This window comes from Cupriavidus sp. 8B (assembly GCF_054589115.1).
In genome coordinates, this window is the sequence record NZ_BAAILO010000485.1 from 23127 (window position 1) to 69294 (window position 46168).

A 46168-nucleotide genomic window follows, 5' to 3' on the forward strand; every position below is an offset into this window, starting at 1 on the left:
CATAGCAATCGGAGAAGGAAAGAGATGAAAGCCGTTTTGAAGCGCTGCTTGCTGGGTCTTGCCACGTTCTCGCTGTTTGCCGCTGCCTCGGGCGCCGGCGCAGCCGACCCCTTCCCGCAAAAGCCCATCACGCTGATCGTGCCGTGGGCCGCCGGCGGCTCCACCGACATCCTGGCGCGTGTGCTGTCCGAGCACCTGACCCGCTCCCTCGGCCAGCCGGTGATCGTCGACAACAAGCCCGGCGCATCCGGCAATATCGGCTCCGCCATGGTCGCGCGCGCCAGGCCCGACGGCTACACCCTGCTGGTAGGCTCCATGAGCACCCACGCGATGAACCCCGCGCTGATGCCCAACATGCCCTTTCGCGGCGTGGAAGACTTCACCCCGCTGGGCCTGCTGGCCTATGTGACCAACACCATGGTGGTCAACCCGTCGGTGCCCGCGCACAACGTCAAGGAGCTGATCGCCTACGCACGCGCCAACCCCGGCAAGCTGGCCTATGCCAGCGCCGGCCCCGGCTCCACCAACCACCTGAGCGCCGTGCTGTTCGAGAAGATGGCCGGCGTGCAGATGCTGCACGTGCCCTACAAGGGCGGCGCGCCCGCCGTGGTCGACACGGTGGCCGGGCAAACGCAATTGCTGTTCTCCGCCGGCACGCAGACCCTGCCCCACGTCAAAGCCAACAAGCTGCGCCTGCTCGCCGTGACCGAAGCCAAGCGCTCGCCGCTGCTGCCCAACGTGCCCACCGTGGCCGAGACCGTGCCCGGCTATGAGCTGTCCGTCTGGTATGGCGCCTTCGGCCCAGTCGGCATGCCGCCCGCGCTGGTGACGCGCCTGAACCAGGAGATCAACCGCATCATGTCGCTGCCGGACGTGAAGGAGAAGATGAACGCCATCGGCGTGGAAACCGCCACCTCCACGCCCCAGCAGTTCGGCGCCATCCTGCGCCGCGACGCGGACCGCTACGGCAAGCTGATTCGCGACCTGGGCATCAAGGGGGAGTAAGGCTGTGACCGATATCGTGAATGATGCCGTGCCCGCCATCGTGACCTTGCCCGTGCCGCTGCTGGCGTCGCTATGCGACACGCTGGCGCGCGCAGCCGAGCCAACCGTCGCCTTCGATGCGATCGGCAGCGCCACTGCCGCGCTGCTGGGCCCGGGGCTGCTCACCATCAACGCTTACCAGCGTGCCAGCTCGGAAGTGGTGCGGCTATGGTCGTCGGACACCGCCGCCTACCCCGTGGGCGGCCGCAAGCGCAAGGCCGATACGCCGTGGACACGCCGGGTGCTGCATCAGGGCGAGGTCTTCGTGGGCGAAGGGGACGCGGCGCTTGAAGCCGTGTTCGACGATATTTCGACGATTCGCGGGCTTGCGCTTTCGGCGGTGGTGAATGTGCCGGTATGCGAGCGCGGACGTTGCGTGGGCACGTTCAATTTCCTCGCAGCGCGCAGTGCGTGGACGCCAGGCGAGGTCGCCGTGTTGCGGTTGTTCGCGCAGATGGTGGCGCCGGCGGTGATGGCCGCTGGCCGGGCGGTGCAAGCGGACCATTGAGACGGGACCGCGGTCACCCGCCCCCGCCATCCCGGGCAAGCGGCACTTTCAGCATGAAGCAAGGTGTAGGGACTTGACGAGGGTCCCTGCAAAAGGCGAAAGGCCAAAGCCGGAAGGCGGAAGCCGGATCAAGCACCATCAATTGGCTGCGACCAGCTTCTGGTAGGCATGCAACAGCTCGTCAGCGGTAGCAAAGCCATCGATCCGCAGCCATGATTCCCCTGGTGCTCCACGCAGGAAGACCACGGGACTGTGCTTCATCTTGTCCTCGTGATAGACGTTGAACGCGCGCTGCGTCGCCACGCTCGCGGCAAGAGCGCCGGTGTAGTGCTGCCATTCGGGACCCGCGCCGAACTTCGCCGCATACTCATGCAGGCGCGACGGCGTGTCCTGCTCCGGGTCGATCGAGATCGACACCATGTGCACCTTGTCACGGTTCGGGCCAAGTTCGCCCTGCAATTGCGAGAGCGTCTGGCTGATCACCGGGCAAATGGATGTGCAAGTGGTATAGATGAACGTCAGGACCACGGGGCGGCCATCGTCCAGTTCGTCCTTGAGGGAGACGGTCCGGCCATCGTCTCGTACCAGCGTCACGGCAGGCAGCGAGTAGGCCACGGTCGATGTTCGCATGTCCCGCATCATGTGGTGATGCGCATGCGGATCGGCGTCTTCGTGCGCCACTGCATAAGGCACCACCACCGCGATCGTGCTTCCCACCGCAATGGCCGATACCAGCGCCGTGCCCCATCGTTCTTTGAGCGTTCTCATGGAAACCTCCCTCAGCAATCATCGACTGGCTGCGCAAGCATGATCGTCTGGCGCCGATTGCCTCTCCCATGACGCGCTCTCGCTTTCGCCCGCATTCGAATTGAATTATGTAGACCCGCGTGGGCGCCCGATATGGGTCGACCCCCTACTGCGGCGGTAGGGCGATCCATCATGGCTGCCCATGACCGCATGGCATGTCGGATTTTGACAACTCGCACATTGCTTGCCTACGGCACTGTCCACTCCCCGTCCGCAGCCAGCCGTGTGTGCTCAGGCTCCGCAAACCGGACGATGTAACCCCCTTTGGAAGCGAAGCGCTGACCTGGCCCAAGCGTCAGGCGTGGATAGTAGCCAGTGATGATCCGGCGCTCGATCATGTCGTCCATGCGCTCCACCAGGTAGTCGCGGGCAAACGCATCGACCATGTGGCTCAGCGTCTCCGCCAGCAGGCCACAGGCAAGAAACGTGTCCGCCTGCGTCTGCTCGGCGACGACCGGAATATGCCGGATGGCAAACCAGCCCAGCGCATAGTCCACCCGCACGCGCCGGCGCTCCGGCAGGTCGACGGGATAGGCGAGGCGCGTAACGCCGCGCCAGCCCGCAGGCAACGGCGTGCGCTCGAGCCCGCCCATCAGGCCTGACATGAACACGTCGGCGCGCGGCGGCGGCACGCTGCCAAGCGCGGCGACGTCGCCCGGCCGTAGCCACAGCATGAGCGCCTGAGCGCCCGATGCGCCGCGCAGCGCTTGCGCCACACTCTCGCCGCTCGCGAGAACGCGGCTGGATACCGCGACACCGTGCCCCTTCAGCTTGGCGGCTAGCGCCTTGGCCGCCGCCTCCCCGCTATCGCCCGCACGATAGATCTGGTGCACCGACTTCACCACCTTGCCACTGTCCGCATCCAGGACTTTCTTCGCGACCAGGTCCGCTTCCAGCAGCACGCCGCTGGAGAAATACAGGGAGTAGAAATCAGTGCTGCTGTTGACCGGTACCTCGATATTCGGAAACAGGCATGGCACGGATTCCTGCTCGCAGAACGCATGGACCGGCGCCCAGTTCCTGCCACCGAGCCCGGACACCACGGCAAGGACAGGCTCCGCCGCCATATGCCTCCTGAGTTGATCCTGCCAGGTCGCTTCCGGGCCGGTCAGCTCCCAGACATGCAGTTGCCAGCGGCGATTGACCATGAACATCATCTTGCGCGATGTACGTAGCGCAGGGGTCGGTCCGAGCGGAAACGTGTTCTTGTCGGCGAAGTAGTGATCCAGCACATCCAGCATGCCGCGCCGCTTCACGGGATCCGCATCCGGCGTGATGATGGTGGCAAAGTGGAGTACCGTGTCCGTGACCCCAGGCGGCTTGCGTTGGTCCATCCGCTTCAGGTATGCGATCAGTGCGGCCATGTCGGCATCGTTCAGCGCGAACTGCGGCATCAGGTAGTTCAGGGGCCTGCCTTCCGAATCGAGGCCTTCGCGGATGGCCCTGGCAATGGTGTCATCGGTATAGGGGTCACGATCGGCCCGCATGCCTTCGACATAGGGCAGGTCGAGGTCCTCGAGGCTCCTGGCGCGCGGGTGAAGCAGGTACCGCCCGGTGATCGGCGGTACGGTGCCAAAGCCCTCCTTGGCACCGAGGCCGCTACGCCGATGGCAGTTGACGCAGGCCGCGGCGGCCCCCTGCATGCGCATGCCGCCCTCGCGGATCGCATCAAGCGGCGCGCCCGAAGGCAGCTCGCCGCGCTGGAAAATCGCTTCGCCGGCATCCGTTGTCGAGGCGCCGCTGGCCTGGCCGCCAAACCCCGTCAGTGCGGCGACAACGAAGCACACGACGAGCGCCCGCAGGGCGGATGGTCCCCGGCTCATCGCTATGGCGCCGGCCGGACCATATCGCCCGACCCTGGCCGCGCCTGGGCGTCGATCGAAACCGGCTTGTCCTGTCTCGGCGTGCCGGGCTTGGCGAACATCCAGTCTCCCAGCGACGGATTGAACGAGACCTCGTCGATCACGAGCTTATCCGTTGCCTGAGCGGTCGCAATGCCGCTCTCGATCGTGCACGGTATCTGCAATCCGTCGATGGCCCTGTAGTCGCGGTAGAACACCGTGACAGTGTGCGGCTGGCCAAGCACGTTACGGGATTCGCGGTCGTATTTGATCTCCAGGAATGTCTTCGCGTCGATCCACAAGCGGCGGGTCCCGCCCGACGGTAGCCTGATGGCAAGGCGGTACGCCCTGTGCCCTTCGACTTCATCGACGCCGTCGAGGGTAATGGCGATACCCTTGGCTTGGTAGTCCATGAGCGGCCCATCGATGACCTGCTCGTCATGCGCGAACTTCACCTCCTCCATCGTGTAGGGCTGCAGATTCGGCTTGCCGCCCTGGGTCGGATGGAGCTTCCAGCCATGGCTACCGTCAAAAACGCGCACCGCCATCTGATTGAGCGCTGTGATCTCGAAGCGCGTCTTGTTGGGACGCTTCATCGCCAGCACAAAGTGCGCAGGCGCATTGGCGCTCTCCACGTGCCCGACCCAGACCATGGTCTGGATCTTCCGCCATGCCTCAAGCCCTCCCCTGGCGACGGCGTTCTTCTCTACGATCTGGGCCACGCTCAGATCGGGCGTCGTGACAGGGTCCCCCGCCATCGCCATCGCCGAGATACAAACGGCGAGCACCCCCGCAATCCGTCTTATAGTCATAGTCCCCCCATCCCCTTACTTGCCGGGTACCTTGGCCGGCTCCAGCTGCGGCTTCGCGAACAATACATCGTCCACCGGCTGATTCAGCGCCACATGTTGAATGGTCATCTGGCGAGTCTTCTTGACGCCTTCGACAACGGTCTCCAGGACATGCGGAATCTTCAGCCCGCCCTCCGCCTTGTAATCCCGGTAGTAGACGGCAACGTTGTGCATTCTGCCGTCCAGTTTGCGTGGTTCGCCATCCATCTTCAGTTCAAGAAAACTTGTTGCGTCCACCCACACGCGCCGTTCCGTGCGGTCTTTCATCGTCAGCTTGAGTATGTAGGCCTTGTGCCCCTCCACGGACTCCATTCCCTGCAACTCGACCGTGGTGCCCTTCTTGGCGTAGTCGACCAGCGGACCGTCCAGTTCCGCCGAGGCTGCGGCGGACTTGGCCTCGGCAGGTGTGTAAGGCTCGACATCGTCGCGCCCCAGGAAGGGCCTGACTTTCCACCCCTGCGCGCCGTCGTAGACCTGCAGGGCCGTCTGCTCCTCGAAGCGGACTTCGAACCGGCTCTTGTGCGGCCGCTTCATGGTCGCCACGAACGGCAGCTTCACATCTTTTTTGCCCCCGGCATCGAGCTGGCCCGACATCGTCAGGCTGCTAACCGCCCGCCAGGCATCAAGCCCACCGCGGGCCGCCACACTCTTGTCGACGATTTGCGCTGCCGTCAGCCGGCCCGCCGGCGCGGCTTCCGTCGCCGCGCCGGCCGATGCGGCCACTGAAGCCAGGCCCAATGCCAGGAAGAGAAAACGGTTCATGAGTACACCCCCCTTCGATCCATGCCCCACAGATCGCGCTCCCGCGCGATCATTCAACGACCAGGCCGTCGATATGAAAGGAACCGATCATCACATTGACACGGTCCCCGGCTTTAATCAGATTGCCCTTATTGGAAAACACCATCCAGTACTCCTGACCAACGGCCAATGGGCCCGACTGCCGAAGCTGGCCGATCTTATCCATCACAGGAATCTGGAGTAGGGCTTGGCTCCTTCGCCCAAGCAAGTAGGGCGTCGCATTCTTGTCGCCCAGCACCTTGGCGATCCACGGGTCAGTAACGCGATAGCTAAAGCGAATCAGGTTGCCCGACGCGGTTCGACGCACGTGCAAATCGCCGACGCCGCGATAGAGTTCGTAGTAGATCTTCGCGTTCTTGGGCACCTTCACCGGGGAATAGGGCGAGGTCCCGTCCGGCGGCGAAGGCGCACGCGCTGGTGTTGCCGAAGGGGCTTCCAGAGGGAAGGCCGATTCGGCCAAGGCCGCACCCATCCAGACGCTGCCCGCAAGCAGCGCCGCGATCGCCGTTGAATTCCTTGCATGGCTGGACATGTTCGTACTTCACCCTGGCGGCCACTTGTTGCTGGTTCTTTGCCACGGGAGGCGCGCCACAGGCCGCGCCTCCCTCCCTCCTTCACTTCGGCTTGGACCCTTCCTAACGGGCTGCCACTCCCGTCAAGGCCGACGTCTGCGTACCGGCCCCATCGGTAATGCTGAGCGTGCCGTTCTGCGCGGAATTCGCAGCATCCCGACCGGGAGGCCTGAATTGCACGGCGATCGCGCAGGTACCGTTAGGATCCAGGCTAGTGATACGGTTCGCCGCGGTCGGGTTGACCGTGCCGCATGTCGTCTGCTGTGGAACGATGAAGTAGTTCGTGCTGTCCACCGTGATCACCGGACTCGCAATGTTTGTCAACCGTACGCTGCCGGTGTTCTTCAACGTGAAGATATGAACTAGCCCCGCCTCGCCCCGCTCGACTCTGCCGAAGTCCTGCGTGGGCGGCGTCAGGCTCGCCTTGGGCGCGGCGCCGGCTACGAACTCAACGGCCCCGATATCGAATCCGCTACCTTGCGGTCGTGAGGTGCCGAAAAAGTCCTGCTTCGGCGCTCCCGCGCTGTTGGCGGCATCGATTGCTGGTGAACCCGACGTGATGGAGTAATCGCCAAGCGGGACACCGTAGCCTGCGCTGCCCGACGAGATGCTCGCGTTGGCCAGGGAGAGCGGTCCGTAGGACATATTGATCCACTGGTTGCCTTCATCCGGGGTAGCAGTCGGCATCAGGCCGAAAAGCGGGTTGGGCAGGACAGCGTCCGCGATACCCGGAGGCACGGAGAATCCGACCCCACCACCTTCAGGCGGCACTCGCGAGCCATTGCAGTACTTGCTGACCACGGAGGGATCGGAACCCTGGTTGTTTGCCCCTTGGTAATCGGCGGCGTCGGTCAGGATCGAGTATCGCGGGTTGAGCGTCACGCCCGACTCATGCTTGCTCGGCCCGGAGTCGCCGAAGGCGCCGATGTCCCAGTAGACAGCCTTGGGATCGCAATAGCCCGTCGTCTTCGTTGCCTGGTTCAGCGTCGGGATTAGCGTCACGGTGTTCTGCAAGCCCGGTATCGATGGATTGGTGTCACCCACCTTGATGTAGAACGAGCGGTTCTGCCAGAAGAGGTTGTTGGACAGCACCGGGTTCGAGAACGTGGTACAGGCCGTGGTGCCTCCCGGGCAGGTAACGCTCGAATTGTTGAACGCGCCGATAAAGTTTGTCGTATGACGCGCCGTCTCCAGGCCGGCCGGCTGGTAGGCCGACGTCGTGATGGGATCGCAAGTCGTCTCCGCGCCCACGGTGGTGCAATTCGTCGGCGGCGGCACATTGGCCTGAGTGGCTGCGGCCGTGTTGAAGAGTACTCCCGCCGACGCGGTCGCATCGTTGGAAACCACCGTGTTGTTGATGAAGTTGACCGCCACCGCATCCTGGAGCGATACGCCACCCCCCGCCCATCCAGCGACGTTATTCACGATGATGTTGTTGGTGACGGAGACCTGGTACCACTTCGTCGGATCGTTGGGACTGCGTTGCACATCGGTGCCGTTGATCATCTGCAGCCGCAGCCCGCCGCCCTTGCCGCTCTCTGCCGTGTTGCCGATGATGAGATTGCCATCGATCGTCAGGCCAGGGCCGGCGCCGTCGGAAAGCTGTGGCGCGCAATCAAGGTCGACCAACTGGTTCTCGCAGAAGGTGCCATCCGGCGGCACACCTTGGGCGATAATGCCGCCGCCATAGGTGGGTAGCGTCGGGTTGTTGCTCTGGTTGAAGAGCACCAGGTTGTGCGAGATGTCGCCGCCAGCGCTGAACCCAAAGTGGGCAACGCCGCCGCCGTCACCGCTGCTCATATTGCCGCACACCCAGTTGTAGTTGAAGCGGTAGTTGTCCGCACCCGAACAGAAGGTCACACCGCCGGCCGACGAAGGCGTGGTCGAATTGATTTCGTCGCCGTAGGAAGCGTTGGAAGTGACCGAGTTGTGATGCACGTTCACGTTCGTGTTATAGCCGAACGGAATCTGGGTCACGCCGTCCGCGCCGCCTATGGTCCCGTCCGGCACTTCCACCTGGCCAACCGTGATCCCCCCGGTGAGCGTGCCGGCATTGCCGAAGACGCGGTTGTTGGAAATCTCCATGTTGTGGTTCCAGCCGTGCAGGAAGATGCCGCCACCGCCTTGGGAGCTGTTGGTGAAGGTAATGCCATCGATGCGCGACGGGTTGCAGAGGAAGTTGCTGGGATTGTTTGCGCAATCCGTTGCACTTGCCGTCAGCGGCACGCAGATGCCATTTGCGATGCAATTGGGGTCGGCCTGTCCACCGACGTCTTGCACGCCTTTCCCCAGAACCGTAATCGCCGCGCCTTCGTAGGCACCCATCAGCGTGGGCTCTATCAGAAGCTCGCCCAGATTGCCGTTGAGCGTATTGTCCCATCCGACGGTTGGCTCGAGTGGTATCGGGTCAATCCGCCGCTGCATGGCCGAGGGATCGGTCGACGCACCCGTGCGGCAGCTGTAGGTATTCGTCGGATCGAAGGGATTCGTCGACGAAATCGCACCGCCGTTGCGTGACACGCCAAACAGGCAGCTGACCTGCGCGCGCCAGGGATCCATCTTGCCCGAGGGATGGGTATTGGCATTGACCGTCACCGAGGCAGCGCCCACGCCTTGCAACCGCACCGGCTTCCACATCAGCAGCATCTCCTTGTAGACACCCGGGCCCACGATGATCAGGTCGCCCGGCAAGGCGTTGTCGATCGCGGTCTGGATGGCGTTGCTGGTGGCGTTCTCGCCAGCGACGTAGGTCGGCATATTGCCGCCGATGGTAACGCTGACCGTGTCCACGGACTTCTTGCCATTGCCGGCTGTGATCACCAGTTCGCCGTGATCCGACGACGGCAAGGCAGGCACGGCAACCGTGATCGTCTGGTCGCTCCACGATTGGATCGTCGCAGGTACGCCGCCGATCGTTACGCTGGAAGCCACAGCGCACGTACCGCCCACGCTGGTGCACTGGCTTCCGAAGCCATAGTGGCGCTGGATGAACTTCTGGTTGTAGGGGGCCTTGCTCGCTCCTGGTCCACTATAGGCATGGTTGGGTACCTGCTGGTCGCCCAAGGCGGTGATCGTCAAGGTGTGGCCCGCAGCGCTGACCCAGGGGCCGGCACCGCCGTTGCTGACATCGCCGACTACCGTCGAGATCGCAGGCGTGGCATCCGGGTACGCGCAGTCAGGCTGGTTATATCCATCCGCGAAAGCCTGGACGGGTACCACCGGCGTGTCCATGTACTGGGTCTGTCCCGGCATGAATGGGATCTCGTAGCAGAACTGGCTGTAAGCAGGGTTGTACAGGGGATCCTTGATCGTCTGTCCGGGATGCGCCGGGTCCGGCATGTCAGGGTCGTTCATGCACGCGACCATCATCGTCGGCGCATAGCCGGTCGGATTGGGCGGGTTGACCTGCCAGGTGGAGTAATTCAAGCCATTGAAGATGCCCCACTGGTCGGCATACACGCGCGCGACTTCGTTGCCGGCAAAATCCTTCATGGATACCGGCAAGTTGGGCACGGCAAACTTCTCGCCGAATTGCGGCGAATACGGGTCGAACTCCGAAGAGAAGTCGTCCAGCATGAAGCCGGTGAAGTGCGCCGCGACGTGCGTTGAGCTGAACACCCAGAATTTCGCCAGCACAGTCATCTCGTCGGTCAGCGTCACCTCCTTGCGGTCGCACAGACGCCGCTTGGCTCCCGCGAACGGCGCCACTTCCTGCGCGCCGGGAAACAGGCTGAGGTAGTCGGGAACAATGCGCGAGGCACCGACGCAAGGCCAGAAGGTCTCGACGCTCCCCGTGTCGCCCTCATGCCGGGGAGAGGATCCCAGATCCGTGGTCGGGTTCTGCGGATTGTTCCGGTTATACGTGGCATTCACCGCCGCTTGGTCAGGCAGGATGAAGATGCTGCCCAGGCCCAAAAACTGCTGGGTCACCGGCGCGATGTAGTTGTCGCCGATGAGGATGTTCTTATCTTCCTCTTTCACCAGTTCGTAGCCCGGGGGCACAACCACTTCGACCACATACTTGCCGGGGGGCAGCATGGGCGTTCCGCCTTCCTCGCCTCCGCCAGTCGCGGGATTGCGCACACAGATGCGGCAGTTGGTGCCGTTGGGCTTTCCAGTTCTCGGATTCCTGCCTGTCACGCTGGGGAATTGATACATCCCATCGTAAGGCGCCGGCTGCAGCTGATTGAACATGTGCATGCCGTCGTAGCACTTGAACTGAGATTTTGCGGGCAAGGAGCGATGTTGCGGATCGAGCCACTGGGTGCTGTTCTGCAATGTAAAGAAGTATGGGTCGGTGGTTTCCTGGCCTGGACAGTTCATATTAGGCACGCCGTCGGAGCGGAAGCCCTGCGCCCAAACATCCCAGCTGCTGGTCGTGGTGGTGTCAACCAGCGTCAAGCTGGACGTTCCATCCGGAGCGGTGCCCTCTTGATACAGGTTGACGGTTACGTTCGGCACGTTAGGCGTCCAACTTGTGTGGATCAGCAGCGCGGGATCGTCAAATGGCCGCGTCGAGGCGTAAATTACCTCACCCTTGATGCCGCCGTTCTCATTCGTGGCGAACGGCGCCTTGCCAAACTCGATGAACGAGCTCTGGCCAGAGAAGCCCTGCCAGCCCAGGGTGGTCACCGATGGGGGATCAATCCGGCCGGTCGAAGGATTGGACGCACTGCTTCCCGGGCCATTCAGGATCGAATAACCGGTGCAGTCCGCATTGTCGCAATACACCGCCCCGGGTACCCGAAGGTGGGGAGGGAGATGGGCTGTCGCAGATTCCGTTGTGTTGGCGAAATTCTTGGCAATGGTCGAACCACCTCCATCTTTCGTGCCATCCGGCGGGCCGCCTGCGTCGTAGACCACGTGTACACCCGTCTGCTTGAAGCGGGTCGTATCGGCTTCAACCACATACCAGTTGAACAGCGGGAATACCTCGTTGAACGCGGCGTAGCCGTTGAGGTCGGTATTATTGAAATTGGAATAGCTGCCGTCGCGGAAGCGGATGTTGGTCGGAACCAGCGTCAGACCAGGCTCGCCGTCTTGCGACACACCGTCGCGGTTCAGGTCGATGAAGGTCCGGGTATAGAGATTCGTGTGCCATTGCAGGACCGCCAGGTCTTTGACATCGACATTCCTTGCATCGGGTCCCAGTTTTACTGCCGTGGCAAGGCCGTCGACGATCTGGTCGTTCCACTGGTCGAGGACCGTCAATCTGAAGGTGCCATCGGGAATCCCGGTAAAGCTGAACTCACCTTTGTCATTGCATTTGGCGAATGCAATATCCTCGCCGTCCGGATCTCCCAGGCTCACAAAGCACTGTGTGAAAGCCAGGGAGTCACGCGAACCGCTGCTGTAAAGATGCTGGTTGGGCGGGCGGCTGTAGTGCAGGTTGGTGATTCTGCCCTTGACAGAATTCTGGCACGAGGCTCCGGGAAGATCGCATACCCCAGTCTTCCCATTGGTCCTGCGCGCATTGATGATCTTCGCGTTCGCGAAGCCCACGGAGACGTGGAAACCCGCCGGCCCAAACTCCTGAAAGTACGCTGGCCCGCCTACCTTGATGAAAGCGTCATGGGCCTTCTGTCCGTCGAGCGTATTCGTCTGGAGCCACTCTTCCCCCTTGGCAATTCTATCGGCGGCCGGTGTTGCGACCACGCCGTACCTGCCGGGCATCAGGTTAGCAATGATGGCCTGGCCGACCAAGGGCGAGAGTGTCGTGCCATCGGACTCATATTTCGGGCAGGTTGGAATCATGCCGACCAGTCCGTCTTTCGCCGATTTCGGCGATGGTGAAATCGGGCACGCGTTTAACCCCGTGCGCGGATCAATCATCCCCTGCAAGGAATTGGACAACGGCATGTTGAACATGTCGTAAGTCATCTGTCCGGTCGGGTCCCCCGTGCCGCCAGCGTCATCGAAGAGCTTGATCTCAAAGCCTCCCAGTCCCGGCTCCCGGGCCGTCCCAAAGGCATCGGTTCCGCCGCTGACGTCCACTTCGCCATTGAGAGGGGCGTCATCCTCGAACACGAACACCGAAACCTTCGCCGTCTGCAGTGGCGTTTGCTGCAGGGGCACGTTGACCACTTTCTGCGCGGGCGCGATCGGTGCGCCGCCCATGCCGTGGCCACAGCTTCCTGTTCCGGCGGTGAAATCCGTGCCACCGGGGCCGGACGGGCAGTCCTTGGCGATACTGAAAGGTCTCTTCGGTCCATTGGGGTTGGCTGGATCCACCGGTTGGGGACCGCCAGAGCCGGCAGAGAATGTATTGCCGGCATCGCCGGGCAGGATCGATATGTAGTAGTGTTTGGTCGGGTCGAGCGCTACGTCCTTCGGGTCGACCGGGGTCTGCTGCCCGGCGTCCGTGCGACAAACGCCATTGCCGATGTCGCATACGGCTGGCATGTGCGAATTGCTCGCCGGGTCGAAGACCGTCTGGCCCCCCTCGCAAGCGACCGTGCCGACGCAGCCCGCAGCGATGACCGGCATGTAGCTGGTATGGAAACTGGTCCCTAGGCTCGGCACCGGCAGAGGCGGACAATTGGCGGGCCGCTTGGCAATGTTCACCTGGCATGCAGGGTCAACCTGGAAGGTACGGTCTTCCTCGATAATCCAGCGGTAGTCGGTGATCTGAACCGGTTTCGCCCCCGGCAGCACACTCGGCGCGTCATATACATTGACGGTAAGGCCGCTGCCACCCTTGAATGTCAGCCTCACGGTTGCGGGCTTGCTCGGCGTCTTTTGCGAATTCACCGCGGTATACTTGAAGCTCATGCTGCCAGTTGTTCCGGGGCCTGGCGGCGTTGTGGGCACTGCCGTGAATGACCCGTCCGTATTCAGCGTAACTGTGCCGCCTGTAGCGCTGACAAGCGAGGCTGTCAGCGGAAGTCCTGATTGATCGCCATCGTTCGCCAACACGCCGGGCGCGCTGATCTGCAGCCTGGACCCGACGTTACTGGTGAAACTGTCGTCGACGGCCGTCGGCGCCCGCCCCAGGCAGCTGCCCGTGCAGGCGGACAACGTTACCTTCGCCTTGAGCGCAGGATTACCGTTCGCCTGATACGTGAAGCTGTCGGACGTCGTACCGGAACCGGGCGCATAGGCAAACGTACCGTCGATGTTCAAGGTGACCGTGCCGCCCGTGGGCGCTGTCAGGATCTGGACGCCGTAAACACCGACATCGTTGGCAATCACACCCTTGGCGGGGTCCGTAATGGTCAAGTTGCTGCCCGGAACCAGGAAGTAGGAGTCAGGGTTAGCCTTCGCAGTGACGCCGCTGGCGGGCAGCGTAGCGCCATTGGCACCGAAGTAGGCCAGCATGCCGCCGTCACGCTGATTGTTGGTAGACAGGCTCAACTGGCGGTCAAACACCGCCAGGGCCGCAGGCGCGGTCGCAGGCGCCACGGGTACCGGCGCATTGATTAATACATCGTAAGTCTTGCCCGCTGCCAGGAAGACTTCGTTCTGGATCCGGCGGTTGCCGGGAAGGAGGTTGCCGTCTTCCGCAACCAACGAAAGGCCGGAGACAACCTTCGGCGTGCCTGAGCTACTGTCGCTGGTTTGCGCCCCGACAATGGAGGGCACGTGCATGCGCAGGCCAGCGTTCACGAGGCGCACCAAGACCGTACCGGTGGCGTTGGCAGGGTTCGTTGCGAACAGCGAGCTCGCTGCCTTGGTCCTGTCAAAGGCGACGCCATTGATCAGGTAGTAGCGCGGGTCGTAGTTGACGGCTGGCGGATAGCACGCGGCGGCGCCATCGCTGCAAAGAACGCCTTTCGTCACCAATGCCACCGCGAGTTTTGCGTCGGTGCCCGTGCCAGACTGTCTCGTTACCGTTGCGTCGGGAATTGAATAATAGCCCGTGCCGCCGCTGTCAACCTGGATGGAGGTGATTGCGCCGGTGGAATCCACACTTGTGACGTGGGCCGTCGCCGCCACTGAAGAGCCGCCGCCGGAAAATGCGATGGTCTCGCCGCCCTGGTAGCCAGTACCGCCGACAGGGTTGCCGGCGTTGTCGAGTGCCACCGACACGGAACTAACCGTATCCCTGAGAACACGGGCGGAGGTCTCGCTGAAGCCCGCAGCCTTCACCGCTGCATCCACGGCGGCGTTTTGCGTGGCATCGATTTCACTGAACAGCAGTGGAACCTCGCCGTTGTAGGTCACGCCCGGATAGGCTACGCCCAGCGCCGGTACCACGGGAGCGGTTGTGACCACCAGCACGCCATAAAGACCCATGGGACCCTGGATGGAGGGGTGGGTTCCCGATTCAATCAGGTAAGTACCGGGCTTGAGACCCTTCCACAACAGCTTTGCTGAGCTTCCGGTCGTCACCTCGGTTGCAAACGACTGGACACGAACCCCCTGCGTGGGTGGATTGAAGGTGGCGCCATTGCTGTCCCCGGCGATCGGCCAGGTAACGCTCTGGATGGCATGGGCCGGGCTGGCCACGGTTGCTCGCTCGGCGCCCAGACCACCGCCCAATTGACCAACGATCACCAGCGACGTGGGTATGCCCGCGGTGGCACCCGGAGGAACCGGCAGATTGTTCTTGAGGTTGATCGTCAGGTCGCCGGGAGGCACGGTAATCACCACAGGCGACCAGGCCGTCCCGGCATTCGGGTTCAAGCCCTTGCAGGTGGCGCGCGTGCCGGGACCATTGCAGGTGTAGCCCCACATCGGCACAAGTTGTCCGTCGGGAAGCGTGGTACTGGTCGCGTTCGCTGTCAGGTCGACACTCTGCGCGAAGGACACGCAGCTTGCCATGAAGAGAACCGATGCCGCGAGGCCTGTCTTGACCAAGTCGAAGAGGCTCGCCTTGAACTGGTTGGATCTCATCGCGTTTCCCCTGACCTCTAGTTGGCTTCGTTAATATTGAAGGCTTGTGGATCGACAAGCATCATCATCATCATCCCGCCCGGGAAGATATTGTTCGTGGTGATCTCTCGCTCATTGTGCGAGTGCCACATGAAGGCGAACCCAGCTTCGCTCGTCGGAGGGTTCGCGACCGTGCCCGAGGGCGGCGTGGTGCCCGTAGGGCCAACAGCGCGGACCGTCGCATCGGGCCCAAGGTAAGGACTGCCGCCATACCAGGTACCGTTCGTCAGGATGTTCGCATCGGGCAGCGTAACGGGACCGCCATTGCCGACCTGGCCGAACGGATGGGTCTCGAGGGCCTTGTTATGATCCTGGCACCACTCGTAGTAGTTCGGCGCCAGCGGATCGTCCGTGTAGTATCCGTTCTTGTCCGGGTTGCAGACCACTGGCTTGCCGAGGTATCCGGGGAACTTCGGGTCGGTGTACACGCCGCCCTCGACATGACCGTATACGTCCCAGTTGAGGCCTCTGCCCGTCCAGTAGAAGATGCCATCCATCGCCAAGCCAGGCGTGGTCGTCGTGGTGAACAGCAGTGGCCCGGCAGGCGAGGCATTGTCGGTCTGACTGAGCAGCAGATTCCCGTCGCGCGCCAGCACCCGCACGTGATTGCCGTGCTCATGGAACGGATGCTGCCAGCGGCCGGTACCGATGATTCTCAGCAGCACGAGCTCACCGGGATGCATATGCGGATTGCCGTTGTATGGCTGGTGCGGATACTGCACGGCATAATTCGGATCCATGTCGTCGGGCATGGAGCGGCCATTGATCATGAAATAAGCCGGATGGTAGGGCTCGGTCTCCACCGTCATGCAGCCGCTGGGCCGTGTGCACGCCTTCCCGGCCGGTGTCCCGACCTGCTGTTCCGCCTGGGAATGGATGCGGGGATCCATCTCGGAGAACTGGAACAGGTACTCGCGGTCGTAGCACGCGGCAGGGTTAGAGTAGGCCGCCGCGGCGTTGCGGTAGTCAGTCTGCCCGTCCGGCAGCGTGCTGCCGACGGCACGGCAGCCAGAAGGTACGGTGGTCGGCAGAACAATGATCGCGCCATACAATCCCATCTCTATCTGCAGGTCGCCCTGCGTGCCGCTGTAATAGCCATGGGTACCCTCAGTCGCTGCGACGAAGCTATAGGTGACCGACCCGCCGTGTGCGGCCTCCCTCGTGAGCAGGCCTGGCACGCCGTTTGACGTGGTGACCTGGAACCCGGGAAAGAGAATCGAGGTGTTGCCTGCGGCCGCCGGCAGGTTGTTCCTGAGCGTCACTGTCACGGTGTCACCCTTTCTGACAATCAGCGTCGGGCCAGGTATCTGCATACTCGGACAGGCCGCGCCGGGCATTGCCGCCGGCGAAAAACCGGCCGGCGCAGCGCCGCCGGGCCGGCACCCGTAACCCCAGGAATAGATACTCGATCCATCGGGCTGGCTAATACGGGCCGCCTCGGCAGTCAGATCGAAACGCGTCCCGGTGATACCCGGCGCGGCGGCTTGCACCGGCACGCAGAGCAGCGCGGCGAGGACAGCGGAGGCGAGTCGCGCGAAATTCGCGATCCACGTTTTGCTGGTAATGTGGCCCACGGCTCTTCTCCCACTAATTGGCACAGACCTTGGTAGTCGGGTCCACCGTCTTGCAGATGTGGACCTCGGTCATCAAGCCACCGAAGTTCTCGGCGTCATTCGAAAGGTGATCCAGATTCGGCGTGTACAGGTAATACGTCGATCCCGCCGGGTACAGGATCATGTCGCTTGCGTCCAGGATCACATCGATCGATTCACCGCCACCCAACGTGATTGAGTTCGTGTCGTAGGCCAGATTGTTGCCCGCCATGTCACGCAACAATCTGGCGTTGACGCCTACCACGTGCATCGGGATGCCGAGCGAGGCCAGCGTCTGGAACTCGCTGACATCGAGATCCGAGATCCTGAGCAGCGCCTTGCCACCAACCGGGATGTTTATCAGCGTTGGCAGCGGTTGCGAAAAATGCGGTGTGCCATCCGCTACCGGTGTACTCATCGCCCCCGCCGTCAGCGTGTCCGGATAGCTCCGCCCATTCAACAGAAAGTACTTGTCCTTCATGTCGGTAAAGGGCTCCGGGTTGAAGGTCATGCCGACGAAGTGGAAGTTCGGATCAAAACCGTGGATTTGGATCGGATACTCGACGTCGTAGGCGGTCGAGCCATCGCCGTCGTTGTAGGCATACAGGGTCGGCGAGCCACTCTTGTCGGGCTTGTGAGTAGCACCGTTGTCCTTTGCCGGCAGGGGCGTCGAGCACAGAATGTCGCCGCCGCACTTCGTGCGCGGATCGTTCTGCTGGTCTTTCAACGCGGCATACAGCGACGCCCCGGCAGGGACCCGGTTTTGGCGTGGCCGTACATAGATCTGCCCCACCATGCCCATCTGGAGGTGCTCCGGCGGGGTGATGTGGCAGTGCCAGAAGTAGGTTCCCGCATCCGGCGCCAGGTAGTAGTAAGTGAAGCTCCCGCCAATGTTGATGGCGACGGAGGCATCCGGCACTCCGTCGTAAAACGAGGAGGCGTTCGGGTAGCCGTGGAAGTGCACCGTGTGCTGCTCGAACAGGTCGGGGCGCATGATCATGCCGACGTTCGTCAGCGTAAGGAAGAATTCGTCGTCCTCGTCGATCGCCATGGTGGGGGCCGGCATGTTGCCGTTCATGACGCCGACATCCATGATCGCCCGTGCATCGACGTGGCCCGTGATCGCGCCGCCGGCATCCGGATCCGGAACGAGGCCGACCGCGGCATTCGGCTCTATGTCTATGGGCTTGCGAAAAACGGACGCCTTCTGCGTGCCAGGGAGGCCGTTTTGGATGTCGGTAAGGCCTGATAATGGACCGAAGGCAAACAAGTAGGTCTGCGTGCCGTCACCCATCGTTGCATAACCGTCACCGCCCGAGATCTGCTGACACTTGATGCCATCGCTGACAACGCCCGCGGCCGACTTTGGGTGAAGCGGCGTTTCTTCCGGACATTGCACCCGAAATGACTGGGCGACCGCGGGTAAGGCGAAGAGAAGCAAAACCAGCGCCGACAAGCCGCCGCGATATATGCGAGTACTAAACATATAACCTCCTTCCTGCGGGTCAGCCAGCGCGATTCCCGTAGGACATCTATTTCCACGCCCGCGGCAACGACACCCGTCCTTGCCGGTCATCACTGATCAATGCGAAGTGCCACGCCCCATGAACCGTCTCGCTCCCGGGACGCCCTTTTTTCGTTCTCTCCCCACGCTTGTATTGTGGATAACGCCGATGAAGCTTTGCATGGGTCAACACCCTACTGATGCGGTAGGGCAATCCATCGAAGGCTCCTGCGCCGGCGTGCATCATCTGGACCGCCCATTGGGACTGAATGGAGAGGCGTTGTTCACGCCTGTGCGCCGGGCAGCTGCATCGGCCTGACCGGTCGAATCTTGCGTACCCGGATTGGCATTGCTCGCGCGGCTTCGGCGGCCTGGCGGCAGATAAATAAACTGCCACTCGCCATAGGTTTTCGCATTGGCGAAATCCGTGTAGCGGCGTGGGAAATTCGCGTGCTTGACCGTCGGCGCCGTGGACTTGCTATAGACGCCGTAGATACGGTCGCCGTCATGGAGGAACAGCCAGTCGTTCTTCCCGGTGATCGGATCCGGGTAGGCACGTCGCAGATGGTGTAGCGGCACCGGGAAGCGCTTGTCTTCCAGCAGGTCGTCGACCGATGCCGGCAGCGTCCGGCCGGCCATGTAGTAGCGCTGGATTGCCAGCCTGTACTGGTTGCCGACGAACAGCAGCTCCTCTTCCTGCAACCGTTGCCGTTGCAGCGCCCAGACATCCAGCGCGGCCAGCAATGCCACTGAAACAAGGATCAGGGCGATCAGCAGCGTCAGCAAGACCAGGCCGTGGGCGCCGTCACCCCGGCGATGCCGCCTCGAACAACGCGTACGGCGAAGGCGGTTCATTTTTCCGTTGCCGCGGTAGCGGCCGGAACCGCCGCCGCTTCGCTCGCCGGCGCAACGTCGTAGACGCCGGACTTATCCGTATCCGGCGACGCTATGACCGTCCAGCTGGTGCCTCCCGTGACGGGATCTTCCGGCACGCTGCGCAAATAGTGCTTTAGCACCAGCTCGTCGAGATTCTCAGGATACTGGCCGTTGTCACCGAAGTATTTATCGATCGCATCTCGCATCACGGCCAGGTTCTGCCGTTGCACCTGCTCCTTGCCGCGATCAATGCTGCGCAGGTAACGCGGTAGCGCAATGGTCAGCAGCAAACCGATGATCGCCATCACGACCACCAGTTCGATCAAGGTAAACCCATTGAGCCTGCGGCTGCGAGCGGGTTTCATCGTGCGCCTCACCAATCTTTGTAGGGAATGCCGTTGATACCCAGGCGGTCACTCTTGGATGTCACGTCAAACACGTCATTGCCGCCTTGCGGGCTGCTCTCCACACTGCCATAGGCACGCGAGTTCCAGGTGTCCTCTGCCGGCGTGGTGGCGTCGCCGTTGAAGAACGGGTCGCGCGGCACGCTGCGCAGGAACATCAGCAGCCCGGCCTTCGGATCCTTTGCATCCTTGACACCAGTCACCAGCACGGTCAGTGTCGGCGGATAGCCGGAAGCCCCGACTTCTCTTTCGATCGATCCGTAGTCGCTGGCGTCCTTGTAGGCGTCCAGCGCCGTACGGATCTGTCGCAGCGCCAGCCTCAGCTCCTGCTCCTTTTCACGCTGCACCATCAACTCGGAGAAGGGCAGGATGGCCAGCGCGACAATGCCGACAAGTGCCAGCGTTACCACGAGCTCGATCAAGGTGAAACCGCGGCCCTGCGGGAGCCGGCGGCCGCGGCATCGTGCGCAGATAGCCTGGGGTGTCATGGGTCAATGCGTCCCGCCAGGGATCGGGTAGAGTGGGTTGTCGCTGGACATATCGCCCGGCGGCATCTTCAGGATTGACGGTGGCGCAGGAAAGGCCCCCGCCGCGGGTGCAGGCACTGCCGCCGCGCCTGCCGCGCCGGTGGCGTCCGGCCCGGCGTTCGCATCAGCCGGCGCGGCAGCGGCAGGCGGTGGTGCCGGCGGCGCGGCCTGGATGGCCGGGAACCGCCCCGCATACGGATCCGGTGGCGGGGTCGTGCGTGGCGCCACGGGAGCCTGCCCGAGCGAGCCTCTGGGCGGCAGCGGAGGCGGTGAGACCGGCGATGCGCTGCCGGCGGCAGCCGCATTTGCACCCTCTCCTGCGGCCGCACCGCCGACACTCGCCGGTGCCAGGGGCACCACGGGTGCGACGGGTGCCACGGGCGCAACAGTACCGCCGCCAACCCTTCCTGGCTTGACCGGTGCGATGGGAGCATCAACAGGGGGCGCCGCGGCGCGGGTGGGATCGAGACGCAACTGTTCGGTGCGCACATTGGCGTCCGTTCCCGACCAGATTTCACGCGTGTCGGCATCCGCGATGCGTTGAGGCCGGATGATGTGCGGGGTAATCTGCAGAACGATTTCCGTCTTGATGTGATCGCCGTTGTGATCCGAAAACAAGCGGCCGAGAACCGGCAACTGGCCCAGGCCAGGCACCTTGTCCGCCGTGGTGCGATCGGCATCCGAAATCAGGCCACCGAGCACCTGTGTCTCGCCGTCCCTCAGTCGCAGGCTGGTCGATGCGCTGCGTGTGCCGATCTGGTAAGCCAGCGAGCTCAGGCCGGTCTGTGCGTTGCTGCTCGATATCGTCTTCGTAATGTTGCTGACCTCGAGATTGATCTTGATGCCGACGTCGTCGTCGCGGTAGACCTGCGGCTCAACCTCAAGCTTGATGCCGACATCCAGGTACTGGATGTTTTGCGCATAAGAGGGACCGCTGGTACTTGGGGTGCTCGAGCTCGATATCACCGGCACCTTGTCGCCAATCAGGATTTTCGCCTTTTCCTTGTTGCGGGTGCGGATACGCGGACTGGCAAGCAGGTTCGCGTCAGTATCGCTAAGCTTGAAGTTGGCGGTTGCCGACAGCCCGCTGACCACCAGCTGGTTGATAGGCAGCGTGTGCAGCGCCCCCCATGTGGACGCTGTACTTGGCGTGGCCATCGTGAAGCTGTTTGGCCAAGCAATCCCAAGGTCCGTCAACCGCTCATGAGACACCTCCAGGACTTGAACCTCCAGCATGACCTCGGGTTCGGGAAGGTCCTGTGCGGCAATCAGCTGTTCCGCGAGCCGGATCATGTCCGGCGTACCGCGAAGCGACACGGTGTTGGCGTGTTCGTCGATCACGATCTCCTTGACCTTCAACAGGCTCTTCAGAAGTACCTGCACCTGTTTGGCGTCGATGTTGGACAGCTGGAAGGTTCGGACCTTCAACTCTTGATACTCCAGCTGCTTGTTTGGCGTGGCCGGGTAGATGAAGAGCGTGTTCGCATTCAAGACCTTCTTGTCGAGCTGGTTCTGCAGCAAGATCAGATTGACCGCATCCTCGATCGCGGCGTTGGTGACAAAGATCGTCGTCTTGAGGTCCGTGCGCACATCGCGGTCAAAAATGACATTCAATCCCGAGGTGCGGGAGAGCCCTTCAAAGACCATCCGCACATTCGCATCGCGAAACTGCAGGGTTACCGGCGTACGCATGATGGAGGCGGCGGCGCTCTTCTCGTCCCGCGCCGCCCGCAGTTGCCGGCGCTTGTCTTCGATCAGCCTCATCATCTGCTGCGCCTGAACATTGGTCGGATTCTCCATCAGCACGTCATGAACACGTTCTGCCGCGCTGTCATACGAGCCGCGTTGAAGCATCCGTTCGGCTTCAGCCAGAATCACAAGGTCGCGCAGATCGATCTGGAGCGCTGCGCCGAGTTTGCGCCCTCGCTCGCTGGTCGGGTCGATCCTGCTCGCCTCGTCGAGCTTCAGGATGGCCTCATGAAACTGGCCGCTTGCCCGCAGCCGATCCACCTCATCCAGGATCGCCTTCATCTGGCCGTTGCGTTCGTGCATGTAGTTCATCTGCACTTCCGCATTGGTGGGCTGACGAATGCTCGCCGTACGCAGCGCGCCTGGCTCTACCGCGCAGCCACCGAGCACCATCGCTATGAGAACCGCGCCGAATCCGCACGCGTGGCAGCTGGCATAAGACGCGGGAGGAGCCGTGCAATTTGACGCGGCTATCGACCTGAAGGGCGCGTTGCAGTGGTCTACTCTGCAGGCATTGCCCGATCTGCGCGGGGAGTTCATTTACTTTCCTTCGCCCTGGGTGGACATGACCTGTTTCACATTAAGCGGCAGATAGGTAAAAGCCACACCTGTTGCCGTGATCGACTCAAGACGGTATTGCCCGTCAATCACATCGCCCAGCGAGACGATCAACAGGCGGTCGCCGCTGCTCAGGAACACCTGCTCCTTCGAAGCGTCCGCACCCAGCGCGCCCACGTAGGCAAACGGCAACGGCGGCGCCGTGGGTGGCGGGGGAGGCGGGGCCGCAGGAAGCGGCGCCGGTGGCGGAGGTGGGGGAAGCCATGACGAAACGCTGAATGGATCGTGCGCCGTATCTGGCGACAGCGGCGCACGCAACGCCGCAAGCTGCTCGCGCGGCGCTATCTCGGCGACCGTGCGTGCCGCGGGTTCGCTCGCCGCTGCCTGCGTGCGCCGCGGCGTCGCCGCAGTCGGAGCCGAAGGCGCGGCCGGCATGACGCCTGTCTTGCTCGGGATGCTGCGCCCATAGGCGGCCTTGATTGCGGAGACCACGTTCGACGCGCGGTGCTCTGGCGCCTGGTCCCAGCCTATCAATGCAGCGGTCGCCAACCCAGTGCCGGCGATGAGCATCCTCCTGACCAAAGCGCTGTTCATGGCCGGCTCGCCCGATAGATCAGATCGAAGCGGATGCGCGCATCGAGAACATTGCCATCCACCGCCGGCCGTTCAACATGAATCTCCTGCAGCGCGGCGTTCGGCACGCTGTTGAGAACCGATGCCACAAAACGGCGGATCGTGCCGTACTGGTCCTTGACCGGCAGCACGACCTGATAGTGCGTAAATCGCGCCCCTGGCTCCGTGACGATCTGGTACTGTGCCGACCCCAGGGTCAGATGGCTCTCACGCGCCTGGGAGAAGATCACGGCGATGTCGTTCCCGCTCTCGGCGAAGGTCGAGAACAAGGCCGGCAGCTTGCCCAGGGAATTCACGTCGGCCGGCGCCCGGCTAGCATCGCCGGGATGTCGCGTTTTCGCGGTACGGGCCTGCCGTGTGCTGTCGAGCAAGCCTCTCGTCTGTGCCTCCACGGTGGGAATCGCGGTCCATGTCACGGCGGCCACACCTAGCGCCAGCGCGCCAAGCAGGCCTGGCACGCCAAATGTGCGCCGCATCTCGAAATGCAGGGTCAACAGCCGGTCGGCAAGCCTGTGCATCTTCATGGCTTTCTCCACACTGCGACGATCTGGAAGCGGACCGGCGTCCCGGGTACGTTGGTCTCGATCAGGTGGCCGCTCAATACAGCCTCGTGCAGGAGCACGCTGCCTTGCAGGTATTTCAGGTAGGCGATCATCCCGTCGGCATCCTTGGCCTCCGCCGTGATGCGGATCTGGCTTTGCGCGGGACTTTGATCAATACCGATCAGCGCAACGTCGCGGGCAGGATAATCTTCCACGATGGACAGAAGGCTCTGCCAGGGCACGGTGAGCTCGCGCAGGATCGCCTCGCCCTGCTTTTCGGCCAGTTTGGCGGCAGGCGTGGGGGGAGCGGCCTTGGGCGGGTGCTTGCTGGAGGATGTCTCGCGCGCCGCGATCTCGAACTGGGTGCGAGCCCGATCGTTGTCCTGGTATGCACGCCACAGGGCCCTGGCGCTGAGCAGCAGCACCAATCCCGCCAGGAGCAGCAGCACGACGCCGGTGGGCGCCAGTGTTGCCGGGCGCCGGCTGAAATCGATCTTGAGCGGCGGCATCATAGCGCGAACCCCATCAAGCGCAGCGGCGCTGAGGCGCTCGACACGATCTCCTGCAAGCGGCGCACGGTGGCAAACCGTTGCTCGAACGCGGAAGGATCGAGGTCGATCCCGCCCAGGTAGATCGTGCAGTCCTCTCGTCGCGTATTCGCGAACCGTTCGAAGACTTGCTCGGTAATGGCAGCGAGCCGCAGCGTATCGGCGACATCGTCGGCAAACAGGCGATGCGCGCCATAGGCCACCCAGCGGTGATGGTCCATCAGCACGGCGTGCAGTACGGTTTCGGCCACCATCACCAGCATCGAAGCGCTGCCGTCGACGGAATGCCGGGCCCGATTCATCGCCTGAGGCAGCCCCAGCATCAGGCCTTGCACTTCCACACGCGCCGCCGCGCTGACATCGCGGATGCCATCGTGCAGCGATCTCGACAACGCGCTGGCGAACACCCCCCTCCCCCCGCGCTGCATCACGGTGCGGATCACGATGGCATCGCCATCCAGCCCGAACGTTTCCGCGAAATAGCTCCGGGCGATTTCATCGACCTCCCGCGTGCGCATGGTGCGGAAGTCGCCCCGCAGGATTCCGTGATTGGCCCAGAAATCATCGAGCACGATGAACGCGCGCCGCTTCGATTTCGTCCCGCGTCCAGGAGTACCGGGCACCTGCGCCAATGCCTGGCGGAGGACGTCCAGCGCACCTTGCTCGGAGAATTGCTGCTCCTCGGCCATGGCGATGCTGGCGTGCTCGATGACCGGCGGCAGGGCCGGCGGCGCGGCTACAGCCTGTACCCTGCGCCGGGCACGCTGCGCCAGGCCAAGCAGATACTGCAGCCGCGTGGGGCGCACCCCGACCGCGGCTGCGCAGGTTCCCAGCCCGATTGCGAGGACATCATTCGACGATCGTGACACGATTGATCTCCTCGAGGGTCGTTTCGCCCTTCGCCATCAGGCGGACCGCCGCGGTGCGCAGGGTCTCCATCCCGTGGCGCATCGCCGCGTTCTTGATGCGGCCGAGCGGTGCTCGCTCCGACAGCAGTTCGCGCAGTTCGTCGTTCATCCGCAGTGCTTCCGCGATGGCTCGTCGTCCGCGATATCCCGAGCCACGGCATGCGGCGCAGCCAAGACCCCGTCGGAAGCGAAAGCCGGCCGCCGCCTCGGGATCGATCCCGGCACGTGCCAGCGCGTCCGGGTCTCCCGCCTCCTCGATCGCGCATTCGGCGCAACATTGCCGAACCAGGCGTTGCGCCACCACGCCGTTCAATGCGGCCACAAAGCTATAGGGATCGACGTCCATATTGGTGAAGCGGCCGATGACGTCGAACACATTGTTCGCGTGCACGGTCGTAAAGACCTGATGCCCGGTGAGCGCCGCTTGCACGGCGATCTGCGCGGTCTCGGGGTCGCGGATCTCACCGACCATGATCTTGTCGGGATCGTGTCGCAGGATCGAGCGCAGCCCCCGAGCGAACGTCAGCCCCTTCGCTTCGTTCACCGGGATCTGGAGGATATCGCCCAACTGATACTCGACCGGGTCTTCAATCGTCACGATCTTGTCGAGGCCGTCGTTGATTTCGGTCAGGATTGCGTAGAGGGTGGTGGTCTTGCCGCTGCCCGTGGGCCCCGTCACCAGCAGCATGCCGTACGGCATCGATGCAACCGAGCGCATGAAGCGCATATCGGCCTCCTGGAAGCCGAGCGCCTCGAGCGTCAGCCCTCCCGCCGCCTGCGATAGCTGGTAGCGATCGAGAATGCGAAGCACGGCATCCTCGCCGAACAGGTTCGGCATGATCGACACACGGAAATCGATGTCCCGCCCCGCGTACTGCGCTTTGAAACGACCGTCCTGCGGCACCCGCCGCTCGGCGATATCGAGCTCCGAGATCACCTTGACGCGCGACAGCACCTGGTCGGCGACGCCGCGCCCTTCCGCGCGGCCGACGACCGTCAGCACGCCATCCACGCGGCATTTGATCACCAGGCCGTTCGCCCTGCATTCCAGGTGAATATCGCTGGCCTTCATCTTCAACGCGTCGTAGATCGTCGAATTGAGCAGGCGCACCACCGCGCTGTCATCGCTGCTGATGCCCTGCAGCGTCAGGGCCAGTGCGGACGGGTCATTGGTGCGCTGGATCGGGTCATCGAACGCGAGCGTATCGAGCGCGCGCACATCCTTCTCGCGCGCGGCCAGGTAGGCAGACAGGTCGCCAACACTGGCCAGCGCCCAGCTGTAGTGCACGGTGGGGCGTGCGCGCATGCGCTGGTCGACGCAGCTGCGGGTTCGCGTGTCCAGCGGGTCGGCGATCACGAACAGCAGGCCCGTGCCCTGCCGGAAGCCTACGCATAGCCTGGTCGCCGCCTCGACGAAAGGCAGGACGTCAAACTCCGGCTCGAGTTGATGGAGCTCACGGATGCTCACCGGGGTCATCCTGAACTCGGCCGCAAGCTGCGCGAGAACCTCTTCGGCACCTATGGCCTGTTGCGCGAACAATGCCTCCAAGGCGCGTATCCCGGAACCGTGGCGCTCGCCGAGTTCGCGCAGGGTGGCCCGGAACTGAACACTCCCGCTTTCCATGTTCGTGCCGTTCGGGTCCATGGCGTTACCTATTGGAGGCTGGAGGCGATTTCAAAAATTGGCAGATACATCAGGACGACAATGCCGCCGATGACGACGCCGATGAAGATCATCATCATGGGCTCGACCAGGCGCGAGATCACGTCGATGGCACGCGACACCTTTGCCTCCTGGAACCCGGCGATCTTGTCGAGCACGGGGCCCAGGCTGCCGGTCTTCTCGGCGACGGTCAGCAATCGATAGGTGATCGCGCTTGCCAGCCCGCAATCCTGGAATGCGTCGGACATCTTTCCGCCATTGCGGATGGCATTCATCGCCGTGGCGAGCGCCGCGCGGTCGCCACGTCCGATCAGGCCACGGGCGAGATCGAGTGCCTGGACCACCGGAATGCCGCCATCGACCAGCATCGCCGAGGTCCTGAAGAACTGCGACTGGCGATAGACGCGGAAATGCATGCCGATGCCCGGCAGCGCAAGCATGCGATCGGCAATCCAGTCGCGCACGCCCTCCCGGCGAAGTACCACGATCGATGCCAGCAGCAACACCGCGAAGGCCGTTGCCAGCGAAGACCCGTGCGTGTGGACCAGTCCGCCCCACGCCATCAGCCAGCGCGACAGCAGCGGAAGCTCGCGGCCGCTGTTTTCGAGCAGGTTCGCGAAGCGCGGGACGACAAAAGCCAGCAGGAAGAAGACGACAGCCAGACCAACGACCATCAGGACGCACGGATAGATTGCCGCGGAGACCACCCGGGAACGCAATTCCCTCAGCGTGGCGCTATTGCGTGAGTATCGCTTCAGGCTTTCGGCAAGTCCGCCTGTTTGCTCGCTGGCCTTTACGCAGGCAATCAGGACAGTCGGGAAGACATTGTCCGCATGCTCGAGCGCGGCGGACAACGCATGGCCCTCATCCAGTTGCCTTAGCAGCTGCCGGTAGATTTTTGCCGAGGCATCGCGGCGCTCATTGCTGCCCAGCGTGCGTAGAGCGTCGATCACACCAACACCGGCATCGAGCAAGGCTGCCAGCTCTCTGGCAAACAGCTCGACGTCGAATTTCGTTACCTGCAGCGTCATCCAACGGCCAGGCCCGCGCGTGCCGCCGGCGGTGAGCCGAATCGATACCACTCGCAGCCCGCGCGCGCGCGCGGTTGCTGCCGCACTGGCAGGCGAGTCGCTGTCGATGTGGATCGACTGCACCTCACCGCAGGTATCAAAGACGCGCATCAGGTACTTCACCTTGTTCTCCCTGTCGGGCCATCCAAGCAGCGCGCTACCTCCTCGCAGGCAGGGCACGCTTACCAGGAAGTGACATCCGCGTTCTCGCCATCGCCTCCGGCTTGTCCATCCTTTCCGAAGGAGACCAGATCGTAGTCACCGTGCTCGCCTGGCGAGTGGTATTGATAGGGCCTGCCCCATGGATCCAGCGGCACGGCCTTCTCCAGGTAGGGTCCGCTCCAGCGCGGCTCGCTCTGCGGCTTTGACACCAAGGCTTCGAGCCGCTCTTCCGTGGTCGGGTAGGACCCCACATCCAGGCGATACTGGTCTAGCGCCTTGCCCAGGGAACTGATCTGCGCCTTGGCAATGCTGATATTTGACTTACCGAGTTGAGCGAAGTACTTTGGTGCAACGAGGCCTGCCAGCAAGCCGATGATGACCAGGACGACCAGCAGTTCCAGCAGCGTAAAGCCCCTGGTTCGGGCCCTGATCGTCCCGATGCACCGCCCGCCACCTGGCCTGGATAAGCACCCGTGCACGCGCCTGCATATGCGCCCGCATGTGCGCCTGCACAGCCGATTCAGTTGCGTATCGATGCGCATGGAAGACCCCTTGCCCTCGGAGCGATTGCCTTGGCCCCAACCGCGGCCTTTTTCTCATTCTTGGCTAGGGAACGATGGGAAAGAAGTAGGGATACCCGCCGAACGACATGGGTAGAGACCCTCCACATGCCTACGGCAATGAGCCGTATTGGCATTTGGCTTTGCGGGTACATACAATAAGACACACCCGAAGGGAAATGCCTTCAGGCGGCGGCTTTCCGTGTTCCTGGACATCGCCATTGCGTAAGGAGGTGACTGGCGCTTTCCGTCCATCTCGCGCGGACCGCGGCCGCATCAGTACTTTAGGAGTTCCGATGGACGCAAGCACTCCCCAGGGAGGAGAGCATCTGAAGCTGCGTGACGTCACCGAAGCGATGCGCAAGATGATGGCCGCGATCGATTCAAGCAACAGGGTCCTGCGCGCGATCACGGATGTTCGCGGTACCGCTCTGGCGATTCTCGCGCCGGGCGGGCGGTTTTTGTCGGCGAACAGCAGCGCCGCGGCGATGTTTGGCTACTCGATTGCGGACCTGATAGGCAAGTCGCTTGTCGAACTGGTTCGGGACAGCGATCAAAAACGCGTCAGCGAGGGATTCTCCGGCAGTGCGTCAAGTGCGTTTCACTCCTTTGGCGCGGTCTTGCGCGGCAGAGGAGGTAGGGACACCGAAGTCCTGTTGCACAAGCAACCCATTGCGGATAGCGAGGGCAATTTCAACGCGTTCCTGGTTGTCTTCGAGGAACCCGTCATTCTGCAAGATGGCAGCATCGAGGCGCTGAGCCGGCCTGAATCGGATATTCGTCGCCTCTACACGCACCTGATGATCGGCCAGGAGAAAGAGCGCAAACGGGTCTCATCCGAGCTCCACGATGGCCTTGGGCAAGCACTGACATTGATCAAGCTGATGGTTGAAGATTCCCTGCTGCGCATCGAGCGGGGTAACGTCGAGGAGGCCGTTGCGTTACTTGACACCACGGTGCTGCGTATCCGTGAAACCATCGGCGAGGTGCGCCAGATCTGCAACGAACTGCGCCCCAGGCTGCTTGACGATCTGGGCCTGGCCCCCGCATTGGCATCCCTGTGCAGGCAGGTAGAGCACGGCAGCGGGAAGGTCGTCGTCATCTTCGATTGTCGGGTCAGGGAAGACGAGGTGCCGGACAGTCTCAAAGCGGATATGTTCCGAGTGGCCCAGGAGGCCATGAACAACGTCGTGAAGCACGCGGTGGCAACCGAGATCAGGGTGACATTGCAACGCGACGCCAACGACATCCTGTTGACGATACAGGACAACGGCATCGGCTTTGAGCAGCTTCCCCTGTCAGCCGACGATGCATCTTTCTCCGGACTGGGCCTCATCGGGATGCAGGAGCGGGTCGAATCGAACGGCGGGAGTCTCTCGCTCCAGTCAAGCGAGTCCAGCGGAACCCTTGTCTCGGCAACGTGGAGAACGTGATCCGCCGCGGGACAATGGCAACGCGCCCGCATCGACCTGTAGTCCGGGCACGTGCCTCATCGCCGCGCAAGTTCCGAGAGGCGGCTTTCCTCGTGCCGCCCGCGCCAGCTTTGCCTTGAACCTCGCCGCGTGCCACCACCGCACCCGCCGGCCTATTCTGGAGCGTCTGTACAAGGACCGCCAAGCCGATCCTCGTTTCCGGCAGCGCTGCCGGACTGGCCGTCCCGAACTTCATCGCCGCCTCTCACGCCGTCGTCGGGCGCTTCATGCGCATGCGTCAGGGGCGGCTCTTCGTCGCGATTCGGATCATAGTATCGCTTGGCCAGGGAAGTGATCAGGCCCATGTTGATGGCGATCAGAACCAATCCAGTCAGATTTGTGATCCCTAATTTATGCATCAGACTGGCACGATATTTTTCGATCGTTTTTGGGCTGAGGTTCAGATACTGCCCGGCCTGCTTATTGGATCGGCCTTCCGCAACCAGCTTCAGGACGCTGCGCTCCCTGGCCGTAAGAACATCCCACGCATTTTTATTCGAAGCCGGATGGTCATTGCCGCTAACAAACGATTCGACCAGGTTCCCATACATCTCCGCACTCAGATGTTTTTTTCCCTGCATGACGGCATGCATTGCGAAAACCAGGTCCTCGAATGAAGAATCTTTCAGAACATAGCCATCCACGCCAGCGCGCAGTGCCTCCCGAACGTATTCATCGCTTTGGTGAACAGTGAGAGCGATGATCCGAACAGCCGGCGTACGGCGTCTGATCGCGGAGATCGCATCGATTCCGTTCATGCCGGGCATCGATAAATCCATCAGGATCAGGTCCGGACTCAATGAGATAGCAAGATGACATGCCTCCCTGCCATCTTTCGCCTCGCCGACGACGTTGAACTCACCGATGCCGGATACCATCGAGCGTAGTCCGTTTCGTAGAAGGTGATGATCTTCCACGATCAAAACTTTATATTTTATATTCACTTCCCCCTCCCTTTACCACCCTATTTTCTTCTGTTATTCAGTGCCGCGATTGGCTAAAATCGGCGATAACCTCCCCTGGAACATTGATTGATCTAAGACACTGCGCAGCCGTACGTGCCGCTGGCATGAGAAAAGTGCCCGCCGGGGGACGGAGCACGAAACTGTTCTGCGTCACGCGATCGCCTCGCTACGCGGTTGATCTGAGTGCTGCAGGTACTACTTTGGGTGCCCCTGTAGTACGCATTGACCGGCCAGCCCCGTCGCGAAATCAAGGGGCCTGCCAGGGAGTCGCTCCCCCAACGCTTGGTGGCCAGATGGCTTCGACGCGACTCTGCGCAGGCATGGAGATATCGCAGCAGGCGGGTGCAGCCCTCCCAGCGCTTGCTCTTCATGGTCGCTCCCGGCTTGTCTTCGCGTTTCGTAACTTTCTGTAATACAAGGCTAGGAAGGAAACGCACGGAGATACACCACCCATATGGATTAGGGTGGTCTTTGGCGCAATTCATTCGGACTCCAAGATCAATGCATTAACTCCAATACAATAGCATCCCGCTATCGTTGGTCTACATATGGTTAATGCGGTCTTACCATAACTTGGCCAAAACGATGCCTGTTCGCATGATGGCGTGGACGCACCCGGCCGTCAGTGCAGGAGACAACGGTACGCGCCAAGGCTAGAGACGCGCCGGGCTCGCTATCCCTGCGGGCCCGGGCGATTTTGCTGTGCTGAGGTGAGATGCCTTACGTCACGTCCCAACCACGGTGAGCCGGAATACCGGCACAACCCTGGCAAGATACGCAGGCTCTTCGCCATCAACCACTCGGACTACTGATCCGTCGAATTCCTTGCGCCATCTTCGGCCATGCTGTCGTGGCTCATCGGCTCGTCTTTCATCTGCTGCTCGCTCATGGTGTCGGGGCTCGCCGGCTCGTCCTTCATCGGCTCGGCAACCATGCCACGGAAGTTCGCCGCATCGCTCTGGGTCCCTTCCTGCGCCGTGACTTCGCGATTCATCAGGCTTTGGATGGCGATATCGCTTACCGTGTCATCGGCAGCAACGGCAGCAACGGCACCTGCGGCTATGAACGCCAGGCTGCAGGCAAGTGCAGAGGCGGTGAGCTTGTTCATGATGGTCTCCCTCAACGATTCAACGACGGCCCGGGACATCCGGGGGGCGACGCGAGGCGACGCCAGTCCCGGGGCTCTACCACTATGCTCGGCCAGGCAGGCAGTAAGAAAAGTGGGAATCCACGCCAAAAGCCATGGGTAGAATCCCCCTATGTCGGGCGGAGCGGGTCACGGCACCCCATCGTTCGTCACCAGTGCGATGCGGCGCCTTGGTGGGCCGCCCTACCTCATCTGTAGGGTGTTGACCCATGGCAAGCGTGGCCGGCCGCCACCAAAATGCAAGGGCCAGGAGGCATCAAGCACCGCGGCGTGCCGCCGCCATCCTCGACCCACGACAGCAATCTTGTTGACGACACTCAACCGGGATATGCAAATGAAAACGCACTCCTTGGCCCTCGTAGCCGTTTCCTTCGCCTGCGCGCTTGGCCAGGCAGTACCCGTTTTTGCCCAAGGGGCCACCAGCAAGGACAACGGCAGCTTGCCAACGGACACGTTGGCGATCGTGAATGGCGTGGCAATTCCGCTAGCGCGGCTCGACGACGCCATGCGCGCGGCGCGTCAGCCGGATACGCCGGAGCTGCGCCGGATCTTCAAGCAGGAACTCATTGCGCGCGAGGTGTTGCGCCAGGGTGCCGAAAAACAGAACTACGGCATGAAGCCGGCGGTACAGGAAGCGGTCAATGCAAGCAAGGCTGCTGCGGAGACTGAACTCTACCTGCGGGACAACATCCGTCCCGAACCGATCACCGACGCGCAGGTCAAGGCGCGCTACCAGGAGATCGTTGGCTCGATGGGCGATGAGGAGTACAAACTGCGGATTCTATCCGTGGCTGACGATGCGACGGCAGCGAAAGTGCTTGAACGATTGAGTTCAGGCGCGGCCTTCGATGCGCTCGTGCGCGAGTACAGCATTGCAGCGAGCAAGGAAGACGGCGGTGAAATGCCATGGGTCAGTTTCAAGACGCCGGTGAGCGAGGGAAAGACGCAAGGCGTGCCGCTAGCGGTCGCGCAGGCCGCAACGCGACTATCCGCCGGCGGCGTTACGCCGGCGCCGGTTGTCGTCGATAACGTGCGCGTGATCGTCAAGCTGGATGCCAAGCGGGCGACTCAGGTGCCGACATTCGATCAGATGAAGGGCGCAATTCGCCAGCAGCTGCAAGTGCTCGCCCTCAAGAACGCGAGCGCTGGGTTCATCGGTGCCCAGATGCAACGCGCGACGATTCAGCAATAGCGATGGCAGGCGCCTCCTGCCGGCAACCGGCGGGAGGCGGCTTGTCCTTCGCCTCGAGCGCTATGCGAGCGCGCCCGACGCCTATGGATAACTCCTGCTTGCGCTCAGGCGCCGATAGTGCGCCATCACCATCGGCACGTAGCTTTGCGTTTCCGCATACGCCGGAATGTGATAGCCCGCCCGGATCACCGCATTCTCTCCCGCGTTGTACGCCGCCAGTGCCAGCTCAATATCGTCCCTGAACAGATCCAGGAGAAAACGCAGGTACTTGGCGCCGGCCAGCACATTGTCGCGGGGATTGAGTATGTCGCCTGCAGAGAACCGCCTGGCGGTCTCCGGCATCAATTGCATCAAGCCGCGCGCGCCTTTCTTGGACACCGCATTCGGGTTGTATCCGGATTCGACCACGATCACCGCCGATATCAGTTCCGGCGGCACCCGGGCATTGCGGCTCGCCTCGGCAATGATCTCGGCATACTGAGCGGGATCTATCGCGGCGGAGGCTGCGGCTGCATTGTCCTTTCTTGCGCCCCGCGCCGTCGGCTCGCTGGAGGTGACCACCAGGTGCAGCGCCGGATTGCCCGGCCTGTCTGTCAGGATGATCGATCCATCGGCACTGACGGCGCCGAAGATCTGTGCCTTTGCCACGCGCGGGCAAGCCAGCCCCAGTGCGAAGGACGCAATGAGAAAGCCGGCTCTCAGCAAGGGCGGCAACACGCGAGCACGCATCTGGATCTCCCCCAGACTGCATTGTGCAGATGAGCAATGCGATGCGGCATGGGTTGGTTCCCTACTGCTGCGGTAGGACAAGCCATCGCATTCCGGTACGCCCCATAGCACCTGTGCCGCGCACGATCTCAACGACTCCGCCGTTGCCTTGCCGCCAGTCCGCCTGGGCGCCTCTACTCCAAGCCAATAGTAGATGCACCCAAGCGCGCGGGAGTAGATCTCCCCCTTAAAGACTGCGCGTGGCTGACCTAGAGTTTCCTATATGACTAAAAGCCGAACCGAAGGCAGACGGGAGTACCACAATGAAGACCCTCTGTGCTGTCATTAGAAACGCCATACTTACGCTCTGGTTGATCGTCAGTTTTGGCTTCGTTCCGCGGGTTGAAGCTAATCCGCTCTTTGCAAGGCAAACAGGCCTGAACTGTGCGTCCTGTCACACGATCTATCCCGAGCTGACACCATTCGGGCGGAAGTTCAAGCTGGGCGGGTACACACTGGGTGAACGCGAGACGATTCCGCTCGCCCTGATGGCGGTCGCCTCTCGCAATTCCATCAACGACAATACCGACAAGTCGACCGGCGAGAAGCTTTTCGGCAAGAATAAGGAGTTTGTTGCAGAGGCCATCAGCCTGTTTTCCGGCGGAAAGATCACGGACAACGCCGGGGCTTTCATCCAGTGGACCTACAACAATGTCACCACCACGGATAACCAGACCTTCGTTGGGCATAGCGCGCTCGACAATACCGATCTGCGGCTGGTGAAACTGTTCGGGTCGGAGGAAAAGCCAACGATCTTCGGCCTGACATTGCATAACAACCCCACCTCGCAAGACGTCTTCAATACGATACCGGCGTGGAGCTTTCCATACTGGAGCCCGAGTATCGCGGCCCCAGGCCGAGGCGAATCAACGTTCCTTGAGTCGGGTGCGCGGGTAGCCGGGTTTGGTGGCTATACCTACTTGCTGGATTCGCTGTACCTTGAGGCGACCTCATATCAAACGGCGAAAGGGGCACTCTCGGTTTTGCGCGCGGGCACCCCGGATGATCAAAGAGTTTCACTCTCCGGCGCCAATCCGTACTGGCGAATTGCCTATACCCTCGGTAACGAACACCAGAATTTCACGATCGGCCACTTTGGAACGATCGCCTCGGTCCAGGTACCAGGCAGCGGCACACCCGCGGACCGGTTTCGCGACCTTGGATTCGATGCCCAATACCAGTTTTTCAGCAAGGACGATCACCACATCATCAGCGCACAGGCTGCCATGATCAACGAGAAGACCGACTGGCGATCCGGCTTTCCCAACGGGAGCAATGACAATCCCAGCTCGAACCTGCGTTCGACCCGAGCAAAGATCACCTATCTCTACGACCGCACCTACGGCATCACCGCCGGCGCATTCAAGGTGACAGGCGACGTCGATTTCGCAAGGTTTGGCACGACCACCGGCAAGCCGGATACGACGGGCTATATCGTCGAGCTGAACTATTGGCCGAAGTTCAAGTTTGCCTGGGACCCACAGATGAACGTTCGCTTCGGCCTTCAATATACGGGCTATACGAAGTTCAATGGCAGCCACTCGAACTACGATTCGACGCTCAGGCGCGCAGCGGATAACAACACGCTGTTCTTCTATGCGTGGTTCATGTTCTAGGGCATGTATTAGGGAGGATGCGTCGTGAAAAAAGTCATACCGTTGTCGCGCAGGAATTTGCTTCGTCGCGGCACCATCATGCTGGGATCCATTGCCCTGATTCCAATCGCGATTCACTCGCCGGCCGCCAAGGCCGGGTCCGCGACGAAAGGGATGCTCCATTACCAGGAGAGCCCTAAGGACGGTCATTCGTGCTCTGACTGTAGTTCGTTCAGGCCCTCGACAACGCCGGAGTCCGATACTGGCACTTGCAAGATCCTGGAGGGCCCCATCAGTCCTCACGGGTGGTGCATGGCCTTTTCGCGCCGGTGAGTCCGCATCCCGCCTCGAGGCCATCATCCGGAATGCACCGGGGAGCCCAGTGATGCGCGCGCTGCCAATGCTGCTGTCCGCGCTGTTGTCGGTGTTGCCGCCGGCTATTGCGGACGAGCTAAAGGTCGGCGCGCCGGTCCCGGCCTTCGACATCAAGCTCACTGACGGACGACACATCACGCCAGCCACTGCGGCAGGCCGCGTTACGATCGTCAATTTCTGGGCAAGCTGGTGCGCGCCGTGTCGCAAGGAGATGCCCGCGCTTGAGGGGTTCTACGAGAAATATCACGCGCTGGGGGTGGACGTCATCGCTGTCAACATCGACAAGGCCAGCGATCGGGCGGAGGCACTGTCGGTGATGCAATCCTTCTCCTTTCCGCTGGCCTTTGTCGGCGATGCCGACGTGAAGGGTTTTGGCCGGCTATGGCGGATCCCGTTCACGTTCGTCATCGATCGGAATGGCGTCCTGCAACGGGACGGCTGGCACGCGGAGCCAACCGTCGATCTGCCGCAACTTGAAACGCAGGTGATGCCGCTGCTCAGGCCTTAGCGCCCGGCTGCGCACACGCGTTGCAAATAACGGGACTCCCTCCCGATCATCGGCTTTTAATTGCAAAGACGATAACCAGGAGGGCGACAAGCGCGACAAGCGCCTAATTGCGGAGAGCCGGAACATCGCCAAGGCGCCTTGTCCGGGCTGCGCTCCGCCAGGTGCCCGATGCCACCGATGCGAATTCAAAAATTCTGAATAACCTATCCGGATATGACTGGTCTAACGCACCGATGACTCTCCTATAGTTCGTTACATGGACGGCGCGCACAAACAAAGCAACGTTCTGGCAGTCGCAGCGAACAATCAATGAAATTCAACGAATTTTAAGATACTGGAGAACATCATGACCAAGACCTTCGCCCTCAAGCTCGCTTCCACCCTCGTGCTGTCGCTCGCCGCCATCGGCGCCGCCCAGGCCGCTTCCGCCAAGGACACCCACGCCGGTGACAAGTACGGTTATGAGTTCCGCACCTCGGTGCCCGCCGACAAGTACGGCTATGACTTCCGCGCAACCGACGCCTTCACCGACGGCGCCCGCAGCGGCAAGCTGGACACCTTCACCGAAGGCGCCCGCATCGCCGGGCTGGATCGCTCGGGGGTTTCGGCTTCGCCGGCACGCCGCTTCGATACCTACACCGATGGCGCGCGCAGCGGCAAGGTCGACGTCTTCACCGAAGGCGCCCATGCCTGATGCCGTACCCGCAGCTGGCCGCCCGCCGCGACACCGCCTGAGATGCGGTGTCACGGCATGACATTTCCCCTAGCATAAAAGACCGCCTCCCTCCCCCGCCCCGCCCTGCACTCTCCCTCCCGCCACGCCACAATTCCATTTCCTGGAATTAACAAATCCCGACACCGCCATTCCCGCACGCTTGCCGCCGGGATCACAATGCGCCTTGCGCATAGCAGCGCAGGCACCTGGCTCGTCCGCCAGCCCCCTTCCTCGTTGCACCATCTCCCCCCAAAAACATGAGAACCATCACGATCAACGGTAAGCCGCAAAAGATCGACCTGCCCGACGACGCCCCGCTGTTGTGGGCCGTGCGCGATCACCTCGGCCTGACCGGCACCAAGTTTGGCTGTGGCATGGCCCTGTGCGGCGCCTGCACCATGCATCTGGACGGCCAGCCGATCCGCTCCTGCGTGACCCCGATCTCGGCGGTCGCTGGCAAGAAGATCACCACCATCGAGGGCTTGTCGGCTGACAAGATCGGGCAGGCCTTGCAGGCGGCATGGGAGGAATTCGGCGTGCCGCAGTGCGGCTACTGCCAGGCGGGCCAGTTGATGTCCGCCACGGCCCTGCTGCACACCACCCCCCACCCGAGCGAAGAAGACATCGACGGCGCCATGAGCGGCAACATCTGCCGCTGCGGCACCTATACGCGTATCCGCGCCGCCATCCAGCACGTTGCCAAATCGAACGTAGCTGCCAAGCCGGCCGCAAAGCCGGCTGCCCAGTCGACCGGCAAGAGGAGCACCCAATGAGCAACCTGCAATCCGCCGGGCGCCGCACCTGGCTCAAGAGCATGGGAGCCCTCGCCGGCCTGACGCTGACCGTTGGCCTGGACGGCATCGTGCTGGCAGCCGATGAGCCCAAGAAATACGGCCGCGACGGCATGCCCGGCGGCGCCGTGGACAGCCCGCTGGTGTTCCTCTCCATTGCCGAAGATGGCAAGGTAAGCATCGTCTGCCACCGCTCCGAGATGGGGCAAGGCGTGCGCACCAGCCTGCCGATGGTGGTGGCCGACGAACTGGAAGCCGACTGGGCGCAGGTGCTGGTGGTGCAGGCACCCGGCGACGAGATCCGCTACGGCAACCAGAACACCGACGGCTCGCGCAGCGTGCGGCATTTCTTCGAGCCCATGCGGCGCGTGGGCGCCAGCGCCCGGATGATGCTGGAAGCAGCGGCGGCTGCGCGCTGGAATGTGCCGGTGAGCGAAGTCCAGGCACGCAACCATGCCGTGGTCCACGTGCCGAGCGGCAAGAGCCTTGGCTTCGGCGCGCTGGCAAAGGATGCCGCGCGCCTGTCCGTGCCGGCGACCGCCAGCCTCAAGCTGAAGGATCCGGCCCAGTTCCGCTATATCGGCAAGGACAGCACGCGCAGCATCGATGGCCACGACATTGCCACTGGCCGCGCGCAATACGGCATCGACGTGCGGCTGGATGGCATGCTGTACGCCGTGATCGCGCGCCCGCCGGTGTTCGGCGGCAAGCTCGCCAGCGTCGATTCCACGCAGGCGTTGAAGGTACCTGGCGTGATCCAGGTGGTCGAGCTGGCCGGCAGCCCTGCGCCCGCCATGTTCCACCCGCTGGGCGGCGTGGCGGTGATCGCCACCAATACCTGGTCGGCCATCAAGGGCCGCGAGGCGCTGAAGCTGCGCTGGGACGATGGCCCCAATGCCAGCTACGAGTCCGGCGCGTTCCGCGCCACGATGGAGAAAGCCGCGAGCCAGCCCGGCAAGGTAGTGCGTAACCAGGGCGATACCATGGCCGCGCTGGCCGGCCCGGGCAAGCGCATCACCGCGCAGTATTACCTGCCGCATATCGCGCACGCCACGATGGAGCCGCCGGTTGCCACCGCACGCATCGCCGATGGCAAGTGCGAAGTCTGGACATCGGTGCAAGCGCCGCAGGCCACGCGCGAAACCGTGGCCGGGCATCTCGGCCTGAAGCCGGAGGACGTGACGGTACACGTGACGCTGCTGGGCGGCGGCTTCGGCCGCAAGTCCAAGCCGGACTTCGCCGCCGAGGCGGCGCTGCTGTCCAAGGCCATGGGCGGCAAGCCGGTCAAGGTGACGTGGACGCGCGACGACGACCTGCATCACGACTACTTCCACACCGTCTCCGTCGAGCACATGGAAGCCATGCTCGGCGCCGACGGCAAGACGCAGGCGTGGCTGCATCGCACCGCGGCTTCCACCATCACGTCGACCTTCGTGGCCGGCGCGAAGAACGAAGCCGCGTTCGAACTCGGCATGTCGGCGGTGAACATGCCGTTCGACATCCCCAACGTGCGCGTGGAAAACCCCGAGGTGGAAGCCCACACCCGCATCGGCTGGTTCCGCTCGGTGTCCAACATCCCCCACGCCTTCGCCGTCCAGTCGTTCGCGGCCGAACTGGCGACGGCGGCCGGGCGCGACCATCGCGACTACCTGCTGGCGCTGCTCGGCCCTGACCGCCGCATCGATCCAACGCAACTGTCCGACACCTGGAACTACGGCGAATCGCCGCAGCAGTATCCGCTCGATACCGGCCGCCTGCGCGGCGTGATCGAACTGGCCACGCGCGAAGCCGGCTGGGGCAAGACGCTGCCGAAGGGGCACGGGCTGGGGCTGGCGGTCTGCTACAGCTTCGTGACCTACGTGGCGGCAGTGATCGAGGTGGTGGTGGCCGATGACGGCAGCATCAGCGTGCCGCGTATCGACATGGCGGTGGACTGCGGCGCGCAGGTCAACCCGGATCGCATCCGCTCGCAGGTGGAAGGCGCCTGCATCATGGGCATCAGCCTGGCCACCACGGGTGAGATCACCTTCAAGGACGGGCGTGCCCAGCAGGACAACTTCCACCAGTACGAGGTGATGCGCGCGCCGTCGGCGCCGCGCCAGATCCATGTGCACCTGGTGCCAGGCAGGTTCGACGCACCGCTCGGGGGGGTTGGCGAGCCGGCCGTGCCGACCATTGCGCCCGCGCTGTGCAATGCGATCTTTGCGGCAACCGGCAAGCGCATCCGCGCGCTGCCGATCCGGGAGCAGTTGAAGAAGGCTTGAGCCTGAGCCTGAACCGCGGGGCATTGCAGCCGGCGCGATTTGCCGGCTGCAATGCCTTTGGCCTCAGGCACGTCTGGCTTTCACCTTCGCTTTGGCGCGGCGCTTTCTCACCCAGATCACCGTGCCAGTGACACTGAGCATGGCTACCAACAATCCCAAGACGCACATGAAGGCCTTGAACGGCCGCCCCCAGAGCGTGGCCATGTGCAGGCTGGAGATCCAGCTCCGGATCGTGTCGCCGCTGGCTGCGCCGGTGGGCAGCCAGGAACCCACCTGCATGCCAGTCCCGGCATCGAACACCACGGTCGTCAGGCCGCCATCCTCGCGCAAGTCCCGGCTGCTTCGCACCGTGTAGCGGTAGACGCCCAAGGCACTGTCATGGAACAAGCCGGTTTCCTCGATCACGGTGAAGCCCTGCGCCCGAGCCAGTTGCGCGATCAGGCGCTGGCCGACCTCGCGGGCTTCGTCCCAGGCAAGGCCCGGCTCTGACCGGGCATTCGCAGGCGTCACCAGCATCTCATCGCCCGGCTGGTGCGCGAAGACGGCCTTCATCACCGGCTCATAGACCTCCACGAGATTGAACGAGACGCCGCTCCAGGCGAGGACAAAGAGCATGGCCCAAGTCCACAGGCCTGCTGCGCGATGCAGGTCGAAATTCAGCTTGTGGCTGCCACCATGCCAGCGCACGGTCCACGCCGTGTGCCAGCGGGCCAGCCAGGATGTGCCGCTTGCCTTCACGCCTCTGCCCGCAGGCCTGCGCATGCGTGCGGGAAAGGTCAGGAAGGCGCCCACGAAGCAGTCCAGGGACCACAGCAACGCGACGATGCCGAAGGCGTAAGTGCCCACCGTCCCCAGCGCAAGAGAGTAGTGAAGCCGCTCGATGAATGGCATGACGTTCTTCATGCCTTGGCGGATGTCGCCCCATTTGCGCTCGCCCTGCACGGCTCCCGTATATGGGTTGGCGAAGACCTCGTCGTTCGGCAGTTCCGCGGCCTGCGCTGCCTGCAGGAAGAACGCGACAGACCGCCCCTCCTCCACTTTAAGCGGCGCGTATGGCATCCTGGCATCCGGATATTGCCGCATGACCCGCTCGCGCAGCACCAAAGGATCCAGCAGTGCCGCGCCAGGTGCCGGCGCCTCGGCGCGGAACAGCGCTGGATTGATCATGTCGTCCAGCTCGTGCTCCCACGCCAGCAGGCTGCCGGTCAGCCCGGCGATGAGCAGGAAGCCAGCCATCACCAGGCCAACGTAGCGATGCAGCGCGACCAGAGCCGTCCGCATCAGAACCGATACGCTGCACTGACGTTGACAGTGCGCTCCGCGCTGCGATAGCAAACACCCGGCAGATAGCCGCAGTCATACAAGGCCTGCCGGTTCAGCAGGTTGTTGATGTTGAACGTAAGGCGCCAGGGACCGCGCTCAACCCCCGCTGCCGCGTCCCAAAGGGTCAGGCTCGGATTCGTGAGGTTGTTGTTTCCGCCATCCGAATTGGAGCGCATTTTCCCGAGATAGCGAACCCCCAGCGCCGTGAACGCCCGGAACGAGTCCCCGATCGTGAACGCGTACTTACCCCAGGCAGACGCGCTGTGCTTGGGCGCTCCCTTTTGCGGCAATCCCTGGTCGCCATTGTTGCTCTTCGTGATGTCCGTATCGAGATACGTGTATTGCGCAATGACGCTGAAATTGCGGGTCAGCTCCGTGCGTGCCTCAAGCTCCAGGCCGCGCGATGACACTTCTCCCGTCTGGAGCACCCTGCCCGGATTTCCCGGCGCGGCGGTCGTCACGTTCCGCCGAAGCAGGTCGAACAGCGCCAGCGTGTAAATGCTCTTCTTGTTGGCAGGCTGATACCGCACGCCTGCTTCGACCTGCTTGCCGCGCGAGGGCGTCAGCGGCGCACCCGAGACGCTCGTACCAATCTCCGGCGCAAATGAGGTTGCATAGCTGAGATAGGGGGCCCACCCGGAATCGAAGAGGTACACGGCACCCAGGCGCCCGGTCATCGCATTCGCGGACTGGTCATAACCGACGGTGCTCGCGCCGGTGCCCAGGGAGGTCGTGCTGCTGGATTGCTGCACGTTGTCGTGCCGCAATCCAGCGGTCACCACCCAGCGATCCCATTTGAGCTGGTCCTGTGCGTACAGGCCGATCTGCCGCGAGGGCGTGTCTTGACGGGTCGGGTTGTCAGCGGGAAACAGCGGCAGCCTGGCGTAGACAGGGTTGTAGAGATCGATGGGGTCCACGAATCCCACAGCATAGGGATAGCTGTCGGTATTGCGTATCCTGGCATAGTCAACCCCGAGCAGTACGCTGTGCGCCAAGGGCCCGGTGCTAAAGCGTGCCTGCACCTGCGTATCCACATAGAGGCTCTTGGATTGGGTCTTGACTGGCCAGAAGTAACGGTCAATGGTTCTTCCATCGGACTGCAAGGCAGTCGGGAAAAGGTCCGTCCGGTCATTGTTGAGATCGTTGTATCTCAGGTTCTGCCGCACCGACCAGGTGTCATTGAACCGGTGCTCGAACTCGTAGCCGATCGTTTTGTTGGTACGATCAAAACGATTGTCGTAGCCGGTGATGTTGACACCTGGATTGACCTGCCCCAGCGATCCCGGGGATTGCAGTTGATTGGGGAAGGCGTATTGCTGATTGTCCTTCTGGTAGCGTGCCAGCAATGTCAGCCTGGTGTCAGCGCTGGGCTGCCAGGTCAACGCAGGGGCGATGTACAGCCGCTTGTCCTGGTCATGGTCCAGCCGGGTGTTCGACTCCCTGCCCAGCATCGTGAGCCGGTAGGTCCAGGTACCCCGGGCATCGATCGCGCCGCCGAAATCGCCCTTGATTTGCTTGCGGTCATAGCTGCCGTACTCCACGCCGATCTCGCGAATGGTCTCCGCGGTCGGGCGCTTGCTGACGACGTTGACCAGGCCGCCCGGGGGGACTTGTCCATATAGGACAGACGCCGGCCCGCGCAGCACCTCCACGCGTTCAAGCCCGTATGGCTCGATCGCGGTAGCAAAGGTGCGCCCTGAATTGCGAAGCCCGTCCTGAAAGATCCCTGTGTCCTCAATCGTGAAGCCGCGCAACAAGGAGGAATCATCGCTGCCCAGGGATCGTTGGTTGGGGGTGACGCCTGCGGTGTAGCGCAGCGTTTCATCCAGCGACTCCGCTTTTCGGTCCCCTATTTCATCGGCCGTAATCACGGAAACGGACTGCGGATCCTCTAGCAAGGACGCATCGGTTTTGGTGGCGGTGGCGCTGCGCCTGGCAACATAGCCGTGCACCGCCCCCCAGGCGCTCTCCTGCCCTGCACTGGCCATCACCGTTACCACGGGCAATGTCGAGGCGTTCGCTTCGGTCGCGGTGGGAGCCGCTGCGGGGCCAGCCCGCAAAGAGTAGGTGCCGTTGGCCCCGCGAACGATTTGCAGTCCCTGCCCGCGCAACAGTTCTGCAAATCCATCTGGTACCGTAAAGCTCCCTGCAAGGCCCCCGCTGGCTTTGCCTTGAATCAGCGCAGCGTCCACCGACAATTCCACGCCCGCCGTTCTGGCAAAGCTTGTCAGCGCCAGGCCCAGCGAGCCGGCCGGGATGTTGTAGACGCGCTTGGGTTCCGCCATGCGCTGACCTGTCGGCTGGGCATGTGCTGAAGGGGCCGCGATAGCCTGGACGCCAAGCGCCAGCCCCATCAAGAGTGCCGCCTGGACCGCTGTGGCGGTGGTCGTTATCTGGAGCGCAGGGGCGCGGCGGCCAGCCCTGCGTGCCAGTTGTGAAGCCTGATTCTGTTTTTGGCGACATGCCATGGTGAAGGCCTTTCAGTTCGGAAGATTTGTGTTGCTCATTACGTCTTCCGAACGAGAAGGCAAAACCCGCAATGCCAATCCCCAAAAAGTTTGTAACAGTGGGCGGAATGACGAACCGAGCGCCATCAGGCCATGGCCCTCGCCACGCCTGGCGCGAGGCGCCGGCGTGCCTACCTCGCCTGAACGGTCACCCAGTAGCGCGTCCGGTAGATAATCTTGACCGGTAAACCCAAGGTCAGGTTGAGCAGCGCCCGGTCGGTGTCAGGCAACGAGAACACCCCGGTCACCCTAAGGCTGGCGATAGACGGGTCGCAGTGCAGCAGGCCAGGCCGGTAGCGGCCAAGTTCAGCCAGGAAATCCGCGACGAGCATGTTGTCTGCCACCAGCGTGCCGCTGGCCCATGCAGCAGCGCTCTCCTGCCCTGCAACAGGAGGTTTGGCCTGATCTGCGGAGAACACCGTTCGTTGCCCGGCACTCACCCTGACGGCATCAGTGGCGCGCGCGGGGTGTACGTCAACAGCGCCTTCGAACACGGCCACACGTGAGACATCGGTGTCCTGTCGTACCGTGAAGCGGGTGCCAAGCGCCTGGACACAGCCTTGCCGGCTTTGCACCCGAAATGGGCGGTGGACCATCGCCGTGTCGCGAGCGGTCGCGACCAGGATCTCGCCCGCATAGAGGATTACCCGGCGCTCCTGCCCGTCATAGCGCACGTCGATGGCCGTATCGGTGTTGAGAACGACGCGGGTACCGTCGGGCAATTCGATTTCGCGGATTTCACCAATCCGTGTACTGTGATCCGAGACGGCGGCGTGCCAGATGTCGGACTCGCGCACCGAATAGGCTAGGCGACCCGCGGCGACCAATCCCAGTACCTGCAACACCCGGCGTCGCCTAAACCCAGCGACCGCCGGTTTAAGCAGCGCTTGCCTCGCGATCTCGCGGGGCACGCTATCGAGCTTGCCCTCCATGACCTGCAGGCGATTCCATGCACGCTCGTGGTCGGGATGTGCGGCGCGCCATTGGGCGCAGGCTGCCTTGTCGGCGTCAGTGGCATCCCCGGACCAGAGGCGGGCCATCCACTCGGCGGCCCGTCGGATGATGGTGGGATCGACGGGGGCTTGGGCGGACTCCCGCCGCATCTTGTCAGTTGGGAAGCTCATACATTGCCTGGTAGCAGGCCTGTAGTCCGGCAGCGATGTACTTTTCGACCGACGACACCGAAACGTGGAGACGCTCGGCGATTTCCCGATAACTCAGTCCGTCCACTTTGCATAGCAGGAAGGCCAGGCGCGCCTTTCCTGGCAGGCCGTGCAGGATAACGTCGATCTCGATCAGGGCCTCCACCACCACAGCCCGGGTCTCTTCTGAAGGCACTTTCGCTTCCGGCAGCAGCGCGATGGCATCCAGATATGCCGCTTCGATCTGGCGGCGGCGGTACAAATCGATGACCAGGCCATTCGCGATCTGGGTCAGATGCCGGCGTGACTGATCCGCTTGCGGCGTGTTGCCCGAGGCCATGACACGCACATAGGTGTCGTGCGCAAGATCCGCCGAATCGAAGACGTTGCCCAGTTTCTTGCGCAGCCAGCCCCGCAACCAGCCATGGTGCTCGCTGTATAGGACTTCGATTGGCTGGATCGGGGTTTCGGGCGCTGACATGGTTCGAGCAATCTGGCGTCAAGCCTCTGAGAATCAAATGCGAATAATTCTCAATTATACCGAGTTTATGACGAGATTGGTTTGAATCTACCGGCTTCGTGCTTCGCCATGCCCGGTGCCGGCACGGATGGTGTCGGCCGGCACATGCTCAGGCAACGTCGGCTTAGAGGGAGGTTGGCCTGGAGAGACGGGAGCCAGCAACACTGGCTGATACGCTGCGCATTTCGATCGCGCAAAAGCAAAACCCCCCAGTACTTGCGTACTGGGGGGTTTCAAGGGAGAGCCTGGCGATTACCTACTTTCACACGGGTATCCGCACTATCATCGGC

36 protein-coding genes are annotated in these 46168 nt (G+C 62.6%); 10 read left to right on the forward strand and 26 right to left on the reverse strand.

Going from position 1 to position 46168, the window contains the following annotated elements:
- Nucleotides 1-24 precede the first annotated feature (24 nt).
- Nucleotides 25-1005 carry a Bug family tripartite tricarboxylate transporter substrate binding protein gene (locus ACYP5B_RS44925; protein WP_318235444.1) on the forward strand — a complete coding sequence of 327 codons (981 nt, stop codon included), beginning with the start codon at nt 25-27 and terminating at the stop codon, nt 1003-1005.
- Nucleotides 1006-1009: 4 nt separating this feature from the next.
- The gene (locus ACYP5B_RS44930) at nt 1010-1552 is read left to right on the forward strand and encodes a GAF domain-containing protein (RefSeq protein WP_459573890.1); all 543 of its coding nucleotides are present in this window, start codon (nt 1010-1012) and stop codon (nt 1550-1552) included.
- A 138-nt stretch (nt 1553-1690) separates the two neighbouring features.
- Here the strand turns inward: ACYP5B_RS44930 and ACYP5B_RS44935 are convergent, their stop codons facing one another.
- From ACYP5B_RS44935 to gspG, 19 genes are all read right to left on the reverse strand, one after another.
- Nucleotides 1691-2320, reverse strand: coding sequence for an SCO family protein (locus tag ACYP5B_RS44935; protein WP_459573891.1), 630 nt, complete (start codon nt 2318-2320; stop codon nt 1691-1693).
- A gap of 227 nt (nt 2321-2547) precedes the next feature.
- The gene (locus ACYP5B_RS44940; protein WP_459573892.1) at nt 2548-4182 is read right to left on the reverse strand and encodes a c-type cytochrome; all 1635 of its coding nucleotides are present in this window, start codon (nt 4180-4182) and stop codon (nt 2548-2550) included.
- A gap of 2 nt (nt 4183-4184) precedes the next feature.
- Entirely contained in the window at nt 4185-5012 is an 828-nt protein-coding gene (locus ACYP5B_RS44945; protein ID WP_400097636.1) for a hypothetical protein, read from the reverse strand.
- Nucleotides 5013-5027: 15 nt separating this feature from the next.
- Nucleotides 5028-5813, reverse strand: a complete 786-nt coding sequence (locus tag ACYP5B_RS44950) for an outer membrane lipoprotein-sorting protein (RefSeq protein WP_400097638.1) — start codon at nt 5811-5813, stop codon at nt 5028-5030.
- A 49-nt stretch (nt 5814-5862) separates the two neighbouring features.
- Entirely contained in the window at nt 5863-6384 is a 522-nt protein-coding gene (locus ACYP5B_RS44955; RefSeq protein ID WP_400097640.1) for a hypothetical protein, read from the reverse strand.
- A gap of 103 nt (nt 6385-6487) precedes the next feature.
- A complete protein-coding gene (locus ACYP5B_RS44960) occupies nt 6488-15259 on the reverse strand; it encodes a choice-of-anchor Q domain-containing protein (RefSeq protein ID WP_459573893.1) in 8772 nt (2923 codons plus the stop codon).
- Between the two features lie 17 nt (nt 15260-15276).
- Nucleotides 15277-16872 carry a multicopper oxidase family protein gene (locus ACYP5B_RS44965; RefSeq protein WP_318235437.1) on the reverse strand — a complete coding sequence of 532 codons (1596 nt, stop codon included), beginning with the start codon at nt 16870-16872 and terminating at the stop codon, nt 15277-15279.
- A 13-nt stretch (nt 16873-16885) separates the two neighbouring features.
- Entirely contained in the window at nt 16886-18376 is a 1491-nt protein-coding gene (locus ACYP5B_RS44970) for a multicopper oxidase domain-containing protein (protein WP_459573894.1), read from the reverse strand.
- Between the two features lie 261 nt (nt 18377-18637).
- Nucleotides 18638-19180, reverse strand: a complete 543-nt coding sequence (locus tag ACYP5B_RS44975) for a type II secretion system protein (protein WP_318235435.1) — start codon at nt 19178-19180, stop codon at nt 18638-18640.
- A 65-nt stretch (nt 19181-19245) separates the two neighbouring features.
- Nucleotides 19246-19635 carry a type IV pilin protein gene (locus tag ACYP5B_RS44980; RefSeq protein WP_318235434.1) on the reverse strand — a complete coding sequence of 130 codons (390 nt, stop codon included), beginning with the start codon at nt 19633-19635 and terminating at the stop codon, nt 19246-19248.
- Nucleotides 19636-19643: 8 nt separating this feature from the next.
- Nucleotides 19644-20162, reverse strand: a complete 519-nt coding sequence (locus ACYP5B_RS44985) for a type II secretion system protein (protein WP_459573895.1) — start codon at nt 20160-20162, stop codon at nt 19644-19646.
- Nucleotides 20163-20165: 3 nt separating this feature from the next.
- A complete protein-coding gene (locus ACYP5B_RS44990) occupies nt 20166-22490 on the reverse strand; it encodes a secretin N-terminal domain-containing protein (protein ID WP_459573896.1) in 2325 nt (774 codons plus the stop codon).
- Entirely contained in the window at nt 22491-23102 is a 612-nt protein-coding gene (locus ACYP5B_RS44995) for a hypothetical protein (protein ID WP_459573897.1), read from the reverse strand.
- On the reverse strand, nt 23099-23665 hold the full coding sequence (locus ACYP5B_RS45000; RefSeq protein WP_459573898.1) for a hypothetical protein: 567 nt from the start codon (nt 23663-23665) through the stop codon (nt 23099-23101). Before ACYP5B_RS45000 ends, ACYP5B_RS44995 begins: the two co-directional genes overlap by 4 nt.
- The gene (locus ACYP5B_RS45005; protein WP_400097654.1) at nt 23662-24195 is read right to left on the reverse strand and encodes a hypothetical protein; all 534 of its coding nucleotides are present in this window, start codon (nt 24193-24195) and stop codon (nt 23662-23664) included. The genes ACYP5B_RS45000 and ACYP5B_RS45005 overlap by 4 nt, the downstream gene beginning before the upstream one ends.
- Entirely contained in the window at nt 24192-25100 is a 909-nt protein-coding gene (locus tag ACYP5B_RS45010; protein ID WP_459573912.1) for a hypothetical protein, read from the reverse strand. The genes ACYP5B_RS45005 and ACYP5B_RS45010 overlap by 4 nt, the downstream gene beginning before the upstream one ends.
- Nucleotides 25081-26784 carry a GspE/PulE family protein gene (locus tag ACYP5B_RS45015; RefSeq protein ID WP_459573899.1) on the reverse strand — a complete coding sequence of 568 codons (1704 nt, stop codon included), beginning with the start codon at nt 26782-26784 and terminating at the stop codon, nt 25081-25083. The genes ACYP5B_RS45010 and ACYP5B_RS45015 overlap by 20 nt, the downstream gene beginning before the upstream one ends.
- An 8-nt stretch (nt 26785-26792) precedes the next feature.
- Nucleotides 26793-27995 carry a type II secretion system F family protein gene (locus ACYP5B_RS45020; RefSeq protein ID WP_459573900.1) on the reverse strand — a complete coding sequence of 401 codons (1203 nt, stop codon included), beginning with the start codon at nt 27993-27995 and terminating at the stop codon, nt 26793-26795.
- Between the two features lie 59 nt (nt 27996-28054).
- Nucleotides 28055-28576: a type II secretion system major pseudopilin GspG gene (gspG, locus tag ACYP5B_RS45025; protein ID WP_400097660.1), complete on the reverse strand. Its 522-nt coding sequence runs from the start codon at nt 28574-28576 to the stop codon at nt 28055-28057.
- Nucleotides 28577-28890: 314 nt separating this feature from the next.
- On the opposite strand from gspG, the gene ACYP5B_RS45030 reads away from it, so the two are divergent.
- Nucleotides 28891-30027: a PAS domain-containing sensor histidine kinase gene (locus ACYP5B_RS45030; RefSeq protein WP_459573901.1), complete on the forward strand. Its 1137-nt coding sequence runs from the start codon at nt 28891-28893 to the stop codon at nt 30025-30027.
- Between the two features lie 152 nt (nt 30028-30179).
- On the opposite strand, the gene ACYP5B_RS45035 is transcribed toward ACYP5B_RS45030, so the two are convergent.
- Entirely contained in the window at nt 30180-31010 is an 831-nt protein-coding gene (locus tag ACYP5B_RS45035) for a response regulator (protein ID WP_459573902.1), read from the reverse strand.
- A gap of 826 nt (nt 31011-31836) precedes the next feature.
- Entirely contained in the window at nt 31837-32139 is a 303-nt protein-coding gene (locus tag ACYP5B_RS45040) for a hypothetical protein (RefSeq protein WP_400097665.1), read from the reverse strand.
- Nucleotides 32140-32380: 241 nt separating this feature from the next.
- Here ACYP5B_RS45040 and ACYP5B_RS45045 point away from each other — a divergent pair, with 241 nt between their 5' ends.
- Nucleotides 32381-33370: a peptidylprolyl isomerase gene (locus tag ACYP5B_RS45045; protein WP_459573903.1), complete on the forward strand. Its 990-nt coding sequence runs from the start codon at nt 32381-32383 to the stop codon at nt 33368-33370.
- A gap of 81 nt (nt 33371-33451) precedes the next feature.
- Here the strand turns inward: ACYP5B_RS45045 and ACYP5B_RS45050 are convergent, their stop codons facing one another.
- Nucleotides 33452-34099 (reverse strand): lytic transglycosylase domain-containing protein, encoded by a 648-nt coding sequence (locus ACYP5B_RS45050; protein ID WP_459573911.1) that lies wholly within the window; start codon nt 34097-34099, stop codon nt 33452-33454.
- A gap of 302 nt (nt 34100-34401) precedes the next feature.
- Between ACYP5B_RS45050 and ACYP5B_RS45055 the strand changes: the two genes are divergently transcribed.
- The 6 genes from ACYP5B_RS45055 to ACYP5B_RS45080 all read left to right on the forward strand — a co-directional run bounded on the left by ACYP5B_RS45055 (nt 34402) and on the right by ACYP5B_RS45080 (nt 40386).
- On the forward strand, nt 34402-35754 hold the full coding sequence (locus ACYP5B_RS45055; protein ID WP_400097668.1) for a cytochrome C: 1353 nt from the start codon (nt 34402-34404) through the stop codon (nt 35752-35754).
- 153 nt (nt 35755-35907) lie between these two features.
- Nucleotides 35908-36066 (forward strand): high-potential iron-sulfur protein, encoded by a 159-nt coding sequence (locus ACYP5B_RS45060; protein WP_400097683.1) that lies wholly within the window; start codon nt 35908-35910, stop codon nt 36064-36066.
- A 52-nt stretch (nt 36067-36118) separates the two neighbouring features.
- On the forward strand, nt 36119-36616 hold the full coding sequence (locus tag ACYP5B_RS45065; RefSeq protein WP_459573904.1) for a TlpA family protein disulfide reductase: 498 nt from the start codon (nt 36119-36121) through the stop codon (nt 36614-36616).
- Between the two features lie 346 nt (nt 36617-36962).
- Nucleotides 36963-37310 (forward strand): hypothetical protein, encoded by a 348-nt coding sequence (locus tag ACYP5B_RS45070; RefSeq protein WP_459573905.1) that lies wholly within the window; start codon nt 36963-36965, stop codon nt 37308-37310.
- A 278-nt stretch (nt 37311-37588) separates the two neighbouring features.
- Nucleotides 37589-38104 (forward strand): (2Fe-2S)-binding protein, encoded by a 516-nt coding sequence (locus ACYP5B_RS45075; RefSeq protein ID WP_400097671.1) that lies wholly within the window; start codon nt 37589-37591, stop codon nt 38102-38104.
- Entirely contained in the window at nt 38101-40386 is a 2286-nt protein-coding gene (locus ACYP5B_RS45080; protein WP_400097672.1) for a xanthine dehydrogenase family protein molybdopterin-binding subunit, read from the forward strand. The genes ACYP5B_RS45075 and ACYP5B_RS45080 overlap by 4 nt, the downstream gene beginning before the upstream one ends.
- A 63-nt stretch (nt 40387-40449) precedes the next feature.
- Here the strand turns inward: ACYP5B_RS45080 and ACYP5B_RS45085 are convergent, their stop codons facing one another.
- From ACYP5B_RS45085 to ACYP5B_RS45100, 4 genes are all read right to left on the reverse strand, one after another.
- Nucleotides 40450-41667 carry a PepSY-associated TM helix domain-containing protein gene (locus ACYP5B_RS45085; protein WP_459573906.1) on the reverse strand — a complete coding sequence of 406 codons (1218 nt, stop codon included), beginning with the start codon at nt 41665-41667 and terminating at the stop codon, nt 40450-40452.
- Nucleotides 41667-43994 carry a TonB-dependent siderophore receptor gene (locus ACYP5B_RS45090; RefSeq protein ID WP_459573907.1) on the reverse strand — a complete coding sequence of 776 codons (2328 nt, stop codon included), beginning with the start codon at nt 43992-43994 and terminating at the stop codon, nt 41667-41669. The genes ACYP5B_RS45085 and ACYP5B_RS45090 overlap by 1 nt, the downstream gene beginning before the upstream one ends.
- A 353-nt stretch (nt 43995-44347) precedes the next feature.
- Nucleotides 44348-45340: a FecR domain-containing protein gene (locus tag ACYP5B_RS45095; RefSeq protein WP_459573908.1), complete on the reverse strand. Its 993-nt coding sequence runs from the start codon at nt 45338-45340 to the stop codon at nt 44348-44350.
- Nucleotides 45324-45839 (reverse strand): sigma-70 family RNA polymerase sigma factor, encoded by a 516-nt coding sequence (locus ACYP5B_RS45100; protein WP_459573909.1) that lies wholly within the window; start codon nt 45837-45839, stop codon nt 45324-45326. Before ACYP5B_RS45100 ends, ACYP5B_RS45095 begins: the two co-directional genes overlap by 17 nt.
- Between the last annotated feature and the right edge of the window lie 329 nt (nt 45840-46168).

What these genes read in the sequence shown, in the direction of transcription:
- ACYP5B_RS45075 (WP_400097671.1), top strand. Translation starts at nt 37,589, where the DNA reads ATGAGAACCATCACGATCAACGGTAAGCCGCAAAAGATCGACCTGCCC.
- ACYP5B_RS45000 (WP_459573898.1), bottom strand. Translation starts at nt 23,665, where the DNA reads ATGAAGATGCACAGGCTTGCCGACCGGCTGTTGACCCTGCATTTCGAG.
- ACYP5B_RS44980 (WP_318235434.1), bottom strand. Translation starts at nt 19,635, where the DNA reads ATGAAACCCGCTCGCAGCCGCAGGCTCAATGGGTTTACCTTGATCGAA.
- ACYP5B_RS44960 (WP_459573893.1), bottom strand. Translation starts at nt 15,259, where the DNA reads ATGAGATCCAACCAGTTCAAGGCGAGCCTCTTCGACTTGGTCAAGACA.
- ACYP5B_RS45095 (WP_459573908.1), bottom strand. Translation starts at nt 45,340, where the DNA reads ATGAGCTTCCCAACTGACAAGATGCGGCGGGAGTCCGCCCAAGCCCCC.
- ACYP5B_RS45080 (WP_400097672.1), top strand. Translation starts at nt 38,101, where the DNA reads ATGAGCAACCTGCAATCCGCCGGGCGCCGCACCTGGCTCAAGAGCATG.
- ACYP5B_RS45005 (WP_400097654.1), bottom strand. Translation starts at nt 24,195, where the DNA reads ATGATGCCGCCGCTCAAGATCGATTTCAGCCGGCGCCCGGCAACACTG.
- ACYP5B_RS44955 (WP_400097640.1), bottom strand. Translation starts at nt 6,384, where the DNA reads ATGTCCAGCCATGCAAGGAATTCAACGGCGATCGCGGCGCTGCTTGCG.
- ACYP5B_RS45050 (WP_459573911.1), bottom strand. Translation starts at nt 34,099, where the DNA reads ATGCGTGCTCGCGTGTTGCCGCCCTTGCTGAGAGCCGGCTTTCTCATT.
- ACYP5B_RS44990 (WP_459573896.1), bottom strand. Translation starts at nt 22,490, where the DNA reads ATGAACTCCCCGCGCAGATCGGGCAATGCCTGCAGAGTAGACCACTGC.
- ACYP5B_RS44950 (WP_400097638.1), bottom strand. Translation starts at nt 5,813, where the DNA reads ATGAACCGTTTTCTCTTCCTGGCATTGGGCCTGGCTTCAGTGGCCGCA.
- ACYP5B_RS45055 (WP_400097668.1), top strand. Translation starts at nt 34,402, where the DNA reads ATGAAGACCCTCTGTGCTGTCATTAGAAACGCCATACTTACGCTCTGG.
- ACYP5B_RS44925 (WP_318235444.1), top strand. Translation starts at nt 25, where the DNA reads ATGAAAGCCGTTTTGAAGCGCTGCTTGCTGGGTCTTGCCACGTTCTCG.
- ACYP5B_RS45040 (WP_400097665.1), bottom strand. Translation starts at nt 32,139, where the DNA reads ATGAACAAGCTCACCGCCTCTGCACTTGCCTGCAGCCTGGCGTTCATA.
- gspG (WP_400097660.1), bottom strand. Translation starts at nt 28,576, where the DNA reads ATGCGCATCGATACGCAACTGAATCGGCTGTGCAGGCGCACATGCGGG.
- ACYP5B_RS45065 (WP_459573904.1), top strand. Translation starts at nt 36,119, where the DNA reads ATGCGCGCGCTGCCAATGCTGCTGTCCGCGCTGTTGTCGGTGTTGCCG.
- ACYP5B_RS44945 (WP_400097636.1), bottom strand. Translation starts at nt 5,012, where the DNA reads ATGACTATAAGACGGATTGCGGGGGTGCTCGCCGTTTGTATCTCGGCG.
- ACYP5B_RS44995 (WP_459573897.1), bottom strand. Translation starts at nt 23,102, where the DNA reads ATGAACAGCGCTTTGGTCAGGAGGATGCTCATCGCCGGCACTGGGTTG.
- ACYP5B_RS45085 (WP_459573906.1), bottom strand. Translation starts at nt 41,667, where the DNA reads ATGCGGACGGCTCTGGTCGCGCTGCATCGCTACGTTGGCCTGGTGATG.
- ACYP5B_RS45100 (WP_459573909.1), bottom strand. Translation starts at nt 45,839, where the DNA reads ATGTCAGCGCCCGAAACCCCGATCCAGCCAATCGAAGTCCTATACAGC.
- ACYP5B_RS45090 (WP_459573907.1), bottom strand. Translation starts at nt 43,994, where the DNA reads ATGGCGGAACCCAAGCGCGTCTACAACATCCCGGCCGGCTCGCTGGGC.
- ACYP5B_RS44935 (WP_459573891.1), bottom strand. Translation starts at nt 2,320, where the DNA reads ATGAGAACGCTCAAAGAACGATGGGGCACGGCGCTGGTATCGGCCATT.
- ACYP5B_RS44940 (WP_459573892.1), bottom strand. Translation starts at nt 4,182, where the DNA reads ATGAGCCGGGGACCATCCGCCCTGCGGGCGCTCGTCGTGTGCTTCGTT.
- ACYP5B_RS45015 (WP_459573899.1), bottom strand. Translation starts at nt 26,784, where the DNA reads ATGGACCCGAACGGCACGAACATGGAAAGCGGGAGTGTTCAGTTCCGG.
- ACYP5B_RS45070 (WP_459573905.1), top strand. Translation starts at nt 36,963, where the DNA reads ATGACCAAGACCTTCGCCCTCAAGCTCGCTTCCACCCTCGTGCTGTCG.
- ACYP5B_RS44985 (WP_459573895.1), bottom strand. Translation starts at nt 20,162, where the DNA reads ATGACACCCCAGGCTATCTGCGCACGATGCCGCGGCCGCCGGCTCCCG.
- ACYP5B_RS45030 (WP_459573901.1), top strand. Translation starts at nt 28,891, where the DNA reads ATGGACGCAAGCACTCCCCAGGGAGGAGAGCATCTGAAGCTGCGTGAC.
- ACYP5B_RS44970 (WP_459573894.1), bottom strand. Translation starts at nt 18,376, where the DNA reads ATGTTTAGTACTCGCATATATCGCGGCGGCTTGTCGGCGCTGGTTTTG.
- ACYP5B_RS45060 (WP_400097683.1), top strand. Translation starts at nt 35,908, where the DNA reads ATGCTCCATTACCAGGAGAGCCCTAAGGACGGTCATTCGTGCTCTGAC.